General features: G+C 51.0%; 39 protein-coding genes. 17 read left to right on the plus strand and 22 right to left on the minus strand.

All coding sequences use genetic code 11. The features are described from left to right. A partial coding sequence (locus tag F566_RS32250; protein WP_020406420.1) for a Tn3 family transposase occupies window positions 1-254 on the plus strand: 254 nt, incomplete at its 5' end. A gap of 268 nt (window positions 255-522) precedes the next feature. Beyond that, window positions 523-1098: an NnrU family protein gene (locus F566_RS0107750; RefSeq protein ID WP_020406421.1), complete on the plus strand. Its 576-nt coding sequence runs from the start codon at window positions 523-525 to the stop codon at window positions 1096-1098. 42 nt (window positions 1099-1140) lie between these two features. On the opposite strand, the gene F566_RS0107755 is transcribed toward F566_RS0107750, so the two are convergent. From F566_RS0107755 to F566_RS0107810, 11 genes are all read right to left on the minus strand, one after another. Then, window positions 1141-2025 (minus strand): F0F1 ATP synthase subunit gamma, encoded by an 885-nt coding sequence (locus tag F566_RS0107755; RefSeq protein WP_020406422.1) that lies wholly within the window; start codon window positions 2023-2025, stop codon window positions 1141-1143. Next, a complete protein-coding gene (locus F566_RS0107760; RefSeq protein WP_020406423.1) occupies window positions 2022-3548 on the minus strand; it encodes a F0F1 ATP synthase subunit alpha in 1527 nt (508 codons plus the stop codon). The genes F566_RS0107755 and F566_RS0107760 overlap by 4 nt, the downstream gene beginning before the upstream one ends. After that, window positions 3548-4315, minus strand: a complete 768-nt coding sequence (locus F566_RS0107765; protein WP_020406424.1) for a F0F1 ATP synthase subunit B family protein — start codon at window positions 4313-4315, stop codon at window positions 3548-3550. The genes F566_RS0107760 and F566_RS0107765 overlap by 1 nt, the downstream gene beginning before the upstream one ends. Window positions 4316-4408: 93 nt before the next feature. Further along, window positions 4409-4681, minus strand: coding sequence for an ATP synthase subunit c family protein (locus tag F566_RS0107770; protein ID WP_020406425.1), 273 nt, complete (start codon window positions 4679-4681; stop codon window positions 4409-4411). Between the two features lie 83 nt (window positions 4682-4764). Then, entirely contained in the window at window positions 4765-5442 is a 678-nt protein-coding gene (locus F566_RS0107775; RefSeq protein WP_020406426.1) for a F0F1 ATP synthase subunit A, read from the minus strand. A 95-nt stretch (window positions 5443-5537) separates the two neighbouring features. Beyond that, the gene (locus tag F566_RS0107785) at window positions 5538-5804 is read right to left on the minus strand and encodes an AtpZ/AtpI family protein (RefSeq protein WP_020406428.1); all 267 of its coding nucleotides are present in this window, start codon (window positions 5802-5804) and stop codon (window positions 5538-5540) included. 16 nt (window positions 5805-5820) lie between these two features. Further along, a complete protein-coding gene (locus F566_RS0107790) occupies window positions 5821-6222 on the minus strand; it encodes a hypothetical protein (RefSeq protein ID WP_020406429.1) in 402 nt (133 codons plus the stop codon). After that, complete coding sequence (atpD, locus tag F566_RS0107795; RefSeq protein ID WP_020406430.1) at window positions 6219-7604, minus strand: F0F1 ATP synthase subunit beta; 1386 nt, start codon at window positions 7602-7604, stop codon at window positions 6219-6221. Before atpD ends, F566_RS0107790 begins: the two co-directional genes overlap by 4 nt. A gap of 200 nt (window positions 7605-7804) precedes the next feature. Further along, window positions 7805-8944 (minus strand): VanZ family protein, encoded by a 1140-nt coding sequence (locus F566_RS0107800; RefSeq protein ID WP_020406431.1) that lies wholly within the window; start codon window positions 8942-8944, stop codon window positions 7805-7807. 32 nt (window positions 8945-8976) lie between these two features. Continuing rightward, window positions 8977-9711, minus strand: a complete 735-nt coding sequence (locus tag F566_RS0107805) for a type 1 glutamine amidotransferase (RefSeq protein WP_020406432.1) — start codon at window positions 9709-9711, stop codon at window positions 8977-8979. A 25-nt stretch (window positions 9712-9736) separates the two neighbouring features. Continuing rightward, window positions 9737-10309 (minus strand): DUF3750 domain-containing protein, encoded by a 573-nt coding sequence (locus F566_RS0107810; RefSeq protein WP_020406433.1) that lies wholly within the window; start codon window positions 10307-10309, stop codon window positions 9737-9739. A 364-nt stretch (window positions 10310-10673) separates the two neighbouring features. Between F566_RS0107810 and rimK the strand changes: the two genes are divergently transcribed. Further along, window positions 10674-11585 (plus strand): 30S ribosomal protein S6--L-glutamate ligase, encoded by a 912-nt coding sequence (gene rimK / locus F566_RS0107815; protein ID WP_026179836.1) that lies wholly within the window; start codon window positions 10674-10676, stop codon window positions 11583-11585. A 91-nt stretch (window positions 11586-11676) separates the two neighbouring features. Here the strand turns inward: rimK and F566_RS0107820 are convergent, their stop codons facing one another. Continuing rightward, window positions 11677-12537 (minus strand): GNAT family N-acetyltransferase, encoded by an 861-nt coding sequence (locus F566_RS0107820; protein WP_020406435.1) that lies wholly within the window; start codon window positions 12535-12537, stop codon window positions 11677-11679. Window positions 12538-12640: 103 nt separating this feature from the next. Next, complete coding sequence (locus F566_RS0107825; RefSeq protein ID WP_020406436.1) at window positions 12641-13114, minus strand: Lrp/AsnC family transcriptional regulator; 474 nt, start codon at window positions 13112-13114, stop codon at window positions 12641-12643. A 285-nt stretch (window positions 13115-13399) separates the two neighbouring features. Here F566_RS0107825 and F566_RS0107830 point away from each other — a divergent pair, with 285 nt between their 5' ends. From F566_RS0107830 to F566_RS0107850, 5 genes are all read left to right on the plus strand, one after another. Next, on the plus strand, window positions 13400-14692 hold the full coding sequence (locus F566_RS0107830) for a thiamine pyrophosphate-dependent enzyme (RefSeq protein ID WP_020406437.1): 1293 nt from the start codon (window positions 13400-13402) through the stop codon (window positions 14690-14692). A 3-nt stretch (window positions 14693-14695) separates the two neighbouring features. After that, the gene (locus F566_RS0107835) at window positions 14696-15718 is read left to right on the plus strand and encodes an alpha-ketoacid dehydrogenase subunit beta (protein ID WP_020406438.1); all 1023 of its coding nucleotides are present in this window, start codon (window positions 14696-14698) and stop codon (window positions 15716-15718) included. Continuing rightward, window positions 15718-17037 (plus strand): dihydrolipoamide acetyltransferase family protein, encoded by a 1320-nt coding sequence (locus F566_RS0107840; RefSeq protein ID WP_020406439.1) that lies wholly within the window; start codon window positions 15718-15720, stop codon window positions 17035-17037. The genes F566_RS0107835 and F566_RS0107840 overlap by 1 nt, the downstream gene beginning before the upstream one ends. 145 nt (window positions 17038-17182) lie before the next feature. Continuing rightward, window positions 17183-18598, plus strand: a complete 1416-nt coding sequence (gene lpdA / locus F566_RS0107845; RefSeq protein WP_020406440.1) for a dihydrolipoyl dehydrogenase — start codon at window positions 17183-17185, stop codon at window positions 18596-18598. A gap of 116 nt (window positions 18599-18714) precedes the next feature. Continuing rightward, complete coding sequence (locus F566_RS0107850) at window positions 18715-19971, plus strand: valine--pyruvate transaminase (protein WP_020406441.1); 1257 nt, start codon at window positions 18715-18717, stop codon at window positions 19969-19971. A 65-nt stretch (window positions 19972-20036) separates the two neighbouring features. Here F566_RS0107850 and F566_RS0107855 read toward each other — a convergent pair whose 3' ends face one another. From F566_RS0107855 to fdhA, 9 genes are all read right to left on the minus strand, one after another. Beyond that, window positions 20037-20960: a sensor domain-containing diguanylate cyclase gene (locus tag F566_RS0107855; protein WP_020406442.1), complete on the minus strand. Its 924-nt coding sequence runs from the start codon at window positions 20958-20960 to the stop codon at window positions 20037-20039. Between the two features lie 20 nt (window positions 20961-20980). After that, the gene (locus tag F566_RS0107860) at window positions 20981-25945 is read right to left on the minus strand and encodes a PAS domain S-box protein (protein WP_020406443.1); all 4965 of its coding nucleotides are present in this window, start codon (window positions 25943-25945) and stop codon (window positions 20981-20983) included. 2 nt (window positions 25946-25947) lie between these two features. Further along, a complete protein-coding gene (locus tag F566_RS0107865) occupies window positions 25948-27135 on the minus strand; it encodes a two-component system response regulator (protein WP_020406444.1) in 1188 nt (395 codons plus the stop codon). Between the two features lie 253 nt (window positions 27136-27388). Next, window positions 27389-27604, minus strand: coding sequence for a formate dehydrogenase subunit delta (locus F566_RS0107870; protein ID WP_020406445.1), 216 nt, complete (start codon window positions 27602-27604; stop codon window positions 27389-27391). Between the two features lie 41 nt (window positions 27605-27645). Beyond that, on the minus strand, window positions 27646-28506 hold the full coding sequence (gene fdhD / locus F566_RS0107875) for a formate dehydrogenase accessory sulfurtransferase FdhD (protein WP_020406446.1): 861 nt from the start codon (window positions 28504-28506) through the stop codon (window positions 27646-27648). Between the two features lie 232 nt (window positions 28507-28738). Then, window positions 28739-31624, minus strand: coding sequence for a formate dehydrogenase subunit alpha (fdhF, locus tag F566_RS0107880; RefSeq protein WP_020406447.1), 2886 nt, complete (start codon window positions 31622-31624; stop codon window positions 28739-28741). Window positions 31625-31635: 11 nt separating this feature from the next. Beyond that, a complete protein-coding gene (locus tag F566_RS0107885) occupies window positions 31636-33216 on the minus strand; it encodes a formate dehydrogenase beta subunit (protein WP_020406448.1) in 1581 nt (526 codons plus the stop codon). Beyond that, window positions 33213-33767, minus strand: coding sequence for a formate dehydrogenase subunit gamma (locus F566_RS0107890; RefSeq protein WP_020406449.1), 555 nt, complete (start codon window positions 33765-33767; stop codon window positions 33213-33215). The genes F566_RS0107885 and F566_RS0107890 overlap by 4 nt, the downstream gene beginning before the upstream one ends. 135 nt (window positions 33768-33902) lie before the next feature. Then, window positions 33903-35102 (minus strand): formaldehyde dehydrogenase, glutathione-independent, encoded by a 1200-nt coding sequence (fdhA, locus tag F566_RS0107895; RefSeq protein WP_020406450.1) that lies wholly within the window; start codon window positions 35100-35102, stop codon window positions 33903-33905. A 722-nt stretch (window positions 35103-35824) separates the two neighbouring features. Between fdhA and gbdR the strand changes: the two genes are divergently transcribed. The 9 genes from gbdR to F566_RS38425 all read left to right on the plus strand — a co-directional run. Beyond that, window positions 35825-37015: a choline metabolism transcriptional regulator GbdR gene (gbdR, locus tag F566_RS0107900; RefSeq protein WP_020406451.1), complete on the plus strand. Its 1191-nt coding sequence runs from the start codon at window positions 35825-35827 to the stop codon at window positions 37013-37015. 343 nt (window positions 37016-37358) lie between these two features. Then, complete coding sequence (locus tag F566_RS0107905; RefSeq protein ID WP_020406452.1) at window positions 37359-38336, plus strand: dipeptidase; 978 nt, start codon at window positions 37359-37361, stop codon at window positions 38334-38336. A 55-nt stretch (window positions 38337-38391) separates the two neighbouring features. Beyond that, window positions 38392-38928, plus strand: a complete 537-nt coding sequence (locus F566_RS0107910; protein ID WP_020406453.1) for a 4-vinyl reductase — start codon at window positions 38392-38394, stop codon at window positions 38926-38928. Between the two features lie 104 nt (window positions 38929-39032). Next, complete coding sequence (dgcA, locus tag F566_RS0107915) at window positions 39033-41096, plus strand: dimethylglycine demethylation protein DgcA (RefSeq protein WP_020406454.1); 2064 nt, start codon at window positions 39033-39035, stop codon at window positions 41094-41096. Window positions 41097-41144: 48 nt separating this feature from the next. After that, the gene (locus F566_RS32255) at window positions 41145-43040 is read left to right on the plus strand and encodes a (Fe-S)-binding protein (protein WP_051085287.1); all 1896 of its coding nucleotides are present in this window, start codon (window positions 41145-41147) and stop codon (window positions 43038-43040) included. Next, complete coding sequence (gene etfA / locus F566_RS32260) at window positions 43040-44365, plus strand: electron transfer flavoprotein subunit alpha (protein ID WP_020406456.1); 1326 nt, start codon at window positions 43040-43042, stop codon at window positions 44363-44365. Before F566_RS32255 ends, etfA begins: the two co-directional genes overlap by 1 nt. Beyond that, window positions 44355-45179: an electron transfer flavoprotein subunit beta gene (gene etfB, locus F566_RS0107930; protein WP_020406457.1), complete on the plus strand. Its 825-nt coding sequence runs from the start codon at window positions 44355-44357 to the stop codon at window positions 45177-45179. The genes etfA and etfB overlap by 11 nt, the downstream gene beginning before the upstream one ends. A 428-nt stretch (window positions 45180-45607) precedes the next feature. Continuing rightward, window positions 45608-47206, plus strand: coding sequence for a BCCT family transporter (locus F566_RS0107935; protein ID WP_020406458.1), 1599 nt, complete (start codon window positions 45608-45610; stop codon window positions 47204-47206). Window positions 47207-47336: 130 nt separating this feature from the next. After that, a partial coding sequence (locus tag F566_RS38425) for a transposase (protein WP_483788245.1) occupies window positions 47337-47506 on the plus strand: 170 nt, incomplete at its 3' end.

Genomic DNA, 47506 nt, shown 5'->3' on the forward strand with positions numbered 1-47506 from the left:
AAGGTGGTGAAGTTGCGACCAATCGGCTGGAAGACCAGGAGTTATCGGTGCTGGCACTGCACTTGTTGCAGATCTCTTTGGTTTACGTGAATACCTTGATGATCCAGCAGGTGCTTAACGAGCCAAACTGGTTGTCACGGATGAAACTGGAGGACTTCAGGGCGTTGACGCCGTTGATATACGCACATGTGAATCCCTATGGGATATTTGAGCTGGATATGAACACGAGACTGCCCATTGAAGTGGCCGCGTAAAAGTTGGCGGTTATCGCAGCTACCCGGTCACTACCCCTGAATGATGCAGGAAAATAACAACAGAATTAAAAAAGGTCATGCATCTTTGCATTGAATCATATCTCCTTAAACAGGCTAAACCGGGGAGAACAGTGTCCCCGTTTGAGTGGCCCTTGACTGAAAACAGGCCTGAAAATCCAGTTGAGTGTTCTGGTTGTTTCTATGTAGAGTCTGAGCGTTATGCAATACTGCACATAAGATCGATAAAAAAGCATAAGGAAATACTCTGATGATGTGGCTCGTGATTGGTTTAATTCTGTTCCTTGGGGGACATTCTATTTCGATATTTGCAGGTCCCTGGCGTGACGCGATGGCGTCCAGGCTTGGTGAAATTACCTGGAAAGGTATTTATTCGGTGGTCGCACTGGTCGGTTTCATTCTCATTGTTGTCGGCTATGGAGAAGCCAGGGTTGATCCAATGGTCCTGTTCACGCCGCCTGCCTGGCTTCGACATGTCACGATGCTTCTGATGATTCCGGTATTTCCCCTGCTCCTGGCCACCTACTTGCCCGGACGAATCAAAACCGCCGTAAAACATCCCATGTTGATAGCGGTTAAAACCTGGGCGCTGGCGCACCTTCTGGCTAATGGCATGCTGGCGGATCTGTTGTTGTTCGGAGGCTTTCTCATCTGGGCGGTAGCTGATCGGATCTCCATGAAGCATCGCACCCAAAGATCAATTCCTGGCGCTCCGCCGGGGAAGGCCAATGATATTATTGCCGTTGTCGGCGGGCTTGGTATCTTTGTCGCCTTCGCGCTTTGGGGGCATCAATGGCTGATTGGAATGCCTCTTATCAGTCGCTAAGTCTTCTGGAACGCGGCAGCAGTGTCCCTGTCATTGTCGATATCATCGGCTGGAATTGGTCTCCGAAGCCAGCAACGCTTCGATTTCGTCGATGATGGCCTCTTGCCGCGCGCGATTGCTCTTTAACGAAAGAATATCCAATCGATCGTTCAAGTGCCTGGTGGTATTTTCCAGGTGGCTCAGTCGTTTACGGTTTTCGACCAATAGCGATTGTTTGATGCAGGTTTGCAGAGCTGTAAACAGATACATTGGTATCATGTCTTCAAGCAAGTCCGCTACGGAACGGTATCTCAATGGCTCCGCCCCCTGAAAGCTAGCGGATTCAGGCCTCGGAAATACGGGAATCAACACCGCTTTTGCCTCTTCCTCGCTGAATGTGAGCGTCCAGAGGTTGAACAGGTTCTCCCGCGGAGAAAAGTACAGAATCATGCTCACCAGATTATCCACCACGGATTCAACATCTTCGACGACTGAGACCCCGGGAACTCTAGCTAATGGTTGGAGTTTTTCACCAGCCACCTGCGAGAGTCTTTCGCCCACCAGAATGCAGTCAAAGGGGAGCTGGCTCTGAAATGGCATCGAAGCATCGAACGGCACTGAAAATTCAAAAGTCGCCGGGAGATCGAGAATAGATGTCTGGAACTGCCGAGTGCCCTGAGCCAGAAAATGGATCAGCTTATGATTGATGTCGCCGCAAAAACCTCTTTCAGTCCCTATCACGATTATCAGCGCCCTGCCAGCATGAACATCTGGTTTGTTAAGCAATTGTCTGACAGCACTTTTCATTCGGTTATTCACTGCCAGCTGAGAGGATAATTGTCTCTGAAGTTTGAGCGATTCCGCATAAGCCAAAGCTTTCAGTGCAGATAATATTTTGCTCAAGGTGGCGTAGAGGTCCTTTTGTTTGCTCAATTCCCGGTTGTTCATGCTTCGCCCGGATGTGGTTGAGACAAATGAGCCGATGCGCTCAAAAGGCTGGTTAAGCGCTCAATCCATGCCTCCCGTGGACTGTCCAGGGACAAGCCTTCAAGTGAGTGCAGCAGCCGTTTTTCAAATACGCTGGAAGCCTGTGATGGAGGATAGTCATCAAGCAACCCCTGGTTAAAGGCGATCATCCAGGCCAGCTCGAGTTCAGGAGACACTCTTTCAAATCGATCCTGCTTGAATAACTCCCGCAAAATTTGCCCCCGCCGAATAACGGACTGCATGGCAGAATCCAATTTGGCACCGAATCGGGTAAAGATCTCCAACTCCAGAAACCGTGAATAATCAAGTTTCATACGACCGGCTTCCTTCTTGATTGCCGGATGCTGAGCCTTGCCGCCGATTCTTGACACTGAGCGACCAACATCAATTGCCGGGCGAAAACCTGCGGCAAATAGACTTCGATCAAGATATATCTGCCCATCAGTGATGGAAATCAGGTTGGTCGGTATATACGCAGCGATCTCTCCCTGTTGAGTTTCAGCAATGGGCAGTGCAGTGACACTCCCTCCACCCTGATCCGCCGACAAACAAGTTGCCTGCTCCAGCAATCGTGCATGGACAGAAAATACATCACCCGGATATGCCTCTCGGCCCGGCGGACGACGCAATAGCAGTGATAGCTCCCGGTAGCTTCTGGCATGACTGGAAAGATCGTCGTACACGATCAACACATGATGCCCCTGACGCATCCAGTGAGAGGCCAGCGCACTGCCTGAAAATGGTGCAAGGTACTGCAAGCCGGGAGGCGACCCCGCATCAGCCACCATCAGGGTGGTGTAGCTGTCGGCATCATGCCTTTTCAGCACTTGCATGACATTCACGGCGGCGGATCTTTTTTGGCCTATCGCCACATAAACACAGCGCATCCCCTTCCCTTTCTGGTTGAGCACGGTATTCAGCGCAATCGATGTGCGTCCGAGCCCCTCATCACCGATAATCAACTGGCGTTGACCGCGCCCGATGGGAATCATCGCATCCACCATCCTGATTCCCGTGTATAGCGGCTCTTTGACCGTGTCACGCTCAACAATTTCCGGAGCAGAAACCGCCATATTCAGCCAGACGCCACCTTCTAAAGAAGGCTTACCATCGAGAACATGACCGGTGGGATCGATAACACGGCCCAACAGATCATCATTAGCTGGAAAGCCCAGAGGACGGCTTGTCCGATGCACTTCCTGACCAGCAATAAGAGTTCCGGTCTGATTGAGAATGATGGCGCCAACCTGATCCTCACAAAGATCAAACACCATACCGAGACTGCCGTCTTCAAAGTTCAGCAGTTCGTCTATGCGGGCCGACGGCAATCCTTTGATCCAGGCGACACCATCCCCGACAGAAATCAGCGTTCCTCTTTCCTGAATGCGAATATCAGGCTGATAGTTCGCCACCCAGTCGCTGGCTTTCTCCAGAGCTGACAACAAGGCATTGTTGGTATCATTACAAGTATTCTCGTCCATCATCACTTCACTTCTTCGTGATAGGAGTCAGCAAATCCTCGCAGTTCATCCGCCAGATTCAATCCGATAGTCCAGCCGCCGGAGGCCATCCTGATACCCGCAACCAGTCGTTGATCAATCATCGTCAGGATTTCGCATTTGCCGTCCCCTAGTGTCTTGGTGAGCAGCCTTTCCAGCTTTTCCTTTAAAGGTGGCCTCAGATCATAGGCAGTACTAATTTCCACTTTAAGTGGCTCACCAGAGGGACGATGATTAGTGGCACTTCTGATCTCCTGTATATAGGCGGGTGACCATTTCTCCACTTTGCCACAGAAGAGTTCGATCAAGCGTTCTTCAAGATGCTCATCAGCAGTAGCGGTGAGAATCGACGTGGCAAATCGACCTCCCAGCTGTAACGCTTGTTCCGTCACTTCTTTCTGCCATTGGCGATTCTGACTCTCAAGAGCAGCTTTGGCTTTATTGGATTCCTGGGTCAGTTGAGCTCTCAGCTCTTCCATTTTTGCGGCTTTCACCTGGACAAGCGCTTCTTCCAGCTGCTGGCGTGATACCTGTTTTTCCTGTTCCCAGGTCTGCAGCCGAGTCTGATATTGCAGTTGCAAAGCCTCTGCGTCTTTCTGTTTGCTTTCAGCCTGCTCCAGCGTCTGTCTGACACTCGCCTGACGTTTTTCCACCACCCCAAGCACCGGTCTGTACAAAAAATGTTTCAGCAGCCAGATCAACACAATGAAGTTAATGATTTCCAGTGCTACGGTTGTCCAGTCGAGCTCCACAGGAATCTCCTCGGCAGTTAACGCTCTGAAAGCGCTAACGATAAATCAAAGATTAACGATAAAATCACAAGTTAACGAATAACGCCGCGACCTTTACTGCCCCGGCAACAGGTATTCCAAAAGCGGATTTCGGAATAGGACAATTAAAACCACTACCAGAACATAAATGGCCAGAGACTCTATCATTGCCAAACCGATAAACAGTGTTCGAGTAATGGTTTTTTCGGCCTCAGGCTGTCTGGCCAAAGCTTCCAGCGCACTACTAATGGCTTTTCCCATAGCGAATGCCGGTAGCATTGCACCGACTGCAATTCCGATAATTGCCACCACAGTGGAAAGTGATACAAACTCGTTCAAGGTTTCCATGTACATGCTCCTACCTAGTGTCTTGCTCTATTTCCTGATTTTTGTTTCTGAGATGTCGTTCGTCCCAACGTCATCCTGAACATTCATTTTGGCCGGGTTGCAGGGTTAACCTGTTGCATGGCACCTGCAACATAGATGAGCGCCAGCATCCCGAAAATATAGGCCTGAACCAAGGCCTCAATAATGTGCAGCATCAAGATAGGGACCGGCACTAGAAAACCTGCCACCAGAAGAATCAGTAAGGCGGCCATTTCCAGGCTCATAATATTGCCGAAGAGTCTGACAGCCAGAGCAATGGTTCTGGTGAACTCACTGATAATATGAAATGGCAACAGTATCGGACTGGGTGAGAGGTAGTGACGAAAGTATGACATCCCCAACTGACGTATGCCGTATAGATGAACCGATAGGAATACCACCAACGCCAGTGCTGCTGTTACCGACAGGTCACGAGTCGGCGAGTTGAGGCCGGGAATCACCCCAAGAAGGTTGGCTATCGGTAAAAATATCCAGAAGGTACCGATTAACGGAAGCAGTTTTTGGGCATTCACCGGGTCTGCATTAGCAATGGCTTGCTCCAGCGTCAGCACCACCCCCTCGAGCATTGTTTGCCACTTCCCAGGCTGGAGGGATAGCCGACGTGTCAGCATGGCACAGAAGACAACCAGACCCAGCATTATCAGCCAGGTGGTTACGACCGTTTCATGTATGGGTAACGGTCCAATATAGAACAACACTGCTGAGCTGATACCCTCATCCATACGTTATGACCTTTCCTTTTGCTTTCTCTGTTTCAATCAACCGGATAGTATTGGCCTGCTCACCTGGTTTACCAATCTGAAACATTGTCATCAGACTATTCCCTCAGCGCCAGATAGGCATTCACGCCACCGACGACCACGCCCAACAGGATAAATCCGACGGTCCAGCGTACTGAGTAGGTATCACTCATACCATCCAGCCAGTGCCCAAGATACGCCCCTCCCACCACCGGCAGGACGAACAGAAACCCAAGCACCCCGAGAATTCGGGCTGCCTGCATCAGCGTGGATCTCTCCTCATCGGCCTTCCTAATCCGTTCCTGATCACGCTCCAGAGACTTTCTCAGGCGTTTGTAGTCCACATAGGGCTCCGTAGGGCTATTCCAGTCGGGCTTTGTTCATATGATGTATCAACTCGCTCTCCAGTCTATTCAGGTGGACATGGGAGCTTTTACGCCCTTCCATCTGCTCTTCCAGCCATACAGAAAGCTGCCTTTCTATGAGCTCTGGATGGCGATCAACAAATAATCGTCGGGTACTGAAATACAGACGCCCCACTTCCATTTCAAGCAACCCTTCCGTGGCTGCCATGAAAACATCCCGGGTACTGCAGGTCATTCGGCTGAGGCCTGGCTCAGTCACGGTCAGAAATGCGGTATGTCGGGCTTGCAGTGAAAAACTGCCGCTGGCATCTGCCCCACGAAAGGAAATAAGGTCGTCCAGGATAATTTCCTGGTAACAGTCTCTCAAAACGGCTGTAAACAGATTGCCATCGCTCATCTTTTGATTCCGGCTTCCGCAAGGCTTCCCTTCATGTAGAAATCTTCCTCACTATGACCATCGTAATGTCCTGCTAAAATAGCGTCACAATCCTGGATGGCGTTTTTCAGATCCACTGACACACCAGCAATTCCCGTATGAGCAGCGGTCACAACAAAGGGCTGAGTCAGGTAGCGCTGGAGTTTCCTGGCTCTGGCAACAATTAATTGGTCCGCCGCCGAGAGCTCTTCAACGCCCAGCATCGCTATAATATCTTCCAACTCCTTGTAGCGAGCCAAGTGACTTCGTACGGCTTCGGCGACCTGATAATGAAGGTTCCCGACACTATGCCGATCTATGACTTTATTGCCGGATAGTAATGGGTCGACCGCCGGGTAAATACCTTTGGCCGCCTGATTTCGGGACAGAACAACGGTAGTATCAAGATGACTCAGGATAGCACTGACAGCCGGGTCACTCATATCATCCGCCGGTACATAGACAGCCTGGACGGAGGTGATGGCGCCCTGTAGAGACGAGGTAATTCTATCTTCCAGTTCAGCGACCTCGCTGCCCAGAGTGGGCTGGTAGCCGACGGTTGCCGGCATTCTTCCCAGCAGACTAGACACTTCCGAGCCCGCCTGGACAAAGCGAAAAACATTATCCATGACCAGCAACACATCCCGATGCAAACTGTCCCGAAAGTATTCAGCATAGGCCAGCGCGGAAAGACTCACCCGGAACCGTACACCTGGCGACTCATTCATCTGTCCGAACACCAATAAGGCCTGATCCATCACACCGGCATCTTTCATGTCATGCCATAACTCATGAGCTTCTCGGATTCTTTCCCCAATCCCCGAGAACATAGAAACGCCCCGCTGCAGTTGCGCGATAGCACGCATGAATTCCATGATAAGAACGGTCTTGCCCACTCCGGCACCGCCGAACAGACCGGCCTTGCCGCCCCTCATGAAGGGACAAAGCAGGTCAATGACCTTGATGCCGGTTGCAAGCAGCTCGCCCTGCCCGGTCAACTCGTTTAGTGGCGATGGGGAACGATGGATATTACGGTATTCTGTGGTTTTGATGGGGGGACCGCCGTCCAGGGGCTCCCCGAAGATGTTCAATAACCTGCCAAGGCATTGTTCAGAAACTGGAATATGAAGAGGAGATCCACTGTCAAAGACGGGCATTCCACGCCACAACCCCTGGGTGCCATGGAGTGTAACAGCCTGCAGTTCATTTGGGCTGATGTGACGGTGCACCTCAAAAATACAGGTATCGCCATCAAGCCTGGTATAGACGGCACGCCGCAATGGAGGCAATTGCTGACACCGGATAACTGCGACCGGTCCATGGACCTCTATAATTTCCCCTATGGGGTCTCCGTCTCCGGGCATAGAAAAGTCTCTCTGACTCTTAACGAAACCATGGAACCGCAGTCATTTATCAAGCAGGCCCTATCGCAGTATAGGCAATGCTCCGCCAGCGCATTTTGATCCAGAACATTCCTGACAACTTTTTGCTCAGGCTTATCAAAGATCCGAAAGCTCCCTGCCTCTGTTTTCATCCAGACAGTCGGTTATGTCTTCTGATCAACTCAGGTGAGCACCTGAATCCGGCCGAAATTCAGCCGGGTCTTTCCGGTTTCATGGAGCACCCAGCTTATCAGTACAACCAGCAAAGGATCCGTAATTTCAGGCACGTGCTGAACCAGGTAGACCTGGGCCAGCTCGATCATCAGGGTAATGCCGGCAATCAGCAGGGTTACATTTCTCCAGCGCATACCGGCCTGCACTCCGAACCAGACAGCGCCTCCGTAGAAAAAGAACTTACTGAAGAAAGTCACGATGTTGAAGAAAACCGATCCGGCAATAAAACCGGTAAAAGGCACCCAATGAAAGTCCTGTTCCACTACCGCCAATTTAAAGGGGCTCAGACCGTAGATAACGATATAGGTCACCATCAATACAAAGATCACGTTCTCAGTCTTCTGCCCCCGGCTGATTAATAGCCAGCATCCGACGCCCCCGAGTGCGCCGATGACATCACTTAAATGAAGGTAGTTGTAGATGATCAAGGTCTCCAGCGTAAAACAGCCGAAAGCAATATAGAACAAAGTCCGTTTTCGTAGTCCGTTAAACAGCCGGTTAAAGATATAGAACACGGCCGTCCAGGCAACGATGCCCGACAGAATCGTGAGCGGATTGATCTGCGGATTCTGGTAAAGTGGCCGTAGACTTATTTCGACCTGCTTCCAGCGAAAGAACGGAATAAATGGCATCAACCTTAATCCAAACCAGAAAAGCAATAGAGTAATAGGGGCAATCAAGGAGGTGTTAAACGGTACGTCCCTGGCATTTTGCCAATAGTTCATCCCCCAGGCGACGAGACAACCCAATAGAATTCCAAAGAGATTGGACCAGCCGTCGATAATACTCGGGTAGCGACTGGGTAGATAATACTGCAGGAGCTGCAAGCCCATTCCCAGTATGAATCCGGATCCCAAAATAACCGCCAGCCTCATACGTGTCGAATAGTTGAAAACATACCAGCCAACCAGGCCGTAAGGAATAAAGATAATAATATTGGCTAGAAAATCCCCCTGGATAATGCGGTCATTCCAGGTAGAGGCAAAATCGGCCAGGAGATCTGCAGGAAAATCCTGCAGCGTGAAATTGAACGGATACAGAGAACCGTATACGGTCAATAGAATGACAACTCCCCAGACACGCTTCATAACTTGTGCAGTTCCAAAATCCGAACGTCCTGTTATTCCGCCAACGGATCTTTCAGGCGACTATTACCCAGTAGAAATTCCGCTACCAGTCTTCGCACTGGATGGCGGTCATCTTCCTGCCCCATTTTCAGTAAAGTGGACTCAATTAATTCTTGATCAACTTTTTCACGAATCTTGTGGCAGAGGTCAGCAAACAACTCATCCACGAACTCAGGGTGTGACTGGAATGTCAAAATATGCTGACTTTTATGAGTGATAGGATGTGGGCAGAATTCTGAGTGTGCCAGCGAATCGAATCCCGGCGCGGGTTTCATTACCTGATCCTGGTGCATGGATAATACCCGGATAGTTTCCCCCTCACTGAATGCTCCGAAAGACTTCCTGGCAATCACCGGATAAGCACCCAGTCCCCAGCCTTTTTCTGACTTGGCGACATGCCCTCCCAGCGCTGAATGTATCACCTGATGCCCAAAGCAGATCCCAAGCAGTGGTATTTGATACTGGTCGATCTTTTGGATAAATTTTTTCAAGTGCTTAATCCAGGGGGCTGGATCGTAGGCTCCCCATTTACTTCCGCTGATAATCCAGACATCGACCTGGTCAGCAGCATTGGGAAATTGTTCCTCATGACATCTCCAGGCCTGGTATTCAAAGTGCCCGGGAGCAACAGCATCCAGCATTTGAATAAAATCCTGGTCATAAGTACCGTATTTTTCAACCAATTCAGGACGATGGTCGTCACAAAGCAGTATTCCCAGCTTTATCATCAATGCTCACAAATGTTCTGTATCATCAATCAACCCACCCGCTGCCAATAGCCCGAAACGGTAGTTCCAGCTCCAGCTCCGGAATTTCCCTGGAAATCCAGGCGGGAAATGTGTTGCTATTGGGACCCGGAAACACCTGATAGTGGTTCTTCCAGGGATAGGTGGCAGCTTTTTCCGCGATTTTGTCTATCAACTCACCGACTCCTTCCCCTCGCCGGTCCAGTATAAGTTGTGGCTTAGCGCCATACCAGTGCCTGTCCGGAATGTCCTCTTCCACTCTCAAAACCGGCAACCCTCTTCGCTCACGCCAGCCTATGACTTCGTATACCGTGTAATCCATGGCATTTTCCGGCTTCACGGCAATCCATGTGTGGATGGCAAAGAGACCTCTCCACCCCCAGGCGTCAGCACCATACACCTGAATAACCGGCTCGGGCGTGGTCAGTGGATCTGGTGCAAGACCCGCAGATGCCCTCGTGGCAGAGCGCCAGGTATCCGTACTGCACCCTGATAGTAACAGCGCGATAAGCAGCGCAAGTAACGCCCCCGATCTGACTGCTCTGTGAACTACAAACCCGTTATTGACTAAACTGTCCATTGATGCGACGACCGAATGACATAGTGGCCAGTGGCACTCTGGGGCCTACCTTACAACCCCGTGACTGTTGACGTTTCTAGCCTGGCCTTTTTTCAGGTTCCACAAGCACGAAATACGAAACCTCAACAAACCCTAAGATACCTTGATAGGAAAATTGAGCAATAAAAGCTAATGAAATTTAATAATTGGAATTATACTTCCGTCAGCTTGTCCTTGCCTCGCTTTTACCGGGGGCACCTGAAACCAGGTTTACCACATTTCTGTCATATAAACCTCCCGGAATGATTTGAATCGGGGAAGGTTTTCGCTTTCAATGGGAGTGGTAAAGGAGCAGTACCCGTTAATCCGTATTTCTGAGGGCAACATGAAAATTGCGATTCTTTCGCGCAACCCCAAACTGTATTCAACCCGTAGACTGGTAGAGGCTGGTCTCAAGCGTGGCCACGAAGTTCGCGTCATTGATACCTTACGCTGTTACATGAACATGGCCACGGACAACCCCACGATCCACTATCGTGGTGAGACCCTCGAAGGATATGATGCCGTTATCCCCCGTATCGGTGCTTCAGTCACCTTCTACGGTACCGCAGTACTGCGCCAGTTTGAGATGCTGGGAGTCTTCCCTCTCAACGAGTCCGTTGCCATCACCCGGTCTCGCGACAAACTTCGTTCGTTACAGTTGCTGTCCCGACGTGGGATTGGGATGCCGGTGACAGGATTCGCGAATTCACCGGATGATGTACAGGATCTGATCAGAATGGTCGGTGGTGCTCCACTGGTCATCAAACTACTGCAAGGTACGCAGGGCATCGGAGTGGTTCTTGCTGAAACCAAGAAAGCAGCCGAAAGCGTCATAGAGGCTTTCCTCGGGCTTAACGCCGATATTCTGGTACAGGAATACGTCAAGGAAGCCGGTGGTTCGGACATCCGTTGCTTTGTGGTCGGAGACCGTGTTGTGGCGGCCATGAAGCGCCAGGCCCAGCCAGGGGAGTTCCGCTCCAACCTGCACCGGGGCGGTACAGCCTCCCTGGTCAAAATCACCCCCAAGGAACGTCAAACGGCCGTTAAGGCTGCGAAAGTCATGGGGTTGAATGTTGCGGGTGTTGACCTACTGCGCTCAAGCAGTGGCCCGAAAATCATGGAAGTCAATTCCTCGCCAGGATTGGAAGGCATTGAATCGGCCACGGGCAAAGATGTGGCCGGATTGATTTATGCCTTTATCGAAAAACAGATCGAAGAACGGAAGGCCACAACCCGAACGAAAGGCAAAGGTTAAGGTTAATACTGATCTGGCCTGTTTTCCGGTGCACTTTTCTACTATATGACAATTGACATGCCCCTATTGCACGGCCGCAGATGAGCTGCGGCTAGCCAATTTCAAACGAGGTAACGCCGTACAGGCAGTTCATGTCGATAGCCGGTGCCGTACCGGTATACATTCGAGCCGTTTCAAATACTGGCTGCATTTGGTACTCATCCACCAGTTTAAGGGCAGCCTCATTGATTCTCGGAATGTCGAGATAGACCAACGCCGTCTCTTCCACCGATGAAACGAGCGCTTCAAAAAGTTGTTCGGCAATGACCGGGCTATCTGCAAACAGAGGCCCGATTTTATAGCCCTGCCGGCATTTCCGGATAACACCATAGCCAGCCAACTGGTCACCTTCCACATATCCCGAAGCCCTGGCATGGCTTTGACCAATCCAGGAGGTTATAAAGGCTTCTCTCTCTACTGGAAACATCTTGTGATCATAAGAGAGCAGCATGTCAGTGGAAACTTCGGTCAGGTCCTGAATCTGAGGCGATCCTGCCACCGTACCTATGCCCCTACCTCGACCTTCGTAGCGGATATTCTGATAGGCCAAGTTGAACCCGGACTTGCGATATTTCGACTGTTGCTCAACAACGCCGTCCAGACCAATGTTGCATCCCTTCAAATACTCCAACGCCCTGTTCCAGATCTGGAAACCGTATTTCTGGCCTCTAAACTCAGGCTTGACGATATAAAAGCCAATAAAACCAAATGCAGAAGTGTACTTTACAGCCGATATACAGGCGACAGGCTGATCGTCCAGAAAGCCTATAAAGAAACCGTTGCAGTCAGCGACATAATAGGCCTCAGCATCATCCAAACCGGGATTCCAGCCTTCCGCGGCGGCCCAGTCCAACATAATATGGAGTTCACTCATTGAGGCATTTCTAATCCGGTAACTTCCTTTATTATCCATTCTCTTTCTCTCCTGAGGGCTGAGCGTTCCAGACTCCCGAACATTTTTACTGTATTGGCTCTACAGATATATGTCACTCTCGCTTGCCGGACAAGAGCCCGTTTTATACAAGAGCCAGGGGCAATTCCGTGGTGTATTTCACTTCGCTGAGCGCAACACTGGAGTTAATTTCCAACACACCGGGAATCTGCGACAGATGATCCCTGAAGAATTTTTCATAGGTGGAAACATCCCGGGTGACAATCCTCAACAGAAAATCAGTACGCCCCATCATGGTGTAGCATTCGGTGACTTCCGGATAGGAGCGAATGCGTTCTTCAAACTCCCCCACTGCCTGACGTCCGTTTGCTGTGAGTTTGACCTCGGTATAAATCACCACATCCAAACCGAGTCTTTTCCGGTTCAGCATCCCTACTCTACGATCGATATAGCCCTCATCCTCAAGTCTCTTGATTCGTCTCCAGCAGGGAGGCTGGGACAGGTTGACCCGCTCAGCAATTTCCGATGCCGACAGACTGGCATCAGATTGAATCAGTTCCAAAATCTGACGATCAGTTTTATCCAGCTTAATATCCATGAGTTTCATCACCAGTCGAAAAATGGGTATAAATAATACTCTAACAGAGTTTTTATGAATTATTTATACCCAAATAGCAAATTCCAACTATCAATTTGAATAAAATTATCTGGGCGCCTGGAGTATAGTAATTACCCATGTCGAGCCGAAAGAGATCCTTTCGGTTTCGAAATCGACAGTTACCGACTGTCGGAAACGAAGGGATTGCTCTCCAAAAGAGAGCTTACAAAAACAATACTCCCTCACCAGAAACAAAGCCGCAGGTGAGAGCAAAGGAGATTAATTATGGCGCTATCGCAAAAGCCTGCCGGGCATTTTGCCGGTGATGTCGAAGATCATGCCGACACTCAATCCGGACTACCGGTCAACAAACTCTATGTGCCGGAAGCCTCTTCCCGCCCTGGCCAGAATCCTGACTTCAGCGACCTAGAAATCCCCCCCGCCGGAACCACTCCCAAACCTCAAACCGATACTCATGCTCTGGACATGCAAAGTCTGGCATATGGCTTGGTTCGTGTACTTGATGATGAAGGTAACGCTCTGGGAGAGTGGAATCCCAATCTAAGCGCGGAACAAATGCGTCAGGGGCTCCGACATATGATGCATGTGAGAGCCTACGACGATCGCATGTTTCGAATGCAGCGCCAGGGCAAGCTCTCTTTCTATATGAAATGTACTGGTGAAGAAGCCATCGCAGTGGCACAGGCAATGGCATTGGAGAAAGGCGATATGCTGTTTCCGACCTATCGCCAACAAGGCCTGCTCTTCGTTCGCGAACGCCCGGTACTGGACATGATGTGCCAGTGCCTCTCTAACTCAAAAGATAACCTCAAGGGTCGCCAGCTCCCGGTGCTTTACAGCTGGAAAGAAAATAATTTCTTTACCATTTCTGGAAACCTGGCAACACAGTTCAGCCAGGCCGTCGGCTGGGCCATGGCTTCTGCATATAAAGGCGAAGACCATATTGCCTCAGCCTGGGTAGGTGATGGCAGCACCGCCGAAGCAGATGTTTACCATGCCCTCCTTTTTGCTTCCACTTATCGCGCGCCGGTCATATTGAACGTGGTAAATAATCAATGGGCGATTTCTACGCCCCAGTCTTTCGCCTCTGCCGGTACCACCTTTGCGGCCAGAGGATTAGGGTTCAATATCCCGAGCATCCGCGTCGATGGCAACGATTTTCTCGCGGTTTACGCCGCCGCAGAATGGGCCGCCAAGCGCGCCCGTGAAGGACACGGAGCCACTTTCATCGAACTTTTCACCTATCGCAGTGAAGGACATTCGACCAGTGACAATCCGGAAGGCTATCGCGCGAAGAACGAAGCCCAGGCCTGGCCACTGGGTGACCCTGTTGAGCGACTCAAGCAGCATCTTATTCGACTGGGTGAATGGAGCGAGGAACAACACGAAGCCCTCGCCGAGGAACTCAAACAGTCCATCCTTCAGACCTGGAAAGAAGCAATTACCTACGGAACTCTGGAGGAAGGCCCCCACTGGCCGGTCAGCACCATGTTCGAGGATGTTTACAAAGAAATACCGGCGCACCTGCGCAAGCAACGTCAGAAAATGGGGGTGTAACTGATGGCTAAGATGACAATGATCCAGGCCCTGAACTCCGCCATGGACTGCACCATGGCCCGTGACCCGAACGTGATGGTCATGGGGGAGGATGTGGGATACTTCGGTGGCGTCTTTCGCTGCACAGAAGGCCTCTATCAGAAATATGGCGCTCATCGGGCTCTGGATACGCCTATCGCAGAAGGCGGCATCATTGCTGCCGCGATTGGTATGGGTGTCAATGGTTTGCGTCCGGTCGTGGAAATACAGTTCGCCGACTACATCTATCCCGGATTTGACCAGATTGTCAGTGAGCTGGCGAGATTGCGTCACCGTAGCGGTGGCGAGTTCTGGTCCCCGGTAACCATCAGAGCTCCTTGTGGTGGCGGCATACGTGGAGGTCAGACTCACTCCCAGAGCCCGGAAGGTATTTTCACCCATGTTTGCGGCCTCAAAACGGTCATGCCTTCGAACCCTTACGATGCCAAAGGTCTTCTGATCAGCGCCATTGAAGATGATGACCCGGTGATATTCTTTGAGCCAAAGCGCATTTATAACGGCCCGTTTTACGGTCACGATGTCCAGGCAAATGTGGCTACGACCTGGAGTGCTCACCCAGCCGGCGAAGTCCCCGAAGGACACTATACCGTACCATTGGGCAAAGCCGCAGTCCTCAAAGAAGGCAGTGATGTCACCATTCTGACATACGGCACCATGGTACACGTGGCCGAAGCGGCTATTAACCTGAGTGGAATCAGTGCCGAGTTGATTGATCTACGCACCCTGCTCCCACTGGATATCGACACCATTGCCGACTCCGTGAAAAAAACCGGGCGCTGCGTCATCATTCATGAAGCCACTCGCACCAGTGGCTTCGGCGCGGAACTGGTCGCAGAGGTGCAAGAGGAATGTTTCTGGCACCTCAAAGCACCGATCGAAAGAGTCACCGGTTGGGACACACCCTACCCACACGCCTATGAATGGGAATACTTCCCGGAACACGACCGGATTATAGAAGCCATGAAACGTACTCTGGAGGCAGATTAATGGGAAGCTTTAGTTTTAAATTGCCGGATCTTGGAGAAGGTATCGTTGAGTCAGAGATCGTTGAGTGGTACGTCAAAACCGGTGATGTTGTGGAAGAGGATCAACATATCGCTGACGTCATGACAGACAAGGCAGTCGTGGAAGTGACCGCACCAGTCAGCGGAATCGTGACAGCAATAGCCTGCGAAGCCGGTGAAATGCTCGCGGTCGGAAAAGAGTTGATTCGTTTCGATACTGAAGCTTGCGGCAGCGGCACAAGTAGTCACGCGTCTGCCTCTGACGCCCAGGATCAGAACAATAGTGTGTCTCAACCGAAACCGGCAGACATTACGCCTAAAGGGGAGCGCACCAGTAATTCCCCAAACAAGGAGACGGTCGACCAATCTCCGCCAGTCGCCTGCTCCGCTTCCCCATCGAGGGAGGCACCTTTACCGGTATCAAATGGCGTCAGCGGTACCGTACTCGCCTCTCCCTCTGTCAGACAACGAGCACGGGATGAGCAGGTGAATCTTGCTGATGTACCCGGTAGTGGTCCGGCCGGCCGCATCAGCCATAAAGACCTGGATGACTTTATCGCCAGCGGCGGTGTACTGGCATCACCTGCAGGCCTGCGCTCTCGCCGTAACGGGCAGACAGACGTTAAGATCAAAGGCCTGCGCAGGGTCATCGCCCAGAAGATGCTGCAAACTAAACGCAATATTCCCCACTATTCCTATGTGGAGGAAGTGGATGTTACCGCACTGGAGGAGCTACGCCAGCACCTCAATGCCAACCGCGAGTCACACCAGCCCAAACTCACGCTCCTGCCGTTCATCATGCAGGCACTGGTAAAGGCTCTGCCTAAATTTCCCCATTGCAATGCTCACTACGATGATGAAACCAGTATTCTGACGCAATTTGAAGCGGTGCATATGGGCATTGCCACCATGACCAATGCCGGCTTAATGGTCCCTGTCATCAAGCACAGTGAAAGCCTTGATCTCTGGCAGTCCGCCAGTGAAGTCAGCCGCGTATCTGAGGCCGCCAGAAACAATACTGCCAAAGCGGATGAGCTAAGCGGGTCATCAATTACCATTACCAGTCTCGGTGCTCTTGGTGGGATTGTGTCTACCCCCATCATTAATGCTCCTGAAACCGCGATTATCGGTATCAACAAGTTGCAGGAGCGTCCGGTGGTGAAGGATGGAGCTATCGTCATCCGCAAAATGATGAATCTGTCCGCTTCTTTCGATCATCGTATTGTGGATGGCTATGACGGCGCTCAGCTGATCCAGGCCTTAAAACGCCTGCTCGAAAACCCTGGAGCCATATTCGTCTGAAATTTTATCCGTCGGTCGGTATTTCTTATTCAACGTAATAGTTGGATCTGAATGACTTCGATTTCAGTCGGTAATTATCGAGAAAAGAACTTAAGCAGGGTCGGGTTCGATCCTGCAATGACAGAATAAAAGTGGAACAAGCATCATGACAACAACCTGCAAAGTACTCGTAGTAGGCGGTGGCCCCGGCGGTTATGTCGCCGCCATAAGATCTGGCCAACTGGGGCTGGATACTGTATTGGTGGAAGCCGATCGTCCTGGAGGCACCTGCCTGATCCGCGGCTGCATTCCATCGAAAGCCCTGATCCATGCAGCGACCCGCTACGAAGAATTGCTGGCCCATGCTGGCAGCGGAAAACTTGGCATCTCGCTGACATCCTCTCCGGAACTCAATCTCGGCAATATGATGGGCTGGAAAGACGGCATTGTTGATCGCTTGACTCAAGGCGTCGAGGGCCTGTTAAAGAAAGCCGGCGTCAAAGTTATCAAAGGCTGGGCAGAGTTTTCTGACGCCAAGCACTGTGTTGTGAGTACCGCAGAAGGAAAAGTCAATCTTCAGGCAGAGCATGTCATCCTGGCTAATGGCTCTCAAGCCACACAACTCCCCAACATTCCCTACGGTGAACATGTTATTTCATCAACCGAAGCACTTGAGCTGACTTCCGTGCCGGGTCACTTGGTCGTTATTGGTGCGGGTTATATCGGTCTGGAGCTGGGCATTGCCTATCGGAAGCTGGGCGCAAGAGTGACCTTTATTGAAGGCCAGGATCAAATTCTGTCCCTCTACGATAAAGAAATGACACGCCCCATAGAGCAGTGGCTGAAGAAACAGAAAATTGACCTGCACCTGAAAGCCAAAGCTGACAGCGTCGAGACCATGAATGGTCGCCCACTCCTCAATTTTATTGACAAGAACGGCGAACAGCAGCAGCTGGAAGCGGACAAGGTGCTGGTCACTGTCGGCCGCAAGCCTAATGTTGAAGGCTGGGGAATCGACAATATGTGTCTGGATATGGATGGGCCGTTTGTTAAAGTGGACAAACAATGCCGAACCGCCATGAAGAATGTCTGGGCCATCGGTGACCTGGTTGGAGAACCAATGCTGGCTCACAAGGCATCCGCACAAGGGGAAATGGTGGCCGAGATCATTGCCGGCTACCGTCGCGAGTTTGATTCCGTAGCCATTCCTGCCGTGTGCTTCACTGAGCCCGAGATCGTCAGCATAGGCCTCACCCCAGACCAGGCGAAAGAAGCCGGACATGAAATCATTGTTGGGACATTCCCGTTTGCGGCAATCGGTAAGGCGTTGACTATGGAAGCCGGCCAGGATGGCGGTTTTGTCCGCATTACGGCACGCAAGTCAGACCATGTCATCCTGGGCATACATGCGGTGGGGGCCCATATCGCGGAACTCAGCGGTGAATTCAGTCTGGCGCTGGAAATGGGTGCTCGACTGGAAGACCTGGCCCACACCATTCACGTCCACCCCAGCTTGAGCGAAGCCACCATGGAAGCCGCAATGGCTGGGCTTGGCAAAGCCATTCACACCAGCCAGCGGTAGACTTCCAAATACTGAAGCAGGAACAAGAATAAAAAGCAGGAAAGAGTGAAAGCCGGTTAGATAGACTGATATTCACACATAAAATCAGATACAAAGATAAAAACAATGAGGCCATTATGAAACTTTCTGCGTTTGGCGAGAAGTTCGCAGGGGATTCCGGAATTGTAGAATTGATGGATGATCTGGGGAACGCCCTGTCAGAAAATCCCGATATGATTTTTATGGGGGGCGGTAATCCTGGTCGCCTGCCCGCCGTCGAGCAAGTCTTCAGGGAAAATATGGAATCCATACTTGAAGATCCCCAACAAAGACACAGTCTGTTCGGGATATATCAATCCCCTCAGGGAGAAAAGGAATTCCGCAAGGAAGTGGCCGCTTTCCTCAACAAGCAATTTGGGTGGAGCCTCAGTTGCCAAAACATCGCGGTATCAAATGGTAGTCAGTCAGCTTTCTTTATGCTGTACAACATGTTGGCCGGGGAGATGTCGGACGATACACGCCGAGCCATTCACCTGCCGCTGTCACCTGAATACCTTGGTTATCGCGACGTTGGGCTGACCTCGTCGTTCTTTACAGCAACACGACCCAAGATCGAGAGACTCGAAGATCATCTGTTCAAATATCACATTGATTTCTCAAATCTGAACGTTGATCACAATACAGCGGCGATGTGCGTTTCCCGCCCTACGAATCCGACAGGAAATGTTCTGACAGATAATGAAATATCAATGCTGGACGAGTTGGCCAGAGCTAACGACATCCCTTTGATTATCGACGGAGCCTATGGATTACCGTTCCCCAATATCATCTTTACTGAGGTGACCCCATTCTGGAATGACAATACCATTCTGGTGCTAAGCCTTTCCAAATTAGGGCTACCAGGGGCACGGACCGGCATTGTCGTTGCCAGCGAAGAAGTGATTCAGGCCTTTACCCGGGCCAACGCAGTGATCAGCTTATCTTGCGGCACGATGGGACCTGCCCTTGCCCACCAGATGTTTCGCAACGATCAGATTCTCTCCCTGAGCCGGGATCATATATTGCCGTTTTACCGGGAACGCTCCACCCAGGTCGTAGATTGGTTCAGGCAGGAAATGGGAGATCTGCCCTATCAAATCCACAAACCCGAGGGCGCCATATTCCTGTGGGTATGGTTTGAAGGCCTGCCTATCGGCAGCCAGGAAATGTATCAGCGACTGAAACAACGCGGTGTTCTTGTTGTGCCTGGTCACAATTTCTTCGTGGGCATTGAAGATGAATGGGCCCATAAGAACCAATGTTTAAGAGTGTCCTATGCACAGGACGCTGACACCGTCAGACAGGGAGTCAGGATTATCGCAGAAGAAGCGCGTAAAGCTTACGATTTGGAGTGACGGCACTCGGGCGGCGTATGCCGCCCTCTTTTTCTCTCTTATTAATCTTTCTGGTTACAGCAACTTCAGTTCTTTGCTTTCACAGCCTCCATAAACGCTTGACTTACCCCTTCTTCCGAACGTCTCATGCTCATGCCATATCTCATAGGGATGCCTTCTAGTTGCAGCGCTTCCACTGATCGCTCAAGTATGGGCGAGGCCATCGCGCGGGAATATTCAGGCATCAGAACCCCAAAAACACCTTCGCCGACTTTGGCAATAAATGCCGAGGAAGGCAGTGTCTTTTGCAGACTGAATGCCACACTCCTTGCCTGACTGACATAGGCCGGATTCCCGTTCTGGCTTTCGACGCCTTTCTGAACGATCTCCAACGCGGCTACACAAATGGGACTACCATAACGAGAAGCAATATACTCTTCACGGGCAACAGCCTGGTCCCAGGCTCTCCGGTTTGGCAAAGTCGTTGTTTCATCCATAAGATCGACTGAGAGTGTAAGCTTAAAACGCCTCTCCTGATCCAATGCCTTCAATTCCTTGGAGAGAATGCTCCCCAACAGGCTGGCGAGCAGCTCAACCAAGGGAAGCTCTGCTTCAATAGATTGAGGCTGGGGTTCAGGATCAATCGCACAAAGCGTGCCGAATAACCTGCCATCCTCTTGCAATACCGGAACGCCGAAATAAGCTCCGATATTCATCTGCCTTGCAATCGGCGCCTTGACATAAGCTTCTATATCACGGGAACAGGGAGCCACACGGGGGCCTTTATTTTCCATCATTAGTGAACAGAAGGAGTCTGTCCACTTCAGGGTGGTACCTTCTTCGATGTAATAGCTGTAGTCCTCCGTCTGCAGGATAATCCAGTCCTCTCCATTGGCTCTGGTCATCATCCACATATCAAAACCGAGACGGTCGTGGAGGAAGGCCAGCACAGCTCTGCAGGCTACTTCAAAATCAGTAAAAGGCAAGGCATTGATCAAAGTCTGATACACGAGGACACCCTTAACAAAACCTAAAGAATTTTTTCTGATTCAAGATAATCTCCAACCCGTCCCAGTTCGTTCCGTACTTTTTCGATGACCAGGTTGATTTCTTCCCAATCCTCGCTCGCAGAGGCCTCCTGAAGCTCCGTCAGAGTTTGCGTCAGGTATGGCGCGCCGACAGATAAGGCAGCCCCTTTAGCCGCATGAACCCGATTTTTAAGTGCTTTGGAATCAGTATTCTCGATGGCCCTGTCAATGCCCCCAAATTCCTTTGAAACCGTTTGCCAGTAGAATTGGAGAACATTGGCGATGATAATTCTATCTTCTGTCCCAAGAACCTCTGACAAAACACTCCAGTCGATCGGAGTTTTGTCTCCATTGGCCCTATGTTCTTTCACCTCGGGGGGTTGCTCAGACCCATCAATGCTTTGTGTTCCTGATGACGTGGCAGTCTCGGAGCCGGCCTTCTTTTTTACTTCATTGTAGCCAGCCGTGGAACGCCGTTTAATCCATTTCGCCAGCGTCAGTTTCAGTTTTTTCAAATCAACAGGCTTTGACAGATAGTCATCCATTCCGGCCGCCAGGCAATGATCGGCTTCACCAACCAATGCATTGGCAGTAATAGCAACAATCGGCGTCCGCCCCAGCTGGCTATTCAGTGATTCCTGGTGCCGGATTTTAGAAGTCAGTTCAAATCCGTCCAGCTCCGGCATATGGCAGTCAGTCAGCAACAATGCAAACCGTCCCTGCTGCCACTCGTTTAATGCCTGACGACCATTGGCGACCATCACACAGGCGTATCCTAACTTCCCAAGTTGCTTCTCCAAGACTTCCCGGTTTATTGGCTGGTCTTCCGCAACGAGAATGAGGCTGCCATCCCGCTCAGCCTCTGAAATAGTTGGCACCACCTCCTGTTGATAAGAAGTATCGTCTTCGTTGAACTCATGAAACTCAATAAACAGGCTCTCCCGTCCGGCCAGGATCGCAATAGCAGTCAACAGGTCCGTCGGCTTGAGAGGATGGGCTCCCACCACTATCTGGTCATTCTGTATCTGCCCTGTTTTAGCAGAAGCATTTTTCGTCAGCATTAGGTACCGCATATCGGATACTGCCGGAGCTGCGACTTTCTCTTTGAATTGAGACACCGAGATATCTGGACTCAAAATACAAATGTCTAACTTATACTTGGGATCGGCAAAGTCTCCTATGACTTCAGCCGCATGTTCCAGGTTTCTGGTATCAATAGCCCGGCCACCCAACTGGGTGACCTGACTACAGATGGTATTGGCAAATTTTTCATGCTCCATCACCACCAATATAGACAGATTGGCCAGTTTCAGATCATTGATATTGGCAACCTTATCATTCGATCTGCAGCAAGGAATAACAAATACAAATTGGCTGCCCTGTCTTATCTCGCTCTGAACAGCAATCCGTCCTCCCATCATTTCAATGAAGGACTTGGTAATCGTCAGCCCTAACCCTGTTCCGCCATAATTCCTTGTGGTAGAACTATCCGCCTGAGAGAAGGGCCGAAACAGGTTGGAGATCTGCTGATCGGTCATCCCGATGCCATTATCTTCTATTGTTATCTGGATCTCTTCAGCTTCATTCTCTTCAACTCGTTGAGTGTCTTTAGAGAGCAATTCCAATTTGACCCAGACTTCGCCGTGCCGGCCAGTGCCCCGGGAAAATTTAATGGCATTGCCAAGCAGGTTGAGCAGTATTTGACGCAGGCGTACCGGATCCAGAAACAGCCTTGGAGGAATAGAGAGATCTGCGTCAATAAAAATGTCAATATTCTGGCTGGCCGCCTGCGCCCAGAGAGCCTCAACACTTCTTTCAACAATGTCCAGCAATGAAGTGGATACCGGTGCCAGAGACATCTGACCGGCCTCAATCTTTGAGAAATCCAATATGTCATTGATGATATCCAATAACGAAAAGGCGGACTCACGAATGGTATTCGCCATTTTCGTCTGATCGGCTGATAGCTGTGTATCCCGCAGCAGGTCGATCATACCAATCACACCGTTCATCGGGGTCCGGATTTCATGACTCATAGTGGCCAGAAAACGGGATTTTGCCTCGCTCGCCTGTCGAGCATTACGACTTTCCTTCTCCAGCGCTTTCTGAGCAAGACGCTCGCTGGAGATATCCTGATTAATGCCGAACATTTTGACGGGTACGCCATTATCATTTTTGATTACCACCGCAGCAGCCCTGACCCACCTGACCTGTTTGTCGCTATAGCGGCTTATTCGATACTCGGTAGCGAGAGATTCCCGATTCGAAATCAAATCCTGTATCTGTCTCTCGGCTTCTTCTTTTTCATCATCAATAATGGCATCTGTCCAGATTTTATAGTTAACCGAGGTTTCGGGGTCAAGGCCGTAAAGCTGATACATCCGCTGATCCCACTGGATATAGTTTTCCATCAGGTCCCAGCTCCAGATACAGATTCCACCAGCTTCCGTTGCCAGACTAAAGCCACTCAGCAACTCTTCTCTCTCCAGCCGGGCGATTTCCAACTGCTGCTCGAACTTCTTCCGTTCATTGATATCTTCAAGGATCCAGATAAAGTATTTCGGATTGCCTAATCTGTCCTTTACCAGGGACACAGATAAATTTATCCAGATCGCTTCGCCGGGTTTTCTAAAATACCGGTTATCGATGGTGTATGACTGTATCTCTCCGTCCAGTACTTTCTTAAGCTGCTCTTTGTCCGACGGCAGATCATCTGGATGCACAATCGATTCAAAGCTGCTGTTCAGCAAATCCTCTTTGTCATACCCCAACATGTCACAAAGCTTGTTGTTTATTTCCAGCCAGTGACCGTCGATACTCACCCTGGCGATACCGACAGGCGCAAGATCAAAAGCCGCCCGGTATCGTTGTTCACTTTCCCGCAGTTCCTCACTCAACCTCTCCTGGTTTTCCTGCGATGTGAGGGCCTGGGTAACATCCCGCATTATTGCCACAAACAGGCGATTTCCCTCTACCCAGGTTTCGCCAATAGAGAGCTCCAGGGGAATGACACGTCCGGATTTATGACATCCCATTACGGAAATAGATTCGCCGACGATTTTTCTATTACCTTTGGATTTAAAGCTCTCAAGGAAAGAAGCCTGCTCCGAGCGATAAGGTTCGGTCAGCAGAATCGATAGATTATTCCCGATAAGCTCTTCCCTGATGCATCCGAACAACAGCTCAATGGATCGGTTTACATCGAGAATGATGCCGTCGTCATCTGTCACGACAGTGCCGTCAATCGCGGTATCAAATATGGCCCTCATCCGGCTTTCTGTCGCCTGTAAAGCTCTTGTGCGTTCAGCGACTCTTCTCTCCATTTCCCGTCGTGCTTCACTTTGCAGTTGCTTTATTTCCGAAACGTCTGTCTGTGCGCCAATAAAATGAGTCAGTTCTCCTGCATCATTGTAAACAGGATCAATTCTTAGATTGTTCCAAAACGGTGTACCATCTTTGCGATAATTTCGAATCACAACATTACAGGATGCCCCTTTATGAATAGCCTCACGCAAAACCCTCAGTTGTGCCTGATCTGACTCTTTTCCCTGCAGAAAACGACAGTTTCTTCCAATGACTTCTTTTTCACAGTAACCGGTGAGTTTTTCAAACGCCCTGTTGATAAAGACGATCGGAGTATCCTCTGCTCGCGCGTCACAAACCACAATTCCCGTAGCGGTCACCTCAATGGCTCGACGACTGATTTCCAACTCGCGCTGTTGTACTTCAGTTTTTTCCTGCAGAGAAATACCCTCAATCAAGCGCTCCCTAAAAACCTCTATTGCTCTGGAGATTTCACCGACTTCATCCTGAGTCTTTACCTCCGGAACCGGATTACTTAAGTCACCTGTCGACATTTTTCTGACAATGTTGGTCAGTTTGCGTAACGGATAGCTGGTCTTGAAAGCCAACAACATCCCCAGCGACAGAAGAGCCAGAATAAGAAAGGTACTGATATAAAAAACCAAGTCAAAAAGCTGCTTCGATTCCTTGTAAGCCTCCTCTAGAGGGATACCGACAATGGTAGACCAATTCATCCCGGGAAAATCATAAACTCCCTGACTGTGAGTGTAACCGGCCACCTGCTGGTAGTCTTTGGCATAGTGTGTTGAGATCCCCGCGCCACTTAATCCTGCGACAGCCATCCGGGCACTCTCTACTCCCTGCTGAACCAGATTCCTTTTTCCGAGGATTTCAAAGTCACGCACATAGCGGGCAACGGAACGATGAACAGGATCATAATCAACAATCATCCTCCCTTTGTCATCCAACAACATCAGTTCGGCACTGACAAATCCTTCTTCGCTAAGCGCCCGATAGTTTTCGGCAAAGATATCTTCAATGACTGAAAAATCGAGGATATTGGCCCACACGCCAATAATCTCCCCCGAAGTGTTTTTGATCGGCGCGGCGAACACCATTTCAAACTCAGCCCCCGATGCCTTCTGATAGGGAACCGAATACCTCGAAGGGCCATAGACCACTGTCCCGGCGACCCCCTCTTTTAACTGAAAATAGCGCTCTTCCAGCACCTCCTGAAACCATCGCGTTGATTGAACATCTTCCGCTAAAATGTCCGGCCGCCTCATTCTCTGCCCCTTACTATCCTGAGTACTGGTAGCAATCAGCCGACCTTCTACGTCCAGAATCAAAATATGTTTGTAGACATGATATTGCTGGACAAAACGATTCAGGACTTTCTCCAGTTTTTCTGCTGACTGGCCAGGGGGGATAATACTTTTCCCGGAAAGCTCCCCAAGACTGAGGACAAATGCTTGAGGGTCTTGATAACGCACGAATAGGTTGCGGTCGACAGATGACATGATCAACCCCGACCTGTTCTCAATATCAAGCATCACCCTGCCTTCGACCAGCTCCGATACTTTATGGGAGAGGCCATATAAAAGTGCAAACAATAGAGTCCCAAAGAGGCCAAAGAGAGTGATTTGCTTATGTTGAATTGTCATTACTATGACGTCCGGCCAGATAAACCGCTGGCTAGCAAGGGGGTGATTTCTTCAGGTGCTAACGGGCGTGAAATGAAATAACCCTGCGCTACCTGGCACCCCAGCAGCTTGAGTGCCTTAAGAGTGGCTTCTGTTTCCACCCCCTCGGCTACTGTGGTGAGTTTCATGTCCTTCGCCAGTCGTAAACTGTGGACCAAAATCGACCTTGATTTCTCCCTGGTTCCAAAGTCTTTCACAAAGCACTTATCGATCTTGAGTTCATGGAATGGCAGGCCGTGTAACTGCTCCAGTGAGGCATAGCCAGTACCAAAATCATCGATCGATAATTTGAACTTCATCATTCGCAGGCGCGTCATATTGGTCAGCAATGTTGTCACATCACCTGTCAACATGGTTTCTGTGAGTTCACAAGTAATACATTGAGGCGGGATATCATATTCTGCTGCAAAGCGTGAAAGCCTTTCTGCAAAGCCTGAATCTCCCAGCACCCGGGACGAGAGATTAATTGAAATCGTGATGTCGTGTCCTTCCGAACGCCAGAGTTTTAACCACTTGAGCGATTCATCGATAACGATATCTGTCAGCCGATGGATCTGTTCAGTTTCTTCTGCGACTTTGATAAAACTGTCAGGGGCAAGAATCCCTTCTACGGGATGATTGATCCGCGCCAAAGCCTCCAGACCACAGATTTGTCGATTCCTCAGGTCGATTTGCGGCTGAAAATATACGCACAGCAGATTCCCTGAAATCGCTTCAGCCAACTCTGTAGCAGTCATTGAGACAGTGTCCTTGTCGGCGCTTTGGTATTTTTCCCTCTTTGTCTGTTCAATGAACTCTTTTAACTGTGCGGCAGTAACAGGCTTTTCAACAACACCGACAATATTAAGTCCATAGCGAGAAGCAATCGTTTCTGAAGAGTCCAGAACTTCCTTTTCCTCTGCACTCATGATGACCACAGCGACGCCGCTTTGAATATCAGCAAGCATTCGGAGAAAGGATAGTCCGTCTTCTTCAGGCATGTTGAGGTCACAAAAGATGATATCAAAGCCTTCTGAGGCACTATGGATTTCTTCTATCGCCCTTAGGCCATTCGTCGCTTTTACTGGCTCCTCAATTCCAAGCCCTTTTAAGGCTGCGGACATGATTGAAAGAGTTACTTCGTGATCATCTACGATTAACACCCGCGGCACAGTAATACTCTCCTGAGTTACTGGTCACAATTAACTCACACAACAGGAATCAGACCATTTTTTAGACAACTTATTGTATGACTACGAATATAGTAGAAAATCCGTTTTTAGAAAGCGTAAAAGAAGGTAATAAGTGTGACAAAATACTGACAGGCTGGAGAGGCTGAGCACTTTCTCCAGCTCAAATGGGCGGATTAAAAGGTTTTTGGGGCTTACTGTCGGATGGCGACAACTTATAACATTTTGATGGATTTTAAATTCTGTTAACAGCCGCTTTCGCAATATCGTTCAATCCCTCGCCTCCAGCCTCCGCAAATGATCGAATATCCTGTTTCATGGATTTGGCCCAGAATTTCCTGACATGGCTTGCCACAGCGTCTGCAGCACGCTCCAAATCATCGTCGTAGGCATTATTCACAGCGATCTGGTTGATCATTTTAACTAACTGCTGGTTTTTATCGTAGATCATACATCTTCCTCAATGAATAGCTTTCAACCCGGAAACAATCGCTAATAAACGACCTGACGCCCCTGCCGGGCAAAGCCGATTAAATTCATTCCTGTATTCCTGGCAGTTTCAACAGCCAGTCCTGTCGCACCGGATACCGCCACTAAAGTTGTGATACCGACAGTGGCAGCTTTATAGACCATTTCATAGCTGGCTCTGCTGGTCACCACCAGAAACCCTGATTCCGGCTTGATTTTTCGTATTGCCAGGGCGCCTATTAACTTATCCAATGCATTATGCCTTCCGACATCTTCTCGAATAGCCACCGGCTGGGCATCAAAACTCATCCAGGCGGCCGCATGGCAGGCACCGGTCATGAGCTGGATTCGCTGGCCTGAAGTGATACATTGAATGGCGTTTTGAATCGTCTGTGGGGAAGGCTTCTGTTGTCGCGTCACTGCCGGAACAGTCTTCAGGGTTTCCTCCAGAGATCGCTTGCCGCACAGCCCACAACCAGTCGGGCCGGCCATGGCTCGGTGTCTGGATTTTAACGAATGCATTCGTTCACCGTGGATATGAAGCTGCAAATCAAGCCCGATTGAGCGAGCGTCCCTGGTATCGTTGTTTTCAATAATATCGCAGCTGAACATTTCCTCTGGGTGGTGAATAATCCCTTCGGAAAGACTGAAACCAAGGGCAAAATCTTCAAGGTCCTGGGGTGTTGCCATCATGACCGCATGGGACACACCGTTATATACCAACGCAACAGGTCTCTCTTCCACAACAAAGTCAGTCAGATCCTCGGTTTCCCATCCGTTTTCTGAATTCGAGACAACGCTGACCCTTGTCTGCGAGAAACCTGCGTCCTGCCGGTTTACCCGAGATTTATCCGCTTGACTCCTTGGCATTGTCTCTATGCTCATTCAGTTACTCTTCTACTGGACTTGTCTGGTTTATTCCTCCCTGCAGTCGGTGTAGCAGACCAAAGACCTACTATCGCCGCTATTGAAAGCTGGCCTCAATACATGAGCTTGAATCCGTTGAGCGGGCAAGCCCGCTCTCCTTTAACTTTCCCACTGACTCTCATTACTAAAGTTTACCTGGTGACCATCACATCAACACTATATATAGGCCGCCGACACTTCTAGTGGGCATTCACCCCCCGGTTTCCGCGGTGGTGCTGTTCAGGAAATGACGCTGTTGTTGATCGAATTCCTGATGTCGCTGCTGCCAGTTTGATGGCTGTGTGACTCTCTCCACTTGCACGGCCGTGACTTTATACTCAGGACAGTTAGTTGCCCAGTCCGAATTATCCGTAGTGATGACATTGGCGCCACTACCCGGATGGTGGAATGTGGTATATACAACCCCCGGTTGCATGCGCGAACTGACGACTGCCCGCATCACCGTGTCTCCGGCCCGACTGGTAATACCCACCCAATCACCATGCCTGATACCGCGTTCCTCCGCATCATGTGGATGCAGCTCCAGAACATCTTCGTCATGCCAAATCTGATTATCAGTCCGTCGCGTCTGGGCGCCAACATTATACTGACTCAGAATACGCCCTGTCGTGAGCAATAGAGGGAACCTTCGGGTTGATCGTTCCTCGGTCGGAACATATTCAGTCAGAACAAAACGACCTTTTCCTATCGGAAAATCTTCCACGTGCATTATCGGTGTGCCCACAGGATGATCGTCATTACAAGGCCACTGAATACTTCCGAGTTGCTCCAGGCGCTGATAGTTCACGCCAGTAAAGGTTGGCGTGAGTCGGGATATTTCATCCATAATTTCCGATGGGTGGCCGTAATTCATTGGGTATCCCAGTGCGTTAGACAGATCCTGTGTCACTTCCCAGTCCTGCTTACCGGCGACCGGCGGCATAACCCTCCGCACCCGGCTGATCCTTCTCTCTGCGTTAGTAAATGTCCCGTCTTTCTCCAGGAATGATGAACCTGGCAAAAGCACATGGGCATACTTGGCCGTTTCGTTCAGAAACAGGTCTTGCACGATCAAACATTCGAGGGAGCTCAGCGCTTTCTGGACATGCTGGGTATTGGGATCTGATTGGGCAATATCCTCACCCTGCACATAGAGCCCCTTAAAGGTTCCTTCAATGGCGGCGTCGAACATGTTCGGAATACGCAGCCCCGGTTCATTGTCAATGTCCACGCCCCAGGCCTGTTCGAAGTTCTTCCGCAGTTCATCAACACCAACGTGCTGATAACCTGGAAGCTCATGAGGAAATGACCCCATATCGCAAGAGCCCTGAACATTATTCTGCCCGCGCAGCGGATTGACGCCCACGCCATCGCGGCCAATATTGCCTGTCGCCATGGCCAGATTGGCAATCCCCATGACCATGGTACTTCCCTGACTATGCTCTGTGACGCCCAACCCGTAATAAATGGCCGAATTACCTTTTTGTGCGTAAACACGCGCCGCTTTTCTCACCTGCGCTGCCGGTACTCCGGTAATGGACTCACTCGCTTCGGGGGAATTTCTCTCCTGAGCGATAAACTCTCGCCATTTGCTGTAAAGCGCCGTATCACAACGATTCTGGATAAACGCTTGATTCTCCAGATTTTCGGTCACAATCACGTGCCCCATGGCGTTCACCAGGGCCACGTTGGTACCGGGTCTGAGCGGTAGATGAATCGCTTCACCCAGATGAGGCGTCTTCAACAAATCAATATGACGAGGATCCGCCACGATCAGCTTGGCCCCCTGGCGTAGGCGCTTTCTCAGAAGAGAACCGAATACCGGATGCGCATCGGTGGGGTTAGCCCCGATGACCATGATCACATCGGATTCCATCACTGAATCAAATGTTTGAGTCCCCGCAGACTCGCCCAGAGTAGTTTTTAAACCGTAACCCGTGGGCGAATGGCAGACCCGTGCGCAAGTATCCGTGTTGTTGTTGCCAAACGCGGCCCTCACCAGTTTCTGCACCAGATAGGTTTCCTCGTTAGTGCAGCGCGAGGATGTGATACCACCGACACTTTCTCTGCCGTATTTGGCCTGAATGCCTTTGATTCGGTCGGCAGCAAACTGTATCGCATCCTCCCAACTCACTGGCTTCCAAGGCTGGTCGATACTGTCACGGATCATAGGCGTCGTCAGACGATCCTGATGGGTTGCATAACCAAAGGCGAATCGCCCTTTCACGCAGGAATGACCATGATTGGCAGCACCGCCCTTATATGGCGTCATGCGCACCAGTTGATTACCTTTCATTTCTGCCTTGAAAGAACAGCCCACACCACAATAGGCACAGGTGGTAACCACACTGTGATCAGGCTGGCCCTGATCAATAATGCTCTTCTCCATCAAGGTGGAGGTTGGACAAGTCTGCACGCAGGCACCGCAGGAAACACAATCGGACGCCAGAAAGTCTTCATTCTGACCTGCAGCTACCTTGGACTCGAATCCACGTCCCTGAATAGTTAATGCAAAGGTCCCCTGCACCTCTTCGCAGGCTCTGACGCAGCGGGAGCAGACAATGCATTTACTGGGATCAAAACTGAAATAAGGGTTACTGTGGTCTTTTTCCGCGTCCAGATGGTTATCACCACTGAACCCGTATCTCACCTCGCGCAGGCCAACGACACCGGCCATATCCTGTAGCTCACAGTTACCGTTGGCCGGACAGGTTAAGCAGTCGAGGGGATGGTCGGAGATGTACAGTTCCATGATGTTTCGGCGTAAGGTCGCCAACTTATCGTTCTGGGTGGTGACCTTCATGCCCTCTTCTGCGGGCGTCGTACATGAGGCGGGCATTCCGCGACGGCCTTCAATTTGAACCGCACACAAACGACAGGAACCAAAGGATTCCAGGTTATCACTGGCACAGAGTTTGGGGATTTGGATTCCGGCTAAAGCCGCAGCTCGTAAAACAGAGGTCCCTGCAGGTACAGTAACCTCAACGCCGTCAACCGACATAGTCACAGTAGTATCACTGTTTACAGCGGGTGTACCGAGATCAATATCTGCAAACGCGAGATTCTGACCGGCCTGAGGTTGGTAATATTCAATCATTTTTCGTCTCCTCAACTCCGCCCGGACGGCTTATCAAAGTCATCGGCAAAGTACTTCACCGCACTGCGTACCGGATTGGGTGTCATGCCACCCATTGCACAAAGAGACCCGAACTCCATGGTATCGCAAAGTTCATCGAGTAGGCGAAGATTGGCGTCACGGTTTTCATCTGCCACAATCCGGTCTATCACTTCCACACCCCGCGTTGAGCCGATTCTGCAGGGAGTGCATTTGCCGCAGGACTCTTCTACACAGAATTCCATGGCAAAACGGGCCTGTTCGGCCATGTCCACCTGATCATCAAAGACAACGATGCCGCCGTGTCCCAATACAGCACCTACGGCTGCGAAAGCCTCATAATCAAGCGGAGTATCCCATTGCTCCTCAGGCATATAAGCGCCCAGTGGCCCCCCCACTTGTATCGCCCGCATCGGTCGACCAGAAGCTGTCCCCTGACCGAAATCATCGAGTAATTCCTTAAGAGAGGTACCGAAGGCCAGCTCTACCATGCCTCCACAGTTAATATTGCCGGCAAGCTGAAATGCGAGAGTTCCCCGAGACCTGCCCATGCCGAAATCCGCATAGGCCTGGGCACCTTTATCAAGGATATAAGGCACTGCGGCCAGGGTAAGAACGTTATTCACAATCGTCGGTTGTCCGAACAAACCTTTGATGGCCGGTAATGGAGGCTTGGCCCTGACCATCCCCCGCTTGCCCTCCAGGCTGTCCAGCAATGAGGTTTCCTCACCACAGATGTAGGCACCGGCACCGAGTCTGACTTCCAGATGAAAGTTCTTGCCGGACCCCAGAATATCATTCCCCAGAAGTCCCGCATTCATGGCGCGAGTGATAGCTTCGTCCAGGATTTGGTGGGCTACAGGATATTCAGAACGCAAATAGATAAAGCCGTTCTCCGCACCGACCGCGATACCTGCGATGGTCATTCCTTCAATTAGGACATAGGGGTCCGCTTCCATGACCAGGCGGTCAGCAAAAGTGCCTGAATCTCCCTCGTCGGCGTTGCAGACTATGTACTTTTCTCCGCTGTATCGATTACCGGGGTTATCTGCACTGGCGTCCAGCACGGTCTGCCATTTTATACCGGCAGGGAACGCGGCTCCGCCGCGACCACGAAGTCCCGAGGCTTTAATTTCATCAACAATTTCCTGGGAGGTGATTTCCAGTGCTTTTTTCAAACCGGCATAACCATCCAGCGCCATATATTCTTCTATCGAAACAGGATCTGTAATACCCGCTCTAGCGAAGGTCAGACGCTGCTGTTTCTTCAGATAGGGAATTTCCTCCGTCTTGCCCAAATACAGCGGATGGCCGGAAGCGCCTTCCAGTAGCCCGTTATCAAGCAATGAGACGACATCTTCCTGCTGCACAGGACCATAGGCAACGCGCCCCTCCGGCGTGTCCACTTCGACCAGCGGTTCCAGCCAGAACATACCACGCGAGCCATTTCTAACAATCTCAGCGTCCAGACCTCTTTCCTGTATTGCCTCTTTCATGGCAAAAACAATATCTTCAGCGCCCAGAGAAAGTGCCGTGGTATCTCTTGGTATAAAAATCTTCGTCACGCTTTTCACCCTACTTTCTCAAGACCTGATACATTCACCGCGGCAGTCGTCAGTTCGTCGACAATCCGGTCAAAGCGTGCTGGCGTTACTCTACCAATAATACGGTTATCCACCCGGACACTTGGCCCACAGGCACAGTTCCCCAGGCAATAAACCGGTTCCAGTGTAATTTCCTGGTCTCTTGAAGTCTGGTGATAATACAGGCCTAAAGTGGCCTTGGCATGCTCTTCCAGCTCGCGACTGCCTCTCGCCTGACAAGCCTCTGCCCTGCATATCTGGACATGATGTGCACCACCTGGCTGGGTGCGGAATTCGTGGTAAAACGTGATGACGCCATGGATTTCTGCCCGGGTCTGTCCCAGAGCTTCGGCAATCTGGGTAATGGAATCGCTTGGGATGTATCCCAGTTGATTCTGAATTGCGTGCAGGATCGGCAGTAGAGCACCGGGTTTGTTCTTCAGCTTGACCAGAATACCGGCAATAATCTCGTCGGTATCTGAGGTGTCTGCCTGACGAAATTCCGGTTCCCGGTCTGCAGATGAGGAGGAAAGCTTGGTCATGGCTTGGTTCCAGGGAAGACTTCTAAGTACGTTCGTAATACCAGAGAGGTACCACTCCCGGCCAGCTTCTCGCTACCCGAACAGTGATACCTCCCTGCAGTTTCGAAACCATCGACGGTTTCAATGACTGACAGTTTACGCAGCCACCATTCCATGTGGGTCTATGACGAATTTCTTCGCCGCTCCTCCATCAAAGTCCGCGTAACCGGCAGGCGCCTGATCCAAAGTAATCATCTGGACATTCACCGCTTTGGCGATCTGGACCTTATCAAACAGTATCGCCTGCATCAGTTGCCGGTGGTATTTCATGACCGGGCACTGACCTGTGTGGAAAGAATGGGATTTCGCCCAACCCAGTCCAAACCGCATGCTGAGTGAACCGTGCTTGGCCGCATCATCAGTGGCACCCGGATCTTCGGTGACGTACAACCCTGGGATACCGATCTGACCGCCGGCGCGAGTCAGTTGCATGGCAGAGTTCAGCACCACAGCAGGCTGTTCAACATCGTGGTGACAACCGTGACAACGAGCTTCGAAGCCGACACAGTCCACGAAACAATCCACTTCCGGTTCACCCAGAATCTGCTCGATTCTCTCGGACAGCTCACCTTCCTCTCTCAGATCCAGGGTTTCACAGCCAAAGCTTCTGGCCTGCTCAAGACGCTCAGGAATCATGTCGCCAACGATCACGCAGGCGGCTCCCAATAGATGCGCAGAAGCTGCGGCGGCAAGTCCTACCGGGCCGGCACCGGCGATATAGACGGTTGAACCCGGTCCGACCCCTGCTGTCACACAGCCGTGGAAGCCCGTGGGGAAAATATCGGACAATAGAGTCAGATCACCAATTTTCTCAAGTGCCTGTTCTGCGTCCGGGAATTTCAACAGGTTGAAATCAGCATAAGGAACCATGACGTACTCGGCCTGACCACCGACCCATCCACCCATGTCTACATAACCATACGCAGCGCCGGGGCGAGCTGGATTTACATTCAGACAGATACCGGTTCTGCCTTCTTTACAGTTGCGGCAGCGACCACAGGCAATGTTGAATGGAACGGAGACAATATCACCGGGTTTCAGGAATTCCACATCACGGCCACATTCAATAATCTGACCGGTAATTTCATGCCCCAACACCAGACCTTGGGGTGCGGTTGTACGGCCACGAACCATATGCTGGTCGGAACCACAAATATTGGTGCTGATAACTTTCAGAATAACGCCGTGATCGCACTTGCGATTACCCAGCGCCAGTTTTGGAAAATCAATGGATTCTACAGCGACTTGGCCGGGGCCCTGATAGACCACCCCGCGGTTTGAATGATGGCTGCTCATACCTTTTCCTTTTTATTTTCTCTGTGGGTTTGCCGTCTATGAGAGGTGCAACAATTCACCCGACTAAACGTCCTTCTACTCTATCGAGAGCTATAAAACCCAACATGCTCGATAGCGACATGTTCATTGTATTTCTGAACCTGTCGGCGACACGCCGTTTTTAGGCAATAACTGTCTATTTATTAATCAGATATATGCTTGAAGAGTAAGTTGAACGTCGATGACAGAAGCCCTTCACTCCTTATTTTTTCTATAGCTGCCAGTGATTTAGGTAAATATACGTATCAAAATGTAAAATTATCGGCTGAAGGGGAATTTTGGGTTTTACGTATGTCGCTAAGTGGATATTATGGTCGCTATCGGACCGGGTTTGAGGTAAATGATGTCGCTTTTAGGCAAATAGACAAACAAGGCCAGTTGTAATATCGCATCACCTCATGACGATTCATCGATAGAGAGTATGTCGCATGGGCCTTTCAGGGACCTCTTTTGTGTCGCTTTTCGGCAGACACAAATCAGGTGAGAAAAGGCAGCAGGCAGCATATTTGTGATTCTCTATATGAAGGATACCGAGAGAAAACAAAAATAAACTGGGGTCCCGATGCTGTATCTGGCTGTTTATCAGTCTGATTATGCAAAGCCCCCTCCATTGGCGAACAGCGTAGCTTAAATTATTAAGCCTGTTATGCAGCCTTAGCGATAAGGCGGAGGAGTTTGTATCCATGAATGACTTTTCTTCTCAGTCCAGACAAGACGGCCCCAAGCCCTTTCGTGTTGGATTTCTCCTGATCGACAACTTTACTCTGATTGCTCTGGCATCGTCTATCGAACCGCTCAGAATGGCCAATCAGCTCTCCGGAAACGAACTATACACCTGGCAGTTGCTGTCTGCCGATGGCAACCCTGTGGGTGCGAGCGACGGCATTTCCATCGGAGCCGATGCCTCCATCACCACCAAAGACAACTTTGACGTGGTGATCGTGGTCGGCGGCGTCGATATCACCCGCAGTTTCAACCAGAAAGAAGTGACCTGGCTACAGTCACAGGCACGCAAGCATGTCATGCTGGGTGCTGTCTGCACTGGCGCCTATGTGCTTGCCAGCGCCGGTCTGTTAAACGGCTATTCCTGCAGCGCCCATTGGGAATGCCTGGCTGCTCTGCAGGAACAGTTCCCCAAGGTTAACTGCACCAATCGCCTGTACACCCTGGATCGTGACCGTATGACCTGCACCGGCGGTGGAGCGCCACTGGACATGATGCTGAGCATGGTCACCCGCCAACACGGCAAAGCACTGACCGGCGCTATCTGCGACATGTTTGTCTGTGACCGCGTACGGTCAGACAGCGAACAGCAAAGAGTCCCTCTGCGCCGACTGCTGACGCCAGCCCAGCCAAAACTCGCTGAAATCACCGAGCTGATGGAAAACAACATCGAAGAGCCGATTGAACTGGAAGAGCTGGCGACCTTTGTCGGCGTATCCAGGCGTCAACTGGAAAGATTGTTCCTGAAGCATCTTGGCTGCACTCCCTCACGCTACTACCTGAAACTAAGACTTGATCGCGCTCGCCAGTTGCTGAAGCAGACCACGAGGTCCATCATCGAGATTTCAGCCATGTGTGGCTTTGTCTCCCCGCCTCACTTCAGCCGTTGTTACCGCAAATACATCGGAATTTCTCCGAAAGAAGAACGGGCAGCAGTCTGGGCATTGAAACAGGTGGATACCGCCGCAGCTAATATGGCCGGCTATGACGTTAACCCAGCGCACCCATCAAGATCGTCTCAAGCTCTGCGCGCAGCCAAGGCTGAACCCAGCTATGGAGCGGTGAACTTTATGGCCGCCCCCATGCGGTTTACTCCTCCGGAAAATACGGTTATCACTGCAGATGTCGCCATTCTGACCGACCCGACCTGATCGGACCTTGACGGAACCACATCTACAAAACATGAGTGCGGGTTAAACAACCCGCTCTTTTCTTTTTTTGACGTCTTTCCAGCTTATATCCATTCACCGTCACCCCAAATGACGGATCATCCTCACCCTCTCCAAAACCCCTGAACCACAACGTCTGGCAGCATTTTTACCCCTATCTCCGCCAAAGTATTTTTTTATTTCCCAAACTTGCCGATTTTGGTATCGGTGCTGTCGTTTCCAGTGAATTTAGGCAAAAACATGCCCGATATACTCACTTCATCAATGAATGCCAAAAGCCTTCATTTTTCTGAATGAACGCGGATAACAGGTAAAGGGTGAGCAGATGAACGCAGCCGAGTTGCACAAGGATTCCATCATCATCGATGGTTTGATTATCGCCAAATGGAACCGGGAGCTGTTTGAAGATATGAAAAAAGGCGGATTGACGGCTGCGAACTGCACAGTCTCCGTCTGGGAAGGCTTCCAGAATACCGTCAACAACATTGTGGAAATGAACCACCTGATCGAGGAAAACAGCGATCTGGTAATGAAGGTTCACACTACCGACGACATTCGCAAGGCAAAAGCTGAAGGCAAGACCGGCATTATGATGGGCTTCCAGAATGCCCACGCCTATGAGGATCAGATCGGTTACGTTCAGGTTTTCAAGGATCTCGGCGTCGGTGTGGTGCAAATGTGCTACAACACCCAAAACCTGATCGGTACCGGCTGCTATGAGCGCGACGGTGGATTATCAGATTTCGGACGCGAGATCGTGGCTGAAATGAACCGTGTCGGCGTCATGTGCGATCTCTCCCATGTCGGCAGCAAGACTTCCGAAGAAGTTATTCTGGAGTCCAAAAAACCTGTCTGCTACTCCCACTGTCTGCCCTCCGGACTGAAAGACCATCCCCGCAACAAGTCTGACGAAGAGCTCAAGTTTATCGCAGACCACGGTGGTTTTATCGGCGTGACCATGTTCGCGCCTTTCCTGAAAAACGGCATCAACTCTTCCATTGAAGACTATGTGGAAGCCATTGAATACATCGTCAACATTGCCGGTGAAGATCAGGTCGGCATTGGGACTGATTTCACCCAGGGGCATGACAAGCAATTCTTTGAATGGCTCACGCACGACAAAGGTTATGCCCGCCGCCTGACCAACTTCGGAAAGATCGTGAATCCTGAAGGTATCCGTACCGTCGGCGAATTCCCTAATCTGACAGAGGCGTTACTGCGCCGCGGCTTCTCGGAAACAGCCGTGCGCAAGATCATGGGCGAAAACTGGGTAAGAGTATTGGCAGACGTTTGGGGTGAGTAACCCCTTGCCGGTACCAAAAACGAATTTCAAATAAGTAGAAAAGGTGAATATAACGATGGGAAGCCACGCTCCTGAAATGCCGATCATGGTAGACGATGAAACCGGCGTCTGGATGACCGATGCACTGCCGATGCTTTACGTACCAAGACACTTCTTCGTCAATAATCATATGGCCATCGAAGAGGAACTGGGACCTGAACGCTATGCGGACATTCTGTACAAGGCCGGCTATAAGTCCGCCTGGTACTGGTGCGAGAAGGAAGCAGAAGCTCATGGCCTGAGCGGCGATGCGGTATTTGAACACTATATGAAGCGGCTTTCCCAACGGGGCTGGGGCATATTCAGCATTGAAAACCTGAATATCAAAGAAGGATATGCCAGGGTTCGCCTGGATCATTCAGCCTTCGTTTATCAATACGGAAAAGTGAACCGCAAAGTCGATTATATGTTTACCGGCTGGTTTGCCGGCGCGATGGACCAGATTGCTGAATCCCTTGGGTACAGCGTCAAAACTGTCGCAGAACAGATTCAATGTGCCGCCGAGGACGGGGTGGACTATGGAGTGTTCGAAGTAACACCAAAGGCTGACTGAGGAACAAGTCGGAACTGACGGTTTGGTCTTTCCCTTAAAAGGCTTTCGAATGGTGTGATGTCACACCATAGGTAAACGCAAGATAAGAATGGATGGGGTAACACATGTCCCAATTTGAAGCACTCTTCCGCCCACTGAACATCAACAAGCTGACGATCCGTAACCGGGTGGTCAGTACAGCCCACGCAGAGGTTTATGCCACTGACGGCGGCATGACCACAGATAGATATGTCAAATACTATGAAGAAAAAGCCAAAGGCGGCTGTGGTCTGTGTATCTGTGGCGGTTCGAGTGTCGTAGCCATCGACAGCCCCCAAAGCTGGTGGAAATCCGTCAATCTGTCTACTGACAGAATCATCCCCCACTTCCAGAATCTTGCGGATGCCGTGCATAAGCATGGCGGAAAGATCATGATCCAGATCACCCACATGGGACGTCGTTCCCGCTGGGACGGTGAAAACTGGCCTAACCTGATGTCTCCTTCCGGAATCCGTGAGCCGGTGCATCGTGCCACCTGTAAAACCATCGAAGAGGAAGAAATCTGGCGCGTCATCGGTGATTTCGCCAAAGCGGCGGGACGCGCCAAGGCCGGCGGACTGGACGGTGTTGAACTATCAGCGGTTCACCAGCACATGATCGACCAATTCTGGTCTCCCCGTGTGAACAAGCGTACCGACCAATGGGGCGGCACTTTCAAAAACCGTATGCGTTTCGGCATTGAAGTGCTGAAAGCCGTGCGCGAAGAGGTTGGCCCGGACTTTGTCGTCGGTCTGCGTATCTGTGGTGACGAATTCCATCCAGACGGTCTGTCACATGATGACATGAAGCAGATTGCCAAATACTACAACGACACCGGCATGATCGATTTCTTCGGCGTGGTCGGTTCCGGTTGTGACACTCACAACACCCTCGCCAATGTTATCCCGAACATGACCTACCCACCCGAGCCCTTCCTGCACCTGGCTGCCGGAATCAAAGAGGTGGTAGATGTCCCGGTAATCCATGCCCAGAACATCAAAGACCCAAATCAGGCCCAGCGTATTCTGGAAGCCGGTTACGTGGACTTTGTCGGTATGACTCGGGCCCACATTGCTGATCCGCACATTATTGCCAAGATCAAAATGAATCAGGTGGACCAGATTCGCCAATGCGTCGGTGCGAACTACTGTATTGACCGTCAGTATCAGGGTCTTGATGTACTTTGCATCCAGAATGCCGCGACTTCACGTGAGTACATGGGCATTCCTCACATCATCGAGAAAACCGAAGGACCCAAGCGCAAGGTACTTGTTATCGGTGGAGGCCCCGGTGGCATGGAAGCAGCCCGTGTCGCAGCCGAACGGGGACATGAAGTCATTCTGGTAGAAAAAGCTGATGAACTCGGCGGCCAGATCACCATTGCCTCCAAAGCTCCTCAACGTGATCAGATTGCCGGTATTACCCGCTGGTTTGCCCTTGAGCTTGCGCGTTTGGGCGTTGAACTTCGTCTGGGCACAGCGGCAAATGCCGACATGATTCGGGATATCCGCCCGGACGTCTGCATTTTGGCCACTGGTGGCGTGCCATTTATCGAGCAGAATCCCGAATGGGGAGCTGATGAAGGCCTGGTCGTATCCTCCTGGGATATTCTGAACGGCACTGTGGAGCCAGGTAAAAACGTGCTGGTCTATGACACCATTTGTGAGTTCTCCGGAATGTCCGCGGCTGACTATCTGGCATCCAAAGGCTCGCTGGTAGAACTGGTCACCGATGACATCAAACCAGGTGTCGGTATCGGTGGAACCACCTTCCCTACCTATTACCGCAGCCTGTATGAGAAAGAAGTCATCATGACCTCTGATTTCATGCTGGAGAAAGTCTACCGGGAGGGAGACAAAGTGGTAGCGGTGCTGGAAAACGAATACACCGGCCAGAAAGAAGAGCGCGTCGTGGACCAGATCGTCGTGGAAAACGGCACGCGTCCGAACGAAGCGCTCTACTATGAACTGAAAGCGGAATCCGTTAACAAGGGACAGATCGATGTGGAGGCTCTGTTCGACTGCAAAGCGCAGCCGGTACTGGCTGAAGCAGGCAACGGCATGATTTTGTGGCGCCTGGGAGACTGCGTATCTCAACGCAATACTCACGCTGCGATCTATGATGCCATGCGTCTGTGTAAGGATCTTTAATCCGAGCGATATGCATACAGCAAAAACCTAGCGGAAGAAAGAGACATGATCCTTGACTGGTTACTCCCACTACTCCTGGCGATCGCGCTGGGCCTGATGGCCATCGGAGCCATCAGACGGGTCAGCCTCTGGCGAGCCGGCCAGGCTGAGCCCGTAAATATCATCACCGGCCTGATGGCCATGCCCCGGCGCTATCTGGTGGACCTGCACCATGTAGTTGCCCGGGACAAATACATGTCCAATACCCACGTCGCCACGGCGGGTGGGTTTGTTCTGTCACTGGCGCTGATTATCCTGGTCCATCTGTTCGGACTGGACAATCAGGTGCTGTCCTGGGCGCTGCTTGGCGCAACAACATTAATGTTTACCGGGGCACTGTTTGTCTTCAAACGTCGCACGCAACCGCCACAGAGACTCTCCAAAGGTCCGTGGATGCGCCTGCCAAAGAGCCTTCTGGTATTTGCCGTGACATTTTTTATTGTCACCCTGCCCGCGGCAGGCATTCTGCCTGAAAACTTCGGTGGCTGGGTCCTGGCGGTACTGCTGACGGCCGGTATTATCTACGGTCTTGGCGAAATGGTATTCGGTATGACCTGGGGAGGCCCCATGAAGCACGCCTTCGCCGGCGCCCTTCACCTGGCTTTTCACCGTCGCCCCGAACGTTTTGACGGCGGCCGCTCCACAGGGTTGAAACCGGTCAATCTGGCCGCTGACTCCCTCGGTGTCGCCAAACCCAAAGACTTCAAATGGAACCAATTGCTTGGATTCGACGCCTGTGTACAGTGTGGACGTTGTGAGGCCGTCTGCCCGGCTTTCGCGGCAGGTCAGCCCCTGAACCCCAAGAAACTGATTCAGGATATGGTGGTGGGTCTGGCAGGCGGTACGGATGCCAAATATGCCGGCTCTCCCTACCCTGGTGTTGAGGTTGGTCAGGCACAAGGAAGCCCAGAAAAGATCATCACTGAAGGCCTGGTCAAAGCAGATACCCTCTGGTCCTGCACAACCTGTCGCGCCTGTGTGGAAGAATGCCCAATGATGATTGAGCATGTGGATGCCATTGTGGACATGCGCCGCTTCCTCACTCTGGAAAAAGGTGAAACGCCAAACAAAGGTGCGGAAGTACTGGAAAACCTGATCGCCACGGATAACCCTAACGGATTCGATCCACAAAGCCGCACAAACTGGGCGGCGGATCAGAACCTCCCATTGATGGCAGAGGTTAAAGAAGCGGATGTACTGTTCTGGGTCAGCGACGGTGCCTTTGACATGCGTAGTCAGCGTATCCTGAAAGCCTTCGTCAAAGTCCTGAAGGCGGCGAATGTAAACTTCGCTGTGCTTGGTGACGAAGAACGTGACTCCGGCGATGTCGCCCGTCGTCTGGGTGACGATGCCACCTTCCAGACATTGGCAAAACACAATATAGATGTGATGAATCAGTATCGGTTCAAGCGTATTGTCACCACCGATCCCCACGCATTTCATGTATTGAAAAATGAATACGGAGATTTTGGCGGCCAGTACGAAGTACTTCATCACACCACCTTTATCAATGAACTGGTAAAACAGGGCAAATTACGCCTGGATCAGTTCAAAGGCGGCAATGTCACCTATCATGATCCCTGCTATCTCGGTCGCTACAACGGAGAGTACGACTCCCCTCGTGAGCTGCTGAAAGTATTGGGTATCGAATTGAAAGAAATGGAACGCTCTGGCTATCGGTCACGCTGCTGCGGTGGCGGAGGCGGCGCTCCCATTACCGACATTCCCGGCGAGCGTCGTATTGCAGACATGCGTATGGAAGATGCCAAAGCGGTCGGCGCCGAAGTGGTTGCCGTGGGTTGTCAGCAATGCACCGCCATGCTCGAAGGCGTGGTGGAGCCACGCCCGGAAATCAAGGATATCGCTGAACTGGTGTCCGAAGCGCTGATCGAGGAGGTACACTGATGTCCGACGTGATAAGACGTGACCCCAGAGCCGAACGCATTGCCAGAAATCGTTTGCATCCGTTGCATCAATCCCTTGTAGGTGCGGCAACTGAGCAAAGAGGACCTACTGGTCTTCTGCGCAAAGATCCACGTGCCGGCTATTTTATGGGGCCCAATGGGCTCAGACGAATCGATCGCTCCGGAGCCAGTCACCCTGGTGCAGCCACGCGCGTTCAGCGCGGTACCGGTGGCGGAGTCAGCACTGAGCCGACACTACCTCTGCATCAGGTTGAAAACCCGGACAACTTCATTGTCTGTGTGCTGGATATGGTCGGAGGTCGACTTACCAGTCATGACAAAGATGTGTTGGGCCAGGCACATATTCTGGCCAAATCATCAGCTCAAACGACTGCTGTCACAGCTGTGGTATTTGGCGATCACCGGGAAGAAGCTTTGGATAAGGCCGGGGTGGACCGCCTCATACACTTTGAAAACTCTGATGCCAACCATTACCAGGGTTATTGTCCTGAGCAGAAACTTGCTGCACTGCAGAGCGTTGAATCACAATTGGCCCCTGGTCATTGGCTGTTCCCTGACAGTATCCACGGCGGTGCAGACCTCGGCTGTCGACTGGCGGCCCGTATCGGCGAACGACCAGCCAATCATGCCTGGCAGGTGGATAGTGAAAACACCATATGCCGGGGAGGCTCTGATCGGATCGATATCAAACGGCAAACTCCTAGAATTCTTCTACTGGCGGAAGAGTGTGCCATGCCAATCGATGAGACACGTCATGAAGTTCTGGCACTGGATGTGGAACACTTGGTTACCCCAGATCAACACATCCAGGATCTTGGCGCTGTCGATGTTGATCCCTCCCAGATTCCTCTGGCAGAAGCGGAATTCATTCTCTCAGCCGGTAACGGCGTCAAGGACTGGGATCAGTTTCATGATGTTGCTTCGACTCTCGGAGCAACCGAAGGCGCCAGTCGTGTGGCGGTGGATGATGGCTTTATGCCACGCTTCCGCCAGGTCGGTGCAACCGGCATCTGGGTCACCGCGAGGGTTTATGTGGCCGTCGGGATTTCCGGTGCAATTCAGCATCTCCAGGGTATTGGTCAGTGCGAGAAAGTGGTTGCAATTAATACCGACCCCGGCTGCGATATGGTGAAACGAGCGGATCTGACCGTTATCGGCAAGAGCCAGGACATCCTGGCTGAACTGTTGCGACTTTATAAGGAACGCCAGTCCGGCGTTTCAGATGACTCCGCGACGCTGAGCGATAAAACTGAATCTGATGAATCCGTAGAGGATCAAAATAAGGAGGCCCGCCGTGTTGCCTGACGCTAACTCCTCCAACACTCCTGTGTCCTCTGGCCTCAAAGTCGCGGCGCTGGTATCTGTAGGTCAGCATCCCAAATCCGGACGCCCGAGAAGAGCTGACCAGGATGCCCGTGCTGTTGAAATGGGTATCCGCCTCTGCGGAGAGCATCTGAGCCTGGTTCATGCCGGCCCGGAAGGAAAAGGTGACATCCGGGAACAGGCGCTAAGGCAATATCTGGGGATGGGCATCAAAGGGTTGACCATTCTCCATCAGCAGGAAGGTTCCGATGCCTTGCCTGCCCTGGCGTCGCATTTCAAGGATCAGGGCGCGGATATTATTCTTGCCGGCATGCGGGCCGAAAGTGGAGAAGCCTCCGGGATGCTGCCCTACCTTCTGGCCGACAGACTCGGCTGGCCGATTGTTTCATCAGTCGCGGACATCATCAGCATCAATGAGAACGATGCTGAAATTCTGCAGGCCCTGCCGCGGGGACAACGACGAAAGTTACGGGTTTCTGTTCCCTTTGTGGCAACCGTCGATCAGGCCGCGCAAATTCCCCGTCAGATTGCCTTCGGACCAAGCCAACGGGGTCATCTCAAGGGACAGGAATCGATTGATGAGATTGATCAAGTAAAGTCCGACTGGGAAGAAACACCCGCCAGGAAACGTCCAAAACGACTGAACATCAAGAAGGCCAAGTCAGCCGCTGATCGGTTCAAGGCTGCGACAGCCAAGCCCCAGGGCGAAGGCGGCAAAATTATGAAGGATGAAAGCAGTCAGGAAAAAGCACAAGCCATACTCGACCTGCTCGTCAGCGAAGGAATCGTTAAATAGCATTTCCTACTAACCGGCCACTCTCTTTTTGCAACGAGAAACGTTGCCTCTCAACTTCAGGGGTAAATTTCAGACACCTTTTTTTTGAAATTTACCCCAGGACTTCGCACTTGAGAATGACCTTTAATTGAAGGTAAAACCCTCAAGTCCCCATTAGCCGAGCCTTTGCTCGGCTCTTTTTATTATATACATATCATATAGTTATAGACTTTTATTAATGTATTTTATAGACACTGTATCCCAAGACGACCTCTGCGCCGCCTAACGGCAAGTGACGTTTACGGATAGCTTTTCGTGAGCTTATGTCGTTTGCAGAGAAACGCTTGCCGCGCAACTCCCCGATACTGAATTTTAGGTCAGGCTCTTCTGATCTTTTCACTTAATTACAAGAAAATTCACGATCAAATAACTCTGCGAGGAATGATTGGATGAATGACAAGTCGCAGTTGTCCTCCGGGATCGATGAGTACGACATCGATTACAAAGCCGGTCAGGATAACATTCAGATTATGGGGTTGGATGTCCATAACCCCGTTTTTGGGACCAGTGCCCTATTAATACTTCTCTTTATTATCGGAACACTCATGTTTCCGGCAGATGCAAAGGAAATGCTCACCGGAGCTCGTTCCTGGTCTATCGCCAATTTCGACTGGCTGTTTATGATTGCCGGCAACATCTTTGTGATCTTCTGTTTCGCGTTAATTTTCCTCCCCGTTGGAAAAATCAGACTTGGCGGGCAGGATGCCAAACCAGAGTTCTCCCGTGCCTCCTGGTTTGCCATGTTATTTGCAGCCGGCATGGGAATCGGTTTGATGTTCTGGAGTGTGGCTGAGCCGGTGGCGTATTACACCGACTGGTACGGCACACCACTGAATGTTGACCCCAATACTCCAGAAGGAAAATCTCTCGCTCTGGGCGCTACCATGTTCCACTGGGGTCTTCACCCCTGGGCCATGTATGGCGTGGTCGCACTGGCTCTGGCCTTCTTTACGTACAATAAAGGCCTGCCACTGACTATCCGCTCTGCGTTCTTCCCGATTCTTGGAAATCGTGTCTGGGGCCCGATTGGTCATGTTATTGACATCGTTGCGGTGGTAGCGACGATTTTCGGTCTTGCCACTTCACTGGGATTCGGTGCACAACAGGCATCCAGTGGCTTGAGCTTCCTCTATGGCTTTGAAAGTGGAATCAGTACTCAGATCGCCATCATCGTCATCGTCACCGCAATCGCCCTGGTATCGGTCATCCGCGGTCTGGATGGCGGCGTTAAGGTTCTCAGTAACATCAATATGGCCATTGCCGTTCTTTTACTGGGCTTCGTTATTCTGGCAGGCTCACTCACCGGCTTCCTGTCCAACTTTGCGACGCTGATGGGTTCTTATGTGGAAAATATCGTTCCTCTGAGTAACTGGATCGGTCGTGAAGATGAGACCTGGTTCCACGGCTGGACCGTTTTCTATTGGGCCTGGTGGATTTCCTGGTCGCCATTCGTCGGCATGTTCATCGCAAGGGTCTCCAAAGGCCGCACCGTTCGCGAATTCATGACGGCTGTATTGCTGATCCCGACCCTGATCTGCGGTATCTGGATGGCAGCATTTGGTGGTAATGCTTTGGATCAGATCCAGGCGAATATCGGTGAGTTGACCAAAGGTGTCGGCGATGTCTCACTGACCATGTTCCACATGCTTGAGAATCTGCCATTGTCCAGTCTGATGTCTACTCTGGCCATCGTCCTGGTATTAGTGTTCTTCATTACTTCCTCTGACTCCGGATCACTGGTCATTGATGGTATTACCGCCGGCGGTAAACAAGATGCGCCAGTGGCACAACGCGTTTTCTGGGCTGTCATGGAAGGTGTCATCGCAGGAACTCTGCTATTTGGCGGTGGAGCTGATGCACTGGGCGCTCTTCAGGCAGGAGCAGTCACCGTAGGGTTGCCATTCACCCTCGTGCTTTTGATCATGTGTATTGGGCTTTATAAGGGTCTTCACACAGATTATCGTACGATCCCTGTTTATCAGACCTGATGCGGCTCTCTATTTAACTTTTTAAACGCTTCTGAATAGAGTATTTATAGTTAAGGAGGCTCTGAATAACTCCCCAAATCAGTCATAATACGGCCAACTTCACTCATCAGGAATACTATCCATGGATCAGATGACTTTCTCCGAAGCTGAATACCAGAATAAGAAGCGTAAGACCCGCCGGGAAATCTTTCTGGAGCGAATGGATAAGCTGATCCCATGGAAACGCATGGAAAAGAAGATCGCCCGCTATTACCCCAAGGGCGAGAACGGCCGCCCTCCGTATCCGTTATCCACCATGCT

It is taken from the genome of Hahella ganghwensis DSM 17046, assembly GCF_000376785.1.
Classification (GTDB): domain Bacteria; phylum Pseudomonadota; class Gammaproteobacteria; order Pseudomonadales; family Oleiphilaceae; genus Hahella; species Hahella ganghwensis.

What these genes read in the sequence shown, in the direction of transcription:
- F566_RS0107750 (WP_020406421.1), top strand. Translation starts at nt 523, where the DNA reads ATGATGTGGCTCGTGATTGGTTTAATTCTGTTCCTTGGGGGACATTCT.
- F566_RS0107755 (WP_020406422.1), bottom strand. Translation starts at nt 2,025, where the DNA reads ATGAACAACCGGGAATTGAGCAAACAAAAGGACCTCTACGCCACCTTG.
- F566_RS0107760 (WP_020406423.1), bottom strand. Translation starts at nt 3,548, where the DNA reads ATGATGGACGAGAATACTTGTAATGATACCAACAATGCCTTGTTGTCA.
- F566_RS0107770 (WP_020406425.1), bottom strand. Translation starts at nt 4,681, where the DNA reads ATGGAAACCTTGAACGAGTTTGTATCACTTTCCACTGTGGTGGCAATT.
- F566_RS0107775 (WP_020406426.1), bottom strand. Translation starts at nt 5,442, where the DNA reads ATGGATGAGGGTATCAGCTCAGCAGTGTTGTTCTATATTGGACCGTTA.
- F566_RS0107790 (WP_020406429.1), bottom strand. Translation starts at nt 6,222, where the DNA reads ATGAGCGATGGCAATCTGTTTACAGCCGTTTTGAGAGACTGTTACCAG.
- atpD (WP_020406430.1), bottom strand. Translation starts at nt 7,604, where the DNA reads ATGCCCGGAGACGGAGACCCCATAGGGGAAATTATAGAGGTCCATGGA.
- F566_RS0107800 (WP_020406431.1), bottom strand. Translation starts at nt 8,944, where the DNA reads ATGAAGCGTGTCTGGGGAGTTGTCATTCTATTGACCGTATACGGTTCT.
- F566_RS0107805 (WP_020406432.1), bottom strand. Translation starts at nt 9,711, where the DNA reads ATGATAAAGCTGGGAATACTGCTTTGTGACGACCATCGTCCTGAATTG.
- F566_RS0107810 (WP_020406433.1), bottom strand. Translation starts at nt 10,309, where the DNA reads ATGGACAGTTTAGTCAATAACGGGTTTGTAGTTCACAGAGCAGTCAGA.
- rimK (WP_026179836.1), top strand. Translation starts at nt 10,674, where the DNA reads ATGAAAATTGCGATTCTTTCGCGCAACCCCAAACTGTATTCAACCCGT.
- F566_RS0107820 (WP_020406435.1), bottom strand. Translation starts at nt 12,537, where the DNA reads ATGGATAATAAAGGAAGTTACCGGATTAGAAATGCCTCAATGAGTGAA.
- F566_RS0107825 (WP_020406436.1), bottom strand. Translation starts at nt 13,114, where the DNA reads ATGGATATTAAGCTGGATAAAACTGATCGTCAGATTTTGGAACTGATT.
- F566_RS0107830 (WP_020406437.1), top strand. Translation starts at nt 13,400, where the DNA reads ATGGCGCTATCGCAAAAGCCTGCCGGGCATTTTGCCGGTGATGTCGAA.
- F566_RS0107835 (WP_020406438.1), top strand. Translation starts at nt 14,696, where the DNA reads ATGGCTAAGATGACAATGATCCAGGCCCTGAACTCCGCCATGGACTGC.
- F566_RS0107840 (WP_020406439.1), top strand. Translation starts at nt 15,718, where the DNA reads ATGGGAAGCTTTAGTTTTAAATTGCCGGATCTTGGAGAAGGTATCGTT.
- lpdA (WP_020406440.1), top strand. Translation starts at nt 17,183, where the DNA reads ATGACAACAACCTGCAAAGTACTCGTAGTAGGCGGTGGCCCCGGCGGT.
- F566_RS0107850 (WP_020406441.1), top strand. Translation starts at nt 18,715, where the DNA reads ATGAAACTTTCTGCGTTTGGCGAGAAGTTCGCAGGGGATTCCGGAATT.
- F566_RS0107860 (WP_020406443.1), bottom strand. Translation starts at nt 25,945, where the DNA reads ATGACAATTCAACATAAGCAAATCACTCTCTTTGGCCTCTTTGGGACT.
- F566_RS0107870 (WP_020406445.1), bottom strand. Translation starts at nt 27,604, where the DNA reads ATGATCTACGATAAAAACCAGCAGTTAGTTAAAATGATCAACCAGATC.
- fdhD (WP_020406446.1), bottom strand. Translation starts at nt 28,506, where the DNA reads ATGAGCATAGAGACAATGCCAAGGAGTCAAGCGGATAAATCTCGGGTA.
- fdhF (WP_020406447.1), bottom strand. Translation starts at nt 31,624, where the DNA reads ATGATTGAATATTACCAACCTCAGGCCGGTCAGAATCTCGCGTTTGCA.
- F566_RS0107890 (WP_020406449.1), bottom strand. Translation starts at nt 33,767, where the DNA reads ATGACCAAGCTTTCCTCCTCATCTGCAGACCGGGAACCGGAATTTCGT.
- fdhA (WP_020406450.1), bottom strand. Translation starts at nt 35,102, where the DNA reads ATGAGCAGCCATCATTCAAACCGCGGGGTGGTCTATCAGGGCCCCGGC.
- gbdR (WP_020406451.1), top strand. Translation starts at nt 35,825, where the DNA reads ATGAATGACTTTTCTTCTCAGTCCAGACAAGACGGCCCCAAGCCCTTT.
- F566_RS0107905 (WP_020406452.1), top strand. Translation starts at nt 37,359, where the DNA reads ATGAACGCAGCCGAGTTGCACAAGGATTCCATCATCATCGATGGTTTG.
- F566_RS0107910 (WP_020406453.1), top strand. Translation starts at nt 38,392, where the DNA reads ATGGGAAGCCACGCTCCTGAAATGCCGATCATGGTAGACGATGAAACC.
- dgcA (WP_020406454.1), top strand. Translation starts at nt 39,033, where the DNA reads ATGTCCCAATTTGAAGCACTCTTCCGCCCACTGAACATCAACAAGCTG.
- etfA (WP_020406456.1), top strand. Translation starts at nt 43,040, where the DNA reads ATGTCCGACGTGATAAGACGTGACCCCAGAGCCGAACGCATTGCCAGA.
- F566_RS0107935 (WP_020406458.1), top strand. Translation starts at nt 45,608, where the DNA reads ATGAATGACAAGTCGCAGTTGTCCTCCGGGATCGATGAGTACGACATC.